The organism is Pseudoalteromonas sp. Z9A5, from assembly GCF_011378875.1.
Lineage (GTDB): Bacteria > Pseudomonadota > Gammaproteobacteria > Enterobacterales > Alteromonadaceae > Pseudoalteromonas.
This window is the reverse complement of sequence record NZ_WTLC01000032.1, coordinates 1-57,671: the sequence shown is the minus strand read 5'-3', so window position 1 is coordinate 57,671 and position 57,671 is coordinate 1. Positions and strand designations below refer to the sequence as shown.

The 57,671-nt window shown below is 37.2% G+C and carries 54 protein-coding genes and 1 tRNA gene (1 of these 55 running past the window's edge); 11 read left to right on the top strand and 44 right to left on the bottom strand.

Annotation, left to right across the window (positions count from 1 at the left end; genetic code table 11):
* Nucleotides 1–769, top strand: the 3' portion of a protein-coding gene (locus tag GQR56_RS15490; RefSeq protein WP_166113101.1) for an alpha/beta hydrolase. The gene continues 149 nt to the left of window position 1, outside the view; the window shows 769 of its 918 coding nt (coding positions 150–918); its start codon lies off the left edge, out of view; its stop codon occupies nucleotides 767–769.
* A 136-nt stretch (nucleotides 770–905) separates the two neighbouring features.
* On the opposite strand, the gene GQR56_RS15485 is transcribed toward GQR56_RS15490, so the two are convergent.
* Nucleotides 906–1,334 (bottom strand): hypothetical protein, encoded by a 429-nt coding sequence (locus tag GQR56_RS15485; protein ID WP_007586178.1) that lies wholly within the window; start codon nucleotides 1,332–1,334, stop codon nucleotides 906–908.
* Between the two features lie 199 nt (nucleotides 1,335–1,533).
* Nucleotides 1,534–1,713 (bottom strand): hypothetical protein, encoded by a 180-nt coding sequence (locus GQR56_RS15480; RefSeq protein WP_024592379.1) that lies wholly within the window; start codon nucleotides 1,711–1,713, stop codon nucleotides 1,534–1,536.
* 284 nt (nucleotides 1,714–1,997) lie between these two features.
* On the opposite strand from GQR56_RS15480, the gene GQR56_RS15475 reads away from it, so the two are divergent.
* Nucleotides 1,998–2,384, top strand: coding sequence for a YkgJ family cysteine cluster protein (locus tag GQR56_RS15475; protein WP_007586180.1), 387 nt, complete (start codon nucleotides 1,998–2,000; stop codon nucleotides 2,382–2,384).
* A gap of 29 nt (nucleotides 2,385–2,413) precedes the next feature.
* Here the strand turns inward: GQR56_RS15475 and GQR56_RS15470 are convergent, their stop codons facing one another.
* From GQR56_RS15470 to GQR56_RS15455, 4 genes are all read right to left on the bottom strand, one after another.
* On the bottom strand, nucleotides 2,414–2,695 hold the full coding sequence (locus tag GQR56_RS15470) for a hypothetical protein (protein ID WP_166113046.1): 282 nt from the start codon (nucleotides 2,693–2,695) through the stop codon (nucleotides 2,414–2,416).
* A 198-nt stretch (nucleotides 2,696–2,893) separates the two neighbouring features.
* Nucleotides 2,894–4,816: a beta-agarase gene (locus tag GQR56_RS15465; RefSeq protein ID WP_166113100.1), complete on the bottom strand. Its 1,923-nt coding sequence runs from the start codon at nucleotides 4,814–4,816 to the stop codon at nucleotides 2,894–2,896.
* Between the two features lie 11 nt (nucleotides 4,817–4,827).
* Complete coding sequence (locus GQR56_RS15460) at nucleotides 4,828–5,646, bottom strand: alpha/beta hydrolase-fold protein (protein ID WP_166113099.1); 819 nt, start codon at nucleotides 5,644–5,646, stop codon at nucleotides 4,828–4,830.
* 11 nt (nucleotides 5,647–5,657) lie between these two features.
* On the bottom strand, nucleotides 5,658–6,767 hold the full coding sequence (locus GQR56_RS15455; RefSeq protein WP_007586186.1) for a Zn-dependent alcohol dehydrogenase: 1,110 nt from the start codon (nucleotides 6,765–6,767) through the stop codon (nucleotides 5,658–5,660).
* Nucleotides 6,768–6,803: 36 nt separating this feature from the next.
* Here GQR56_RS15455 and GQR56_RS15450 point away from each other — a divergent pair, with 36 nt between their 5' ends.
* Nucleotides 6,804–7,658, top strand: coding sequence for an AraC family transcriptional regulator (locus GQR56_RS15450; RefSeq protein ID WP_231611814.1), 855 nt, complete (start codon nucleotides 6,804–6,806; stop codon nucleotides 7,656–7,658).
* Here GQR56_RS15450 and GQR56_RS15445 read toward each other — a convergent pair.
* From GQR56_RS15445 to GQR56_RS15420, 6 genes are all read right to left on the bottom strand, one after another.
* On the bottom strand, nucleotides 7,644–8,921 hold the full coding sequence (locus GQR56_RS15445) for an FAD-dependent oxidoreductase (protein ID WP_166113098.1): 1,278 nt from the start codon (nucleotides 8,919–8,921) through the stop codon (nucleotides 7,644–7,646). The genes GQR56_RS15450 and GQR56_RS15445 overlap by 15 nt on opposite strands.
* 16 nt (nucleotides 8,922–8,937) lie before the next feature.
* Complete coding sequence (locus tag GQR56_RS15440; protein WP_166113097.1) at nucleotides 8,938–9,246, bottom strand: 2Fe-2S iron-sulfur cluster-binding protein; 309 nt, start codon at nucleotides 9,244–9,246, stop codon at nucleotides 8,938–8,940.
* 60 nt (nucleotides 9,247–9,306) lie between these two features.
* Nucleotides 9,307–10,479, bottom strand: a complete 1,173-nt coding sequence (locus tag GQR56_RS15435; RefSeq protein WP_166113096.1) for a cytochrome P450 — start codon at nucleotides 10,477–10,479, stop codon at nucleotides 9,307–9,309.
* Between the two features lie 448 nt (nucleotides 10,480–10,927).
* A complete protein-coding gene (locus tag GQR56_RS15430) occupies nucleotides 10,928–12,037 on the bottom strand; it encodes a mandelate racemase/muconate lactonizing enzyme family protein (RefSeq protein WP_166113095.1) in 1,110 nt (369 codons plus the stop codon).
* A gap of 316 nt (nucleotides 12,038–12,353) precedes the next feature.
* Complete coding sequence (locus tag GQR56_RS15425) at nucleotides 12,354–13,331, bottom strand: SMP-30/gluconolactonase/LRE family protein (RefSeq protein WP_165741465.1); 978 nt, start codon at nucleotides 13,329–13,331, stop codon at nucleotides 12,354–12,356.
* Complete coding sequence (locus GQR56_RS15420) at nucleotides 13,318–15,645, bottom strand: beta-galactosidase (protein WP_166113094.1); 2,328 nt, start codon at nucleotides 15,643–15,645, stop codon at nucleotides 13,318–13,320. Before GQR56_RS15420 ends, GQR56_RS15425 begins: the two co-directional genes overlap by 14 nt.
* Before the next feature lie 440 nt (nucleotides 15,646–16,085).
* Here GQR56_RS15420 and GQR56_RS15415 point away from each other — a divergent pair, with 440 nt between their 5' ends.
* A complete protein-coding gene (locus GQR56_RS15415) occupies nucleotides 16,086–18,455 on the top strand; it encodes a TonB-dependent receptor (protein WP_166113093.1) in 2,370 nt (789 codons plus the stop codon).
* A 177-nt stretch (nucleotides 18,456–18,632) separates the two neighbouring features.
* Here the strand turns inward: GQR56_RS15415 and GQR56_RS15410 are convergent, their stop codons facing one another.
* The 6 genes from GQR56_RS15410 to GQR56_RS15385 form a co-directional block, all read right to left on the bottom strand.
* On the bottom strand, nucleotides 18,633–19,253 hold the full coding sequence (locus tag GQR56_RS15410) for an FKBP-type peptidyl-prolyl cis-trans isomerase (RefSeq protein ID WP_166113092.1): 621 nt from the start codon (nucleotides 19,251–19,253) through the stop codon (nucleotides 18,633–18,635).
* A gap of 69 nt (nucleotides 19,254–19,322) precedes the next feature.
* A complete protein-coding gene (locus GQR56_RS15405; RefSeq protein ID WP_197112444.1) occupies nucleotides 19,323–19,709 on the bottom strand; it encodes a hypothetical protein in 387 nt (128 codons plus the stop codon).
* A gap of 292 nt (nucleotides 19,710–20,001) precedes the next feature.
* Nucleotides 20,002–20,092, bottom strand: a tRNA-Ser gene (locus GQR56_RS15400).
* Nucleotides 20,093–20,244: 152 nt separating this feature from the next.
* Nucleotides 20,245–20,622 carry a hypothetical protein gene (locus tag GQR56_RS15395; RefSeq protein WP_024612825.1) on the bottom strand — a complete coding sequence of 126 codons (378 nt, stop codon included), beginning with the start codon at nucleotides 20,620–20,622 and terminating at the stop codon, nucleotides 20,245–20,247.
* Between the two features lie 203 nt (nucleotides 20,623–20,825).
* Complete coding sequence (locus tag GQR56_RS15390) at nucleotides 20,826–21,374, bottom strand: NAD(P)H nitroreductase (protein WP_166113091.1); 549 nt, start codon at nucleotides 21,372–21,374, stop codon at nucleotides 20,826–20,828.
* Between the two features lie 198 nt (nucleotides 21,375–21,572).
* On the bottom strand, nucleotides 21,573–23,534 hold the full coding sequence (locus GQR56_RS15385; protein ID WP_166113090.1) for an NADPH-dependent 2,4-dienoyl-CoA reductase: 1,962 nt from the start codon (nucleotides 23,532–23,534) through the stop codon (nucleotides 21,573–21,575).
* Between the two features lie 219 nt (nucleotides 23,535–23,753).
* On the opposite strand from GQR56_RS15385, the gene sppA reads away from it, so the two are divergent.
* Together sppA and ansA are read left to right on the top strand one after the other, a co-directional pair.
* Nucleotides 23,754–25,619 carry a signal peptide peptidase SppA gene (gene sppA / locus GQR56_RS15380; protein WP_166113089.1) on the top strand — a complete coding sequence of 622 codons (1,866 nt, stop codon included), beginning with the start codon at nucleotides 23,754–23,756 and terminating at the stop codon, nucleotides 25,617–25,619.
* Between the two features lie 82 nt (nucleotides 25,620–25,701).
* Nucleotides 25,702–26,712 carry an asparaginase gene (gene ansA / locus GQR56_RS15375; RefSeq protein ID WP_024612829.1) on the top strand — a complete coding sequence of 337 codons (1,011 nt, stop codon included), beginning with the start codon at nucleotides 25,702–25,704 and terminating at the stop codon, nucleotides 26,710–26,712.
* A 68-nt stretch (nucleotides 26,713–26,780) separates the two neighbouring features.
* Here ansA and gndA read toward each other — a convergent pair whose 3' ends face one another.
* Nucleotides 26,781–28,154, bottom strand: a complete 1,374-nt coding sequence (gndA, locus tag GQR56_RS15370) for an NADP-dependent phosphogluconate dehydrogenase (protein WP_024612830.1) — start codon at nucleotides 28,152–28,154, stop codon at nucleotides 26,781–26,783.
* 368 nt (nucleotides 28,155–28,522) lie between these two features.
* Between gndA and pyk the strand changes: the two genes are divergently transcribed.
* Nucleotides 28,523–29,959, top strand: coding sequence for a pyruvate kinase (gene pyk, locus GQR56_RS15365; protein ID WP_024612831.1), 1,437 nt, complete (start codon nucleotides 28,523–28,525; stop codon nucleotides 29,957–29,959).
* Between the two features lie 119 nt (nucleotides 29,960–30,078).
* Here the strand turns inward: pyk and GQR56_RS15360 are convergent, their stop codons facing one another.
* From GQR56_RS15360 to thrS, 10 genes are all read right to left on the bottom strand, one after another.
* Nucleotides 30,079–30,903: a LytTR family DNA-binding domain-containing protein gene (locus tag GQR56_RS15360; RefSeq protein ID WP_024612832.1), complete on the bottom strand. Its 825-nt coding sequence runs from the start codon at nucleotides 30,901–30,903 to the stop codon at nucleotides 30,079–30,081.
* A complete protein-coding gene (locus tag GQR56_RS15355) occupies nucleotides 30,900–31,973 on the bottom strand; it encodes a histidine kinase (RefSeq protein ID WP_166113088.1) in 1,074 nt (357 codons plus the stop codon). The genes GQR56_RS15360 and GQR56_RS15355 overlap by 4 nt, the downstream gene beginning before the upstream one ends.
* 263 nt (nucleotides 31,974–32,236) lie before the next feature.
* Nucleotides 32,237–33,793 carry a SulP family inorganic anion transporter gene (locus GQR56_RS15350; protein ID WP_024612834.1) on the bottom strand — a complete coding sequence of 519 codons (1,557 nt, stop codon included), beginning with the start codon at nucleotides 33,791–33,793 and terminating at the stop codon, nucleotides 32,237–32,239.
* A gap of 260 nt (nucleotides 33,794–34,053) precedes the next feature.
* Complete coding sequence (locus GQR56_RS15345) at nucleotides 34,054–34,512, bottom strand: Lrp/AsnC family transcriptional regulator (RefSeq protein ID WP_024612835.1); 459 nt, start codon at nucleotides 34,510–34,512, stop codon at nucleotides 34,054–34,056.
* Between the two features lie 115 nt (nucleotides 34,513–34,627).
* Nucleotides 34,628–35,269 carry an MBL fold metallo-hydrolase gene (locus GQR56_RS15340; RefSeq protein WP_166113087.1) on the bottom strand — a complete coding sequence of 214 codons (642 nt, stop codon included), beginning with the start codon at nucleotides 35,267–35,269 and terminating at the stop codon, nucleotides 34,628–34,630.
* A gap of 2 nt (nucleotides 35,270–35,271) precedes the next feature.
* The gene (locus tag GQR56_RS15335; RefSeq protein WP_166113086.1) at nucleotides 35,272–37,089 is read right to left on the bottom strand and encodes a M14 family metallopeptidase; all 1,818 of its coding nucleotides are present in this window, start codon (nucleotides 37,087–37,089) and stop codon (nucleotides 35,272–35,274) included.
* A gap of 494 nt (nucleotides 37,090–37,583) precedes the next feature.
* Nucleotides 37,584–37,943 carry a 50S ribosomal protein L20 gene (gene rplT, locus GQR56_RS15330; protein ID WP_002960711.1) on the bottom strand — a complete coding sequence of 120 codons (360 nt, stop codon included), beginning with the start codon at nucleotides 37,941–37,943 and terminating at the stop codon, nucleotides 37,584–37,586.
* Between the two features lie 15 nt (nucleotides 37,944–37,958).
* Entirely contained in the window at nucleotides 37,959–38,159 is a 201-nt protein-coding gene (gene rpmI, locus GQR56_RS15325; protein WP_002960713.1) for a 50S ribosomal protein L35, read from the bottom strand.
* A 212-nt stretch (nucleotides 38,160–38,371) separates the two neighbouring features.
* Nucleotides 38,372–38,932 carry a translation initiation factor IF-3 gene (gene infC / locus GQR56_RS15320; protein ID WP_076917071.1) on the bottom strand — a complete coding sequence of 187 codons (561 nt, stop codon included), beginning with the start codon at nucleotides 38,930–38,932 and terminating at the stop codon, nucleotides 38,372–38,374.
* A 58-nt stretch (nucleotides 38,933–38,990) separates the two neighbouring features.
* Nucleotides 38,991–40,901, bottom strand: a complete 1,911-nt coding sequence (gene thrS / locus GQR56_RS15315) for a threonine--tRNA ligase (protein WP_166113085.1) — start codon at nucleotides 40,899–40,901, stop codon at nucleotides 38,991–38,993.
* 359 nt (nucleotides 40,902–41,260) lie between these two features.
* Here thrS and GQR56_RS15310 point away from each other — a divergent pair, with 359 nt between their 5' ends.
* Together GQR56_RS15310 and GQR56_RS15305 are read left to right on the top strand one after the other, a co-directional pair.
* On the top strand, nucleotides 41,261–41,707 hold the full coding sequence (locus GQR56_RS15310; RefSeq protein WP_024612840.1) for a DUF3010 family protein: 447 nt from the start codon (nucleotides 41,261–41,263) through the stop codon (nucleotides 41,705–41,707).
* 184 nt (nucleotides 41,708–41,891) lie between these two features.
* Nucleotides 41,892–43,625 (top strand): AMP-binding protein, encoded by a 1,734-nt coding sequence (locus tag GQR56_RS15305; RefSeq protein WP_166113083.1) that lies wholly within the window; start codon nucleotides 41,892–41,894, stop codon nucleotides 43,623–43,625.
* A 66-nt stretch (nucleotides 43,626–43,691) separates the two neighbouring features.
* Here GQR56_RS15305 and GQR56_RS15300 read toward each other — a convergent pair whose 3' ends face one another.
* From GQR56_RS15300 to GQR56_RS15280, 5 genes are all read right to left on the bottom strand, one after another.
* Nucleotides 43,692–44,138: a DUF4826 family protein gene (locus GQR56_RS15300; protein WP_166113081.1), complete on the bottom strand. Its 447-nt coding sequence runs from the start codon at nucleotides 44,136–44,138 to the stop codon at nucleotides 43,692–43,694.
* Between the two features lie 112 nt (nucleotides 44,139–44,250).
* Nucleotides 44,251–45,651: a M28 family metallopeptidase gene (locus tag GQR56_RS15295; RefSeq protein ID WP_166113079.1), complete on the bottom strand. Its 1,401-nt coding sequence runs from the start codon at nucleotides 45,649–45,651 to the stop codon at nucleotides 44,251–44,253.
* A 182-nt stretch (nucleotides 45,652–45,833) separates the two neighbouring features.
* Nucleotides 45,834–46,349 carry an MgtC/SapB family protein gene (locus GQR56_RS15290; protein WP_166113076.1) on the bottom strand — a complete coding sequence of 172 codons (516 nt, stop codon included), beginning with the start codon at nucleotides 46,347–46,349 and terminating at the stop codon, nucleotides 45,834–45,836.
* Nucleotides 46,350–46,357: 8 nt separating this feature from the next.
* Nucleotides 46,358–47,470, bottom strand: a complete 1,113-nt coding sequence (locus GQR56_RS15285) for a GNAT family N-acetyltransferase/peptidase C39 family protein (RefSeq protein ID WP_166113073.1) — start codon at nucleotides 47,468–47,470, stop codon at nucleotides 46,358–46,360.
* A 4-nt stretch (nucleotides 47,471–47,474) separates the two neighbouring features.
* Nucleotides 47,475–48,869, bottom strand: coding sequence for a RimK family protein (locus GQR56_RS15280; RefSeq protein WP_166113070.1), 1,395 nt, complete (start codon nucleotides 48,867–48,869; stop codon nucleotides 47,475–47,477).
* A gap of 305 nt (nucleotides 48,870–49,174) precedes the next feature.
* Between GQR56_RS15280 and GQR56_RS15275 the strand changes: the two genes are divergently transcribed.
* Nucleotides 49,175–49,513: a zinc ribbon domain-containing protein YjdM gene (locus tag GQR56_RS15275; RefSeq protein ID WP_166113067.1), complete on the top strand. Its 339-nt coding sequence runs from the start codon at nucleotides 49,175–49,177 to the stop codon at nucleotides 49,511–49,513.
* Nucleotides 49,514–49,574: 61 nt separating this feature from the next.
* On the opposite strand, the gene GQR56_RS15270 is transcribed toward GQR56_RS15275, so the two are convergent.
* The 9 genes from GQR56_RS15270 to GQR56_RS15230 all read right to left on the bottom strand — a co-directional run bounded on the left by GQR56_RS15270 (nucleotide 49,575) and on the right by GQR56_RS15230 (nucleotide 55,326).
* Nucleotides 49,575–49,952 carry a hypothetical protein gene (locus GQR56_RS15270; protein ID WP_024610908.1) on the bottom strand — a complete coding sequence of 126 codons (378 nt, stop codon included), beginning with the start codon at nucleotides 49,950–49,952 and terminating at the stop codon, nucleotides 49,575–49,577.
* 92 nt (nucleotides 49,953–50,044) lie between these two features.
* Complete coding sequence (locus GQR56_RS15265; protein WP_024610909.1) at nucleotides 50,045–50,461, bottom strand: hypothetical protein; 417 nt, start codon at nucleotides 50,459–50,461, stop codon at nucleotides 50,045–50,047.
* Nucleotides 50,462–50,496: 35 nt separating this feature from the next.
* Nucleotides 50,497–50,652, bottom strand: coding sequence for a hypothetical protein (locus tag GQR56_RS15260; RefSeq protein ID WP_158001065.1), 156 nt, complete (start codon nucleotides 50,650–50,652; stop codon nucleotides 50,497–50,499).
* A 135-nt stretch (nucleotides 50,653–50,787) separates the two neighbouring features.
* Nucleotides 50,788–51,141, bottom strand: a complete 354-nt coding sequence (locus GQR56_RS15255) for a hypothetical protein (protein ID WP_024610910.1) — start codon at nucleotides 51,139–51,141, stop codon at nucleotides 50,788–50,790.
* 173 nt (nucleotides 51,142–51,314) lie between these two features.
* Entirely contained in the window at nucleotides 51,315–51,707 is a 393-nt protein-coding gene (locus tag GQR56_RS15250) for a hypothetical protein (protein ID WP_024610911.1), read from the bottom strand.
* Nucleotides 51,708–52,102: 395 nt separating this feature from the next.
* Nucleotides 52,103–53,002: a hypothetical protein gene (locus GQR56_RS15245; protein WP_166113064.1), complete on the bottom strand. Its 900-nt coding sequence runs from the start codon at nucleotides 53,000–53,002 to the stop codon at nucleotides 52,103–52,105.
* A gap of 47 nt (nucleotides 53,003–53,049) precedes the next feature.
* The gene (locus tag GQR56_RS15240) at nucleotides 53,050–53,379 is read right to left on the bottom strand and encodes a hypothetical protein (RefSeq protein WP_166113061.1); all 330 of its coding nucleotides are present in this window, start codon (nucleotides 53,377–53,379) and stop codon (nucleotides 53,050–53,052) included.
* Between the two features lie 214 nt (nucleotides 53,380–53,593).
* Nucleotides 53,594–53,878, bottom strand: coding sequence for a GIY-YIG nuclease family protein (locus tag GQR56_RS15235; protein WP_166113058.1), 285 nt, complete (start codon nucleotides 53,876–53,878; stop codon nucleotides 53,594–53,596).
* Nucleotides 53,879–54,834: 956 nt separating this feature from the next.
* Nucleotides 54,835–55,326 carry a hypothetical protein gene (locus GQR56_RS15230; protein ID WP_166113055.1) on the bottom strand — a complete coding sequence of 164 codons (492 nt, stop codon included), beginning with the start codon at nucleotides 55,324–55,326 and terminating at the stop codon, nucleotides 54,835–54,837.
* Between the two features lie 39 nt (nucleotides 55,327–55,365).
* Here GQR56_RS15230 and GQR56_RS15225 point away from each other — a divergent pair, with 39 nt between their 5' ends.
* A complete protein-coding gene (locus GQR56_RS15225) occupies nucleotides 55,366–56,574 on the top strand; it encodes an IS256 family transposase (RefSeq protein WP_166113052.1) in 1,209 nt (402 codons plus the stop codon).
* 183 nt (nucleotides 56,575–56,757) lie between these two features.
* Here GQR56_RS15225 and GQR56_RS15220 read toward each other — a convergent pair whose 3' ends face one another.
* The gene (locus GQR56_RS15220; protein WP_166113049.1) at nucleotides 56,758–57,153 is read right to left on the bottom strand and encodes a hypothetical protein; all 396 of its coding nucleotides are present in this window, start codon (nucleotides 57,151–57,153) and stop codon (nucleotides 56,758–56,760) included.
* Nucleotides 57,154–57,671 lie beyond the last annotated feature (518 nt).

Here is a 57,671-nt window from a genome sequence, read left to right as displayed (position 1 = left end):
TCCGTCGTCATCACATAGCTACCGTGAGCTTATTCCGCTTTTATCTGGGCGTTATCATGTGATAGCACCTGATTATTTAGGCTCAGGTTATAGCGACCGCCCAAACCCAGAAACTCAAAAATATACTTTTGAATTACTAGCTCAATACGTTGAAGGGTTACTCACAACGCTTAAAGTAAAGCGCTACAGCCTATATATACAAGACTTTGGGGCGCCCGTAGGCTTTAGAATGCTGTTAAATAATCCTAATAAACTTGATGCACTTATTGTACAAAATGGTAATGCGTATTTAGAGGGGCTAACCCTACCGAGGCAAGCATTTTTTAAAGCCGCGAATGAAGATAGTTCGAAAGCTCAGCAAGATAAAATTTATTCGTTCACGTCTGAACAAACCATTATTAATAAGCAGTATTTACGAGACGTACAAAGTAACCCAGAAGTGATGAGCCCAGATAGCTGGACGCACGATCTTCACTTTTTACAAACCAAAGCCGATAGAGTAATTCAAGTGCAATTGCTACAAGATTACTACAACAACCTTCTCGACTATCCAAAGTGGCAAGCTTATTTACGCAAGTACCAACCACCAACGTTAATTGTATGGGGTAAAAACGACCCAGCATTCATAGCCGAAGGCGCTAAAGCATACTTAAAAGATGTACCGAACGCTGAACTCTATTTACTCGATTCAGGGCACTTTAGCGTTGAAGAAAAACCAGTAGAAATTGCAAAGTACATTATCGACTTTATGAATAAGCTAGCTCAATAGTAAGCCTTTTATTTTGGTTTAGTATTTATAGCGAACATAAAAAAACGCTGAGGGTATAAACCATCAGCGCTTTATTAAGCTCAAGCTAAATCCACAAAAATCACATTTAATATGGATAAGTTATACTTTTATGTATTTAACCTTCTTCTTCAATAAGCGACTCTAGTAGGTCGTGTATTTCAGCTTTAAGCTCTTTGTCTTCAATTTTATTGGCGCTGACTTTAGCATTTTGAAGGTTTTTAATAGCTTCATCTTTTTGGCCAAGCTCAAGCTGTAATGTAGCCATTGAAAAAGAAACCGACGACATGTGATCTTTGTTATTAATCGCAATCGACTTTTCTAATGCTTTTTCGTAAGTAGTAATTGCCTCTTCTAACTCTTCGGTAAAATCAGCTAAAGTTTCCCATTGTACAGGGTGATCTTTTGAGGTGTTTTCGTTTTCAATACAAATAGCTTTTAATTGAGCAAATAACGACTCAAACTTTTCACGGTTATTTTTGTTAGCCGCCGCCATTAAATCTTCTGCTAGATCATGTACCGCTTTATATACTTTTGTATTCATCATCACTGGTTATCCTTTAATGCAGCTAAACTCATTTACTCACTCAATTTAGCTAAAATGTATCATTACAGTCATTATAAAACGTATTTAAACAACTGATTTATTTAATTTGGTGTATAGCGTAATAATACATTAATAATGAACATCGCGTAGGCGTTAAACACTCTGAGATTAAACTTTATCGCAATTACTCTTGGTAAACTTACACGCTGAATAAACTTGCAACCCAATCCAACGTAAAAATGGTCGTAAAGACTTTAAGTGCAATGACAACTAAAAATAATAGGATGATTGCCGCTTTGGCTTTGCTACTTTTAAGATTGTTCCAATACAATAGCTTTGCATTAAATTCTGTTTTTAACTTAGTGACAGCCTCCTTCATAATAACGCCCTGCTTAGGTATCTGCGCTCAGCAACATTTAACAATCACACAGTTGCTCAAGCGGGGTTTGTAATATTTTTCGCTACCTTTAGAGTAAACCATTAAATAAAGCCTGTACTATATAAAATGTAACAAAGGGTTTTAACTTAAGTTATTGTATCTAACTATTGTTTACACACCCAAAAATTAAAGGATGGGTAAATTCAGTAGAGCGTTAATAATAAATTTGGTGCTACACTAATAACTAACTTAAACTCGTTAACAGCCAACCAAATTAGCAAATTATGAAAGAATGCAACCAGTGTGGTAAATGCTGTATTAAATATGGCGGCGGCGATTTAAGCGCAACGAAAGAGGAAATAGATTTATGGGAGCTCTTTAACCCCGAAATTTATGAATACGTTAAAAACAACGAAATTTGGTTTGACCCAAAAACAGGCTTAAGACTTCAAGTGTGCCCATTTTTAGAAATTGCGCCTAAAAAAGATCCTCTCGCTAAAAATATGTATACCTGCAGTATTTACCTCGACCGCCCAGAGGACTGTCGCCACTACCCAAGCCTCATTCCTGAAATGATCAGAGACGAATGCGAAATGATTGAACCTATCGACATAAAAAATCAAACCAGGGCTCAACATAAACTAGATATACTTATGATTGATAGTCGGTAACTCTCTTTTAAACTGCAACAGGTTATTGGTTATTGGTTATTTTTAAATAAGAGTAAACGTGTATACCAACAACCTATAGCCACAACAATAGAGCCAAAGAAAATTACAAATAAGGGTATTATAGGCTCATTCCATCCCATTGGAATAATTATAATAAATGGAGTTACACTCGCTAAAAGAACCATAGGTAAATTAAAAACATTAAATTTTTTTAATAAAATTGATATTGGTACCCCATAAACAAGTAGTGCGGGATAAACATAAAATAAGCTTCCGCCAACCATTAAGGCATCTGTTTTCTTTTCGGCCAATAGCACAAGTAAATATAATACACATAAAGATCAATCACTAATGCATACGAATTATGCCATCTATTTTTAAAATTTAATAAGACTTCTGTGATAATTAAAGATTGTCTATGAATTTAAAAAGCGGACGAATAACAACTAAGGCCACTAATAATTAGTGACCTTGCTTTTTATATCATAACAAATAGTTAGTTTTTTAAATTAAATATCATCACTGTACTCAAACGCTTGGAGCGTCACGCTGCTAACAAATCCGCCATCATCAGGATATGTAACTAATATTGTATTATTGGTTTTTAACAGCTCGTTTGGTACTTCGATTTCTAGCATACTAAATACTTGTGGGCGAAATACTTGCTCATCACCGGCATAATCGGTTGGTACAGTAACTAAAGTGTCATTTACTTTAACGATAGGTTGTTGAGCTAAATCATGCTCTCTACCAAAACTTAAACGCAATATACCTTTACCATATTCACTTATTTTTACATCGTTAATGTTAAATTTAAGCGCTGTATTGGCTTTAATTGCCTGTTTGTAGGTTGTTGCATAGTATTTATGCTCGTCAGACTCAGCAATAATTTTTATATTGTCGCTGAACGTATATTCAATAATTACTGTGGCTTCTGCGCCTATGTTAATGCTTTTTGGTAACTCATTTTTTACACCAATATTTTGTGATGTTGTTGTAAGTGTTGGCTCACCATTAGCAAAGTGCAAGTGCTTAATTTTAATGTTATTAATCGGATTGCTTGGTAGCTCTGTTAAATTTAGCAAGGCGCTATTAGCACTTGTTTCTAAATTACTGATAATTACATATGCTTTGTTATTGTTTACATAACTATCTACTAGTAAGTCGGCTTCGTTTGATTCAGTATTAACACGTGTGCCATTTACATCTGACCACAATTGATAAAATTTAATAATGTCGGTGAATACATATTCATCGCCTGTTTCACCTGTTTTTTCGTCATTGTGGCGTAGTAAGCGCCAAGCATAATCGCGTCCCTCATTACCACTCCACTCTGCTTTTGCTAAACTAAATGGAATGGCTTTAAGTATGAGATTCGGTTTAGCCATAAATTGCATCATCATAGGGCTAAACGATTTCATAGTTTGCCAGTCATTTATTGCAGTCCATGGCGTTGCTTCTGTTTTATGGTCACGCCCGCCGTATTCCGAAATCATGAAAGGTTTTACCTTACCTAGTTTAAGCTTTTCGTATTGCTCCATCATATCCATAGTGGCTTCTATACGGGCTCCTTTAAAGTTAGCAACGCCTTTATCGCGGTTTAAGTAGCCAAAGTCATAAAGGTGAATCGAAAAATAATCCATGTATTCACCGCTGGTATCTAAAAATAGCTTCATTCGCTCATCCCAACGATTGAAATTGTTATCGTCAAACCATGGAAAGGCAGTGGTGTACCCACCAATCTTAATACTTGTATTAACTTTTCGTATGCCTTGGGCTACTTCGTTATGAAAAATAAATGTATCGATAGGCTTACCGTGATGTACATCAACAAGTTCGTAAAGTGGCTCATTAAGTATTTCAAGGTATTGTGGGCGTGCTGGGCCTTTGTTCGGTCCTTGGTTGTCATTTCGATAAAATTCATTTACAAAATGTCCCATGTATTGACCCACGGCATCGGTATTAGCAAAGCTCCATTCGCCTTTGCCTTTATGATTACCAATCCAAAACTGATTAATTTGCCCGCCTATCATTACATGGGCTCTATTGTCGTATTTATGAAGCTTCGACAACGTTTTACCATAATAATCTTCGCGAGCAGTTTTGCCATAAGCAGCGATACTCTCAGGGCTTGCGTACCCTAGATTATTTGGGTTTTGCTCAACTTGAGTCGCGTAATACGGCATAGAACCGTTATCACGACCAAAGTACACATCAAGGTCGTTAAGTAAGTAGTCGAGCTTATCTTCTTCCCCCTTCCAATCGGTTGTTGTTAGCATCGAGTGCATAACAATATATTTGCTTCTATCAAAGGTTGATAGGCCGTCAATACTTCGCTTTACGTTTAAATTTACGGATACTTCTGGCTGTGCGACTAAATTGCTTGATGCAGTACATGCAAATGCAATTAAAAGTGAGCTAATGACTTTCATGGGTTATTTCCTTATTTTAATTGTGTGTGAGTTTTGCTTTCTAATTGAGCAAAAAAGATCATAGTTTTAGCTACATGTTCGTGCCAATACTCCCAGCAATGGGTGCCTGCAAAAATATCGAACGTATGAGGAACATTTTTATCAACTAGCTTTTTTGCAAGCGCAGTATTAGCACTAAAAAGTACATCGTCTTTTCCGCAATCAAATCGCAGTGGCGGTAATGTCTTTTTATTCGCGCTCAATGTTTTAAACACGTCGCCTTTGTACTTATCAGTGGTTTTTTTTAGTGGCTTTAGAGTGTGTTCATCAACAAAGTGATTAAAGTCGTCAAGCTCAGTAATTGATGAATGCGCTGATATACCGCTAAAAATAGTTGGATGCTTTGCACCTAAACATAATGCTCCATACCCTCCCATTGAAAGGCCCGTAATATAAATATTTGATGAGCTCGAGCACATTGGTTGAGTTTGAATAACAGCGCTAATCACATCATCAACTATCCATGCTTCATAATCTGCATTTTTAAGTGGCAAATACCCGCTGCCCTCGGCGTGCGCGCCATCTGATGGCATCACTAATACAAACTCGTTAAGGCCACTGCTACGAAGCTGCTGATACACTTTATGTACGCCCCCTAGCTGGCTCCACACCCAGTGGCTACCATACACACCATGCAGTAATACAATTATAGGTACATTTTTATTACTGGTTGCTTCTTGGTAAATGCTTATATCACCTCGCCCTTTTAAGTGGCTGCTATACGCGGTTAGCGTTACAAAGTTATCAGCGGTGTAGCTGCTATTTGATATTTCTAAACGATGAATTGCCATTTTATACTCCTTTAATCATCAAACACGACGACACCTTTAGCGATACGCCCTGCTAGCATGTCGTCAAAGCCTGTTTGTAACTCATCTAACGAGTAAGTTTTTGTGACTAGCTCATCGAGCTTGAGCTTTTTTGCGTCATAAAGGTCTAGTATTTGAGCAAAGTCGCGCTTAGGATTACATTGCCCGTAGAGCGGATTTATATAAATTTTATCCCACTCAAATAGTTCGCAATCAAAATCTATTTTTTGCTCAATGCCACTCACTTGTACCGCAACTCCCGCGCTGCGTATTAATGCTAATGGCGCTGAACCAAGTGCCGGCACTGCTGTACACTCAAAGGCATAATCGGCTCCGCGACTATTTGTTAGCGCTTTAACTTCGTTTATCATGTGAACTAAATCAGGGTCATACTTTTTAGCAAGTACGGTATGTGTAGCACCAAATGCTTTAGCTTGTGTTAATCGCTCCGGTGACAAATCAATTGCTATTATTTTAGCGGCGCCTGAAATTGCAGCCCCTTGTATTGCATTTAGTCCTACGCCTCCACAGCCTAATACGGCCACTGAAGAACCTGCTTTTACTTTAGCTGCATTAACTACTGATCCGTAACCGGTCATTACGCCGCAACCAACAATACTTGCACTTGGAAAAGGAATGTCACTGTGTATTTTTATAACTGCAGCAGCCTTAACGACGGTGTATTCGCTCATCGTACCTAAATGAAATGAGCGCTCTAAGCTATTGCCATTATGCTCACACGCTTGTTTACCTGCGTGTCCGCATAAACCATTGCCAGTTACGGGGCTATTTACTTCACAAATGTGTAAATTACCCTCTTGGCACTGGAAACACTCACCACACGGAATTGCCCAATTTAGTATTACTTTATCGCCGATAGTAAATTCCGTTATACCTTCGCCCAACTCAACAACGGTTCCTGCGCCTTCATGACCAATGATAAATTTTTTATTCCACGTTTTAATTGAATCCCAATCTGTATGACAAATACCTGAGGCTTTTATTTTAATTTTTACTTCGCCAGCACTTGGTTTTCCGACATTAACGGTATCGAAGAAAAAACCGCCTTTTCCATCTGCAATTGCAGCTTTTGCCTTGTACATGTAGACTCCTAAGTCTCTAAATATAAGTATTATGTTATGAAGCAACCGACAATTTACTGTGAACCGTTTTGTATAAAAGACGGTTACGATTTCGAAATTCATCATGTAAGTTATCTTCAGCACGATAGCTATTCATGTTTTATGCACTTTCATCAGGTGCATGAATTTATATTTTTTGAACAAATTGACGGCACTTATTTTTATCATCAAGGTGAATCGATTCTTTCTGATTTTGAGGCCGTTTTTACACCCGCTATGGAAACCCACGACTTTGCTTTAAATCCGCGCCCTAAATCTTGGTATATTGTGCAATTTATGCCTGAACGCCTTAATAATCAGGCCTTACAAGAATTTATAGAATTACTAAAAACTGGTTTGCATTTAAGCTTTAGCATTGAAATACAAAAAAGGATTCATAAGTTGCTCGCTTGGATGCTTAGCGAATTTAACGAAAATCCTAAAAGTAAAACCTGTGCTCAACTGTTTGATAGCTTAATCACTATGGTGTGCGAATATGGTAAAAGCAGTTTATCTAAGCAGCAAACGTCATTAAGTAGCTCAGCAAGTTTTAAAAAGCTTGCTCCGGTAATTAATGAGCTTAAAACAAATAACGGCCTTAACCTGTCACTTGAGCAAGCCGCAGCCCTTTGCCATTTATCACCTTCGTATTTTTCAAGGGTATTTAAAAAGCACTTTAGAGTGCCTTATTCCGACTACCTGATTCAGCACAAGTTATATAATGCCGCACGGTTACTCGGGCAAAGTGATGTTTCGGTGACTGATATATCTTACGATTTAAGCTTTTCTAGCCCGTCGTATTTTATTAAGCAGTTTAAACATCACTTTAAAGTGACTCCGCATCAGTATCGACAGCAGTTACGCCTGAAATAACTGAGGTTTTGCAAGTGCTATAGTCAAATTGTTCAATACCTGTTTGTTTACCTTTAAACCTTGCTTAATAGCCTGTGTGCCAAGTACATAGGCCTTTGCATAATTAACAGCTTCCACACAAAGCAGTGTGTCGTTATTAAAGTACCAAAGTGAAAATTGACCGGGAGCTTCTTGGCGCTTAATAATCTCGTTATAGCCTTGTGATAAACCTACTATTTGTAATTTATATTCGTATTGATCTGACCAAAACCAAGGGAGTGCAGGAGCTGACGTATTATTTTTAGCTAAAAACTGCGCAGCAACTTTAGCTTGGTCAACTGCGTTTTGTACCGACTCAAGTCTGATCCAACGATTATAAATTTTATTAAAATGAATAGTGCAATCACCAATTGAGTAGATATCAGGGTGTGATGTTTGGCATACGTCATTTACTTTTATGCCTTGCTCAACCACCAGCTCAGCATCTGTTGCAAGTTGTGTATTTAGCCTTACACCTACGCCAATTAAAATAAAATCGGCGGGATACTCACTGCCATCACTACATTGCACATAATGTTTATTGTTTGTGTGCTTAATTTGTACAATATCTTTTGCTGTTTGCAGGTCTACCCCCTTCGTTTTGTGTAAATCAGTTAAAAAGTTAGACATAGCAGATGATGTGACTCGCGATAGTATTTTTTCTTGTTTTTCGATAACCGTTACTTTAGCGCCAAGTGCAATAAAGGATGACGCCGATTCAAGGCCGATATAACCTCCACCAATAATCACCACTTCTTTGTTAGTGCTTGCACTTAGCGCTTTTTTTATTGCTACGGCATCACTATGTGTTCGCATTGCGAAATATTGAGAGGTGCCATATTCATCTACAGTTTCACTAAGGCCTTTAATGGGGGGTATAAAGGGCGAGCAACCAGTCGCGATTACTAATTTATCAAATGCTAGATGCTTATTATTTTCAAGAGTAACTATTTTGTTATCTTTATTAATTGCAGTAACACGCTCACCTAAACATAAATCTATATGGCTATCTGTGTAGGATTTTTGCACCTTTAAAGGTATTGATTTTACCTCTAACGATTGCAGCGTTTTTTTAGACAGCGGTGGCCTGTGATATGGCAGTTCAGGATCGCTATCGAGTAATATAATTTTACCCAGCCAACCTTGCTGGCGTAAGTTAAATGCAAAGTTAACGCCGCCATGGCTTGCACCAATAATAACAACGCTTTGCTGCAGTGAGTTTGGCTCTAATTGTGTGTTTTGCATAATGCTGTACCCGCTTTTAATTGGCTACTCTGAAGGTCATGCCATCAATATTTTCAGACACCTCAATTTGGCAACATAAACGGCTGTATTGCGTTACGTTATCGTCCAGCTCTAGCATGTCGCTTTCTATCTCATCGGGTTTACCTACTTTTTTAAAGTCATCCGGTGTTAAGTAAATATGACACGTTGCACACGAACATACACCGCCACAATCACCATCAATACCAGCAACACCATTTGCTGATGCCAGTTCCATTAGCGAGCCACTGTCGCCCTCTACTTCAACTGCATCGTTTTTTTTGGTTATAAATATTACTTTCGCCATCGTATTAATCCTCTACTTTTACTTGTTACTGTATTTATTTAACTATTTTCTACGGTGTTTTTATTTTGATTTAAAGCTAACGTGCAGACTGTTAAAGCCTACCTTTCTTGAAAACTCACCGAGTTTTTCAATATTTTCATCTGCTTTTATTGTCTCTATTTGAGCAACTTTATTAGCAAGTGATAACACTAGTTGACGTAGAATTTGGCGGGCATGCGTTGCGCCCAAACAATTGTGATGGCTAAAACCAAAACTAATATGCGGGTTAACTTTTCGATCGAAGTCGACATTGTTGGGATCTTTGAATACCTTTTCATCGCGATTAGCCGACGCCCAACATAACGAAACTCGTGTGTCGGCTTTTATAGCGTGCTCACATACGCTTGTGTCTTGCGTAGCGACACGGCCCATTTGCGTAAGCGGCGAAAAATAGCGAATTAGTTCTTCTACGGCCCTGTTTAATATTTCAGGCTGATCATCAATACGCTTTAAATCGCTGATGTTTTCGCTAAAGTAGGCAATAGAGTTTGTGATCGCGTTTATAACGGTGTCGCGCCCCCCTGCAAAGGTGAGGATCATCACACCTTTTATTTCTTCTTTACTCAGCTTTTTACCGTTCGCCTCTGAATTTAAAAGCACTGAATATAAATCATCACCAGGGTTTAAAATGGCGTTTTCTATTTGCTCATCAATGTAGTTGTATAGAATATTGGCTTTATCGCCATCAAGGTCACTGCCTTCACTTCTAAATACATGAGTACCCCAATCTATCCATGTTTGTGCTTTATCCATTGAGGTATTAAGTAAAAGCGTTAACGCTTTAGATTGAAGTGGTAAAGCAAATTGTGACACCACATCAAACGACTCTGCTTTAAAGGCGTTTTCAATAGTTTCATCAATAATGGTTTGTAAACGCGCTTGGTAACATTCATCTAATGGGCGTTTAAACCAAGGGTTTAATAATTCACGAAAGCCACCGTGCTGAGGAGGGTCTACTTCAAACGGAATTTGGCGTGTTTCACGTATTGCCACTTCTGATGGAATTACAATACGTCCAGGTTTAGCACCCGATTGAAAAACAGCACAATTATGCGCTGCTTTTCGTACATCTTTTAAGCCTAAGATCATATTTACAGGATCGTTTTGGTCATCCATTTGACCCATTCCTGTTACTTTTCGTTGCTGTGCAAACGCATCGGGAAACTCGCTAATACCAGTTACTTTTGACGTCATAATGAAACCTAATTTCTATTATTAATCTATTTTTGTTACACCATTTTAATCGCAACTTTATTATACAAATACACTGATTTTGCTTAAAAATGGTAATTTGATGCTCTTTATTGCTATTTTAAATATAAAAAAGCCAGCAATTAAAGCTGGCTTTTGACGGAGTTGTGAGAGCCCCTAACTAATTAATTTAAAATCTAGGTAATGAAGCTATTCTCGGTGTGAATTGCAACCAACAGTTTTACAGCAGACTAAGCAATTTGGGTTTGTGTAAAACAATCAATATTTGCAATGGCAATAACTATTTACCTTTATAAAAGCGTCCACAAAATCAGTACTCATAAATTAAAACTTATGACAAAGAGATTATCATTCATTCCTTGATAAATAATTTCTACACTGAATTTGTGGACACACAACAACTCTTTTCTTTTATTACTAATTTTTCTAGTTACGACTGTTTAATTAAATGTGTTCTCATTAGTTGAGGGTCAAATTCTACACCCGTCCCAATTATATCTGGCGCGCACGCTTGCCCATTTTCAAGCTTTAAAGGACGTGTTGTATATTCATCTATAGGGAATGAATGAACTTCTAAAAAACCAGCGTGAGGCTGAGATGCCAACAGTGATACATGTAGTTCATGCATGCCATGGCTACAAATAGGTAAATTATGGGTATATGCCATACTCGCTACATGTAACCACCCTGTTATGCCACCAATATTTGATGCATCTGGTTGTAAAAAACCTAATTTAGCTTGACTAATCGCATAGCCAAATTCGTGCAATGTATGCAAATTTTCACCCATTGCAAGCGGTATTGAAGTCGCTTGTGCTATGCGAGCAAAGCCTTTGTAATCATCAGGTATAGTCGGTTCTTCAAACCAGGTTATGTCGTATTTTTCAATTGATTTAGCAAAACGAATAGCTTGCTCAACAGTCATTGAGTAATTGGCATCTACCATAAGTATTTTATATTTACCTATTAGCTCTCTTACTGCGGCTACGCGTTCTATGTCTTCTTTAAAGTTGGGTTTACCGACTTTAATTTTTACTGCATTAAAGCCACGATTTAAATAACCATCTATATTACTAAGCAGTTTTTCTTGGCTAAAGTTTAAATCTATTCCGCCTGCATAGCATTTTGTTTGGTCACTGCTACCACCCGCAACTTGCCATAATGGTGCATTTAAGCGCTTACACTTAATATCCCACAGCGCTATATCAACTGCTGAAATCGCAAAGCTAAGTAGTCCACCTCGGCCAACATAATGAAGATCCCACTGCAATTTGTCCCAAATTGCCATGATAGACATTGAATTTTGTCCAATTAGACCGGGCTTTATTTCATCGTTAAGGAGTGAATAAATTGCGCGACCACCTTTGCCGCCAGTGTAGGTATATCCCATCCCTTCATACCCGTCGTGAGTCATAATATGCACTGTAATAACTTCAAAGTGAGTGTGATCGCCATGCTTTGCATCACTTAACACTTCTGCTAGCGGAATTTGGTAATACTCGACTTTTACACTTTTGATTGTTTGTGATGATACTTTCATTAAGCCACCGAATTAGTTAACATGACACTGTTCATTGTTAACAATTTACAACAGGTATTTGTTGTTGTAAAGGTTATCTGTTTAATTAAGCGAAATTATCCGAAGGTCTGTTTATCTTTGAGAATTAAAATTTGTTCAAACTCGAGGCTATTTAATCGCAGCGTGAGATTTGTAACCTAGTGGGCTAAGTAAAAACCGAGCAAAGCTTCCGCGTCCTGCTCACGCCCCTTACCTTCATTCATGTAGGCAACAAAGAGTAAATAGCCCCTATCAAGCGTGCTTATAGGGGCTTTAATTTAACAATAGAATAACAAGACTATTTTAAATCAAGTGCCAATAGCTGTGTATGCGCTGTTATATAAACGCGGTTTTGTGATTGGTTAAACGTTAGATTAGCACTAATATTTGGCATTTCAATTTGAGCTAGTAGCTCAGCATTTTTATTAAATAACCATAACCCATTGGGACCTGTAGCAAATATAATCCCACTTTTATGTACCTTTAAACCATCTGGTAAGCCTTGGTCATGCTTAATTGCTGGTGGTAATTCATAAAATAAAGATTTACTTATCACTGCACCGCTGTCATTTAAATCATACTGATACCACGCAGGTTTATTAGCATTAGATGCCGCCACATATAAGGTTTTATTATCAGCTGATAATGCGACCCCATTAGGATAAATAAGATCACGATCCAATAAGGTAAGTTCCCCTGTATTTTTAAGTGAATATACCCCCTGAAACTTAAGCTCTTTGCCTTCATCATCTAATTGATTAGGTAAACCATAGGGTGGATCACTAAAATAAAGCATGCCTTGGTCGTTAAAAACGCCATCGTTTGGGCTGTTAAACTTTTGTCCATTATAATGACTTACAATTTGTAGGTATTGTGGTTTAGGCGTGCTTAATGGCGTCTTCATTTTTGATATAACACGTGAGCGCGATTGCAAAAGCACAAGCTCATTTTGTTTATTTACAATTAAACCATTTGAATAGCCACTATGCGCTAAGTACAAACTTGCACCTTTACCTGGTGTATATTTATAAACCTGATGATTAGGTATATCAGAATATAATAAATATCCTCCTTGATTAACCCAAACAGGCCCCTCTAGCCAGTCATAACCCGAAGCGAGGGTTTTAACATGGCTATTTAAGTTAAGCACTTCAAGCGCTTGCTCATTAAATATTTTGTAGGGGCCTTGCTCGAATAAAAGTGTGTTACTTTGCTTAGCAGATACACCCAAACAGAAAACACACACAGCGCTTAGTATATATTTAATTTTTTGCATTATTATACCTGCGTTCATACAACGATTTATTCACGCTTTTAGCTGCATCTACAAGCGGTTTGTAAGGAATGTCCGTTACATTTACAAAGCCTACATTGTAGTTTTCACCATCGTATGCTCGCCCAGTTAGTGGAGAGTCTATGTATTGAAACCAATGCGCACCAACAAAATATGGGTTATCTATAACGCTATTCATATATTTTTTGTATTTAGTACCACGCTCTTGCTGAGATTGAGTGTGTATAAGGCCTGGGTTTAATAGCCCAGAATCAAGCGCACCATTATGAAATTCACCTATTATGCTTGGCATGTCTATATCAGATAAAAATGCCCAAAAATCTTCATTTAATCCCTCTCGGTAATAGTTGTAGCTCATCACATCTACATGCGCGGCAGCGGCGGCTCTTATTTCAGGCGTCATACCCCAGTCAGCAAAACGTGCTCCCATATTCAGCTGATTTGGAAGGTGTTTAGCTATAGCCGCGTCAACCACTGCAAAATACTGATTAGCATAATGAAATAACATCGCTGATAAATCGATATTAGTTTGCTCGTTAAACTGCGTGAGTGCGACGCCTGCAGCAAACTCATCCCATGAGGCAATACGTGTATTCCATGCTTTATTAAGTTTGCTAATTTGGCTGTACTTATTTTTCATTAAGGTAACAAATTGTGCTTTAGTCGGGCTATTTTGGGCGTTATTTTTAAGTGTATTAATAGCAATACCATAACGTGAGGCGTCAGAATTCATCATGCCCCAGCTTTTTTCGTTATCAATAAATACACCAACACACCAAGGGCTGTTTTTAACTTGTTGGGCTACTTTTGCAAGCGTTACATCTGCGCGCTCAACGAATAATGGATCAAATGGGTCAGGTAATGGGCTCCAGTAGTCGTTACCACTGCTTACCGTTTTGAAATTACCAATGATCCACGCATTAGCAAAGTAAGGTAATTGGTTAGTATGGTAATAGTCTTCTTCTATCCAATTGCCAAAAGAAGTAAAGCCCCATGAAAGCATGCGTTTTACAGTGGTATTTTGCCACTGTTTCATTAAGTCGTTGTTGTTATGGGTTTGATATTTTCGCTCTAAATTAGCGCGATAAAAGCTAAACGTTTCACCTTTTTTAATTGCACCACTGTGAACTTCGCGTCTGTAGCCGTAATTATCTGCTAAAGGGTTATTTTGCTCGGGTAGCCAATTAAACATATCAGATCTTAGTGTTGAGCTTTTATAACGTGTTGACCACGCAGTTTTTGGAGCTGGATTTAATCCTAATGAATCCTCTGGTGTTAAATCATTAGCTTCGCGCTGCTTAATATAGCTTTGGTCAAAATCGTAACCGGTAATAGTTGAAGTATTTGCCATACGAACGTTATCAATGCCGGTTGAAAAAAACAGATAACCTTCTGGGTCGACTAAACTCCATTTCCCTTTGTATTTTTCAGTTCTAAAATATCCCGTTGCCTTTAATTGTGGGCCGTTTTTCCAGCCACTATATTTAGAACGTCCTTTCATTGGTGAGTTTTGTAAGTTAATTTGCTCTTTTTGAGAAATAACTTGTAGCTGCTCTGTTGAAGATACTTTATTGGTAAAGTCTAATTTTGCATTTTGCCCAAATTTATCAACTAACCCTTTTAGATAGTTAGTATCAAAATTAGTTGGCTTTATAAGGCGTAAGTTGTCTATTAAAATTCGTTTATCGTCAAGTAGCCCTTTTACTCCAAATGATATTTTTACAATGCTGCTAACGTCGATATTTTTTTGTCCGCCTCTATAGATTATTGGCGTATAACTGCTTTTCCAACTTGGTGGGTTTGAGCGAATACCTGAATTAACATTTAAATTTGCGCCTTTTAATTCTATGTAATACGTATTTTGAGACTTTGCTGGCACAACAACACTTCGAGTTTGAAATTGTCCCGACTTGTCTATTGTCTTTATGTATAGGTGAGTAGAAGCCTCATCAGGGTTTTGTATATCAAGTGCAAGGGCAAAGTTTCCTGTTGCTTGCCAATCCCATCCTTTTGGGTTTATAAATTCAAAGTCACTTTCTACATTAGATTTAGATTTTAATGTAACCGCTAGTTTATGGTTTCCACCTTCCTTTATTAATGTACTAAAGCCATTAATTGTATTTATATATTGGCTGTAATTATCCTGTTCAAAATCAAAAATTATATGCTCTTTTTTTAATGGAGTGGCTCCTTTAGTTGAATTTTGATCTGAAGCTTTCGCATTGTGACACCCTGCAAGTACCGATAAACAAAAAAACGAGGATGCTAATTTTACACTATAAGGATTGAGAAACATGTTGGCCTACTATTGTGCGTGTTTAAATGTGTACTTTTGAGCAATAATTGATAGCTAAAAAGCGTTAAAACTACACAAGATAATTACACACGCGACGATATAAAACAATTAACTGTTAACAATATAGTGAATTTTAGAAGCGTTATATAATAGAGGGAGCTATTAAAAAAATATAAATTATAGGTAAAAAACATAAAATTCAATACTTTAAACACTACTCTCCATAATCATTAGCAGATATTCTTTGAGGGTACTACGAGTAGATTTGTTACAGTAAAGTAGAGTTAATGCCAGATTAACTTCTATTGTAAAGCAAACAGTTTATCGGCACTTTTAGTGGTTTGAACGCAAAACAAAAAGTTATACTATAACATTGTTGATTCGTTAATTTTGCGGTGTTATATTATATCACAACATAATAACCACGAACCAATATATCCATGACAAAGTTAACATTAATCTCCTCTGCTATTTTTTCTGTTTTATGTTCTCAATCAGCTTTGGCTGCAACCGTTACCGGTAAAGTAATGGATGATAAAAATCAACCAATTAAAAATGCCTCTATCCATGTCCATGGCAAAAACCAAAGCGTTAAAAGTAATGATTTAGGCGAGTTTGCTATCGATATAGATGCAAACAGCCAATTACATATTAGTAAAGACAACTACATAGACTCTCGTATTGCTGTTACCGAATCTTCAAATAATCTGTCTGTGTCACTTAAACCAACATCGGTTGAAACAGTGGTTGTTTATGCCTCTGCACTTCATAAGAACAGCCTAGAAATGATATCGCCAGTAAGCGTGCTCTCAGGTGATGAATTAAGAAATAAATCTAAACCAACACTTGGCGAAACTCTTAAAGGTTTACCAGGCGTAAATGCAAGTTACTTTGGCCCTGTATCATCAAGCCCAATTATTCGTGGTTTAGATGGCCCTCGCGTTAAAATCACACAAAATGGATTAGATGCCAGCGATGCGTCGCGTATTGGCCCAGACCACGCAACATCAAGCGACAGCCTAGCGGCAGAGCAAATTGAAGTGTTGCGCGGTCCAAGCACCCTACTTTATGGCTCTGGTGCAATTGGTGGCGTTGTAAACGTGGTTGATAACCGTATTCCTACTAGCAATATCGATGAGCTTACAGGCGCTGCTGAATACAGTCACGATACTGTATCAAACGCCAATACTTACGCTGCTAAATTAGAAAGCGGCTATAACAATTTTAATTTTCATTTTGATGGTACTAAGCGCAGCGGCGATGATTACCAAACACCGACCTTTACTATTGCCGACGATGATGGCGATGTTGAAACCGAAAGCTCGGTAGAAAATACTTTTATTGATAGCGAAACACTCAACTTTGGTACCAGCTATGTTGGCGATCACTTAACGATTGGTTTTTCTTACGGTAGCATTGATACTGATTACGGTATTCCTGGGCATGAGCATCATCACGATCACGAAGGTGAAACTGAAGAAGAGCATGCAGAACATGAAGATGAAGCTGCTGAAGAGCCAGTTTATGCACATTTAGAGCAAGACCGCTGGCAAGGGCTTGTAAGTTACGCTCTTCATAATAACTGGATTGAAACCATCAACCTACGTGTTGGCTATACAGATTATTCACACAGCGAAATTGAAGATGGCGAAATTGGTACTACTTTTAAAAATAAAACGACTGAAGCACGTTTAAATGTAGAGCATAAGTTTGCTGATTGGCACGGAATGATGGGCTATCACTACAGCGATTCTGACTACGATGCAATTGGTGAAGAAGCATTTACACCCGCGAGTGTAACTACAACTAACGCATTATATTTACTAGAAGAGCGTGAATTTGGCGACGTGACAATAGAGCTTGGTGCACGTGTAGAAGATTACAAAATTGAAAGCCAAATCACGGCACACGAACATAGCCACGATGAAGTAGAAATAGATCATAGCGACGAAGAAACTATTGGATACAATAAAAGCTTTACCAATTTAAGCGTATCAGCGGGTGCTATATGGCAGTACAAACCAGGGCATAGTATTGCGACAAGTATTTCTCATTCAGAGCGTGCTCCACTTTCTGCAGAGCTTCTATCTAACGGTTTACACATTGCAACAGGTACGTATGAGCTTGGCCTTGGTTATAACATTGAGGGTAATGAAGCACATTTTGAGCCAGAGAATATCAAGCAAGAAACTTCAACAAACCTAGATTTAAGCTTTAGACGCTTTAGCGGCGACTTTGGTTACACGGTTAACTTTTTCTATAACGATATTAAGAACTTTTATTTCCAAGAAAATACAGGTTTAGTTTACGATGAAGAAGACGGTTTAGAGTCAGCAATTGGTGCACATGACGATGCTGTTGCGGTTTATCAGTTCACCAGCAAAGATGCAGAACTATATGGTATTGAATTTGATGCTCACTATCAAATTACATCAAGCGCTATGGTTAAAGTATTTGGTGACTCAACTCGTGCAAAACTTAAAGATGATGAAGGTAACCTACCACGTATCCCAGCCAATAAATTAGGCTCGGAGTTACAGTATGATTTAGGTGATTTACAACTAACCCTTACAGGTACTCATTACTTTGATCAAAACGATGTAACAGCATTTGAAACACAAACCGATGGCTATACGTTATTTGACGCACAAGCTAATTACCAACTAGGTTTAGGTGCAGTAGATGCGCAACTTTATATAAATGTAGATAACATTACCGACGAGTTAGGTTTTGTACATAGCTCGTTTATTAAAGATAAAGCACCGTTACCTGGTAGAAACTTTCGCTTTGGTATCCGTGGTTACTTTTAACCACTAAAATACAAGTAAATTGCTTGCTACTTTAAACATAATTAAAAACCGTATTTACTAAATGCGGTTTTTTATTTTTAATTAACTTAATCATATTTATGTATTTATAAAAAATAGGCACAAAAAAGCCGCATTCAATTTGAATGCGGCTTTTTAAATTATTACTTAATATTTATATTAAGAAATGATTTCGTGTAACTCAACGTCAAATACAAGCGTTGAGAAAGGTGCAATTGCAGCACCTGCGCCACGTTCACCATAAGCAAGCTCATGAGGAACGTAAATACGCCATTTAGTACCTACAGGCATCATTTGTAATGCTTCAGTCCAACCTTTGATTACGCCACCAACTGGGAATTCAGCAGGTTGACCGCGCTCGTATGAGCTATCAAAAACAGTACCGTTTACTAATGTACCGTGGTAATCAACACGTACTGTAGACTCAGCAGTCGGCTTTTCGCCTTCGCCAGTTGCTAGTACTTCATATTGAAGACCAGACTCAGTTACTGTGATTTCAGGACGTTTTGCGTTTTCTTCTAAGAATGCAATACCTTCAGCAGAAAGTACTTTTGACTCTTCTTCACGACGAGCTTGAATCTCTTCGTTAATTTTTTCGAATGCAGCTTGGATCTCTGGGATCTCAACTTGAAATGCGCTCTCTACGTACGCATCTTTCATGCCTTCAAACACTGAATTTAGGTTTAAGCCTTCGAAAGGATTAGACTTAAGTTGCTCACCCATTTGTAAGCCAATACCGTAACTTGCTTTTTCAGCATCTGTAGTAAAATTATCTGACATAATGTGTTTTTCACGTTTTGTTAGTTAAAAGACGCGACTATGCTATCACAAAATAAACCCCGTTTGTGCCTAGTTTTTATGGAGTTTTACCTTAATTAGACCAACAATATAACTACAAAGCGGTAAACTGAATAAAATTCCAGCAAGTAAAGGGTAAGCCAATAGTCCACTTACGCCAGACAACAAAAACGGCACCGCAATCAAGCCTACTATGCCAATAAAAATAGACCCAAGAATAGGCCAATGTTTGTCGTATTTAGTAATCAAATGAGCCGCTAAAATATTAAAACCAATAGCATATACAAGTGCTGTAATTAACGAGTTCGCTGGCTGGATATCTGCCGCCATTTTAATCAATAAGCTAATTGCACTTTGATAGCAATAACCAAACACAGTCCATAATAAAATATGCTTCATTAATAACTGTGAGGTAGAAAGGTTTGATGCTTTTGACATGCTGTCCTCTTTGTATTTTTAATTAATTTAAATTGAATTGAATTGAATTGAAATGATTAAAGCTTGAAGTATGTAAATCACAAACCGTGATTTATAGCACAGCGAGGTCTAGTACCCATTTGTAATAATACTTAATCTATTTGAGGAGTAGATTGTCTTATCTCAAAATAGATCACTTAATTAAGCGAATCAGTGTTACACATTATTATACTAAATATGCACAAATACAGAGTCATTGTTTTTTAAAGTACACATAGCAAAAAACCGCCTATTAAGGCGGTTTTTTTATGTATGGTGGAGAGATAGGGATTTGAACCCTAGATGGGCTATAAACCCATGCCGGTTTTCAAGACCGGTGCATTCGACCACTCTGCCATCTCTCCGTACGGCGCGGATAATATGGTTAAACGCGTTATTTGTAAAGACTTAATCTAAATAAATTATTAAAAAAGATTAAAATGCTCAAAAACATAACACTTTGTTCTAAATGCAATCACTTATTATAGGTTTTATTTGTATGATATGTATTTATGCGTCAATAATATTGTTTTGGTCTACGCGCTATCCACGAGCAAATCAAACACGCTAATAAACTAAGGGTTAAAAATGTGATGCTTTGAAAAATTAAATCAAATCGATTTAAATCATCACTTGGTACTACAACAAACATAAATGCAGGTAATACGCTTAGTAATAATACATAACAACATATTTTAAATGCACGACCAAAATCGTATCGCTTAGATTGCTGCATCCACCATGTAAGTATAACTAGCATACTCATCGCTGACACAGCGATTAAATGTGCTGCGTTAGTGCTTATAGCTACATAAAGTGTAATAAAAGCGCCTATAATTCCCCAAATAGACCATGCAAGCCAACTTTCTTTTTCACGTAAAAATAAATTTCCCATTGTTTTCGTCTTCTTTATCGTTATTTTTATTGAGACTTTCCATACACTATCAAAAAACAACCGATTAAAAAACAAACTGAAGAATAATAATTAAATTTTGTGCTTCCTAGCGCTTCTTTCAGTCAAATCACTAACTTTAGTAATTTAACATTACCAAGCTTAATGATAAATGACTACATTGGATAAAAAAAGTTCATTAATAACTATAAATAACTAAAGTAATTTTCAGGTTTATGGCGTGGTGACTTTTTACAGTCTATGGTCGGCGTTCCTAAATAGAGATAACCTACAACTTCATCTTGTTCATTTAGATTAAGCGCATTTTTTACAGCAGCACTTTGTGCAAAATATCCTGTGCGCCAAATTCCACCTAAACCTTGGGCAAAGGCTGCTTGCTGCATCGCTAACACACTACAACCCGCGCTTTGTATTTGCTCAATGCGTGGGACTTTTGGATGTTCTTGGTATTTTGCAACTGCAATAATTATCATAGGGGCGCGCAGTGGTAATTCTTTAGCTCGATTTATTACTTTTTCTTCTTGTTGCTCAGCTACTGCGCTTTGATAATAAATGTCACCTAATTTATGACGCGCTTCATCTTGGACAATAATAAATTTCCATGGCGCTATACAGCCATGATCAGGCACTCGTAAAGCGGCTTGTTGAATAATCGCAAGTTGGTCTTTATTTGGAGCGGGCTCTGTTAATTTTGGATCTGATTGGCGAGTAAGTAAAAGCTCTATGGCATTCATAATGATTTGCTCAAAATTCAAAACGCTAGAATAACATCTATACCTAAGTTAGCTCAATATGCGAGTTTCAATTGAAGTTTAAAAAATTGGTAGCAATAAGGAGAAGATAAATAAAAATGGGCAAACTATCTAAATGATAATTTACCCAAGATTACACTCAAACAAAAAGTATGTTTTTATATTAATATCTTAAACACATTAAATGCTTCTTGCGATTTGTAATGCTTCAAAAATAGCACGTTTTGCATCAATAGCAGCAGCTAATTTTGCACCACCAATAACGTGTACTTTGGCATTATCTGCTTGATTTTGTAATACTTCGTTATTAGATACCTGGCCAATACATGCAATAACCGTATCTACCGGTAACACTTGAGTTTCACCATCAACCGTTATTGTTAAACCATTTTTATCAAAACTATTATATTGGCAATCAGCAATTTGTTTTACGCCATGTTGCTTGGCAACTTGTCGGTGTATCCAGCCCGTTGTTTTACCCAAATCGCTACCAAAGCGCCCTGCACTTCGTTTTAGCATATAAAGTTGGCGGTCATCTTTATGTGGTTGAGGCGCGCATTCAATACCCCATTGACTTTTAAAGTCTGCAATACTTTGTGATTTATGTTCACTTAAAAACGCAACCATATCAAAACCTATACCGCCAGCACCTAAAATGGCAATTGATTTACCCAACTCCACTTCACCACGAATCACCTCGTCGTATGCAAAAACGCGTTTACCATCACTACATTCAATAGTCGCTTCTCGAGGTCTAACACCAGTTGCAAATACAATATCGTCATAATTTACGAGCATACTGTCGTTGTAGGCTTTACCTAATTCAACATTTACATTTAAACGCACTAGCTCATTAGTGTAATAAGTTAGTGTATGGCTAAAGTCTTCTTTACCCGGTATTTGCATTGCTAGGTTAAATTGACCACCCATTTGCGCCTTTTGATCTATTAATGTGACGTTATGACCTTTTTGAGCCAAATAACAACTTGCTGATAAACCGGCAGGACCTGCACCTACAACAAGTACATTTTTAGCTTTAGTTGTTTTATCCAACGGGTAGTCGAGCTCAAAAGCAGCTTGTGGATTAACCAAGCAGGTTGCACGCTTATTTTTAAATACGTGGTCTAAACAGCCTTGATTACAACCAATACAAATATTGATTTGCTTAGACTGTTTATTATTATATTTATTAAAAAATTCTGGGTCGGCTAATAATGGTCTTGCCATTGAAATTAGATCAGCATTGCCTGCAGTCAAAATATCGTTGGCAATTTCGGGTGTATTAATTCGGTTTACTGCAATAACAGGCACAGTTACTACGTCTTTTAAACGTTTTGATGCCTCTTTAAAAGCACCTGGCGGCACCATGCTAGCTATTGTTGGTATGCGCGCTTCGTGCCACCCAATACCCGTGTTAAATATATCAACACCCGCTTTTTCAAGCTCAGTCGCCTGAATAGTTACTTCATCAGGTGTAGAGCCATTTGGTATTAAATCCATTACTGACAATCTAAAAATAATTAAAAACTTTTCAGATACTTTAGCTCTGACTGCTTTTACTATTTCTAGCGCTAGGCGCATTCTATTTTCTAAGCTACCACCAAATTCGTCTTCACGTTTATTTGTGTGCGGTGCCATAAATTCGTTAATTAAATAACCTTCAGATCCCATCACTTCAACACCATCGTACCCTGCTTTTTCAGCCATATAAGCAGAATGAGCAAAATCTTTAATCGTTTTTTTAATAGACCCTAGTGACATTGCTTTAGGTTTATAAGGGTTAATTGGTGCTTTTATTGCACTTGGCGCTTGATTAAAAGGATGATACGCATAACGTCCTGCATGTAATAACTGCAAACAAATTTTACCACCGTGTTTATGTACAGCGTCTGTGTATGCACGGTGCTTTACTACATCGTAATAACTATTAAATGACGACGAAATAGGAGTTAATTTACCACGTAAATTAGGACTATAACCACCGGTGATAAGCATTGCAGCACCGCCTTTAGCGCGAGCCTCGTAAAAAGCGCGCAAGCGTTTTCGATTATGCCAGCCCTCTTCAAGACCTGTATGCATTGAGCCCATTACTAAGCGGTTACGTAATTGTGTGTGTTTTAATTGTAATTGTTGTTCTAACATCTTGTGCCCCGTTAACTGGTCTAACCTGTATACATTAGCTAATTTTGCTTCAATGGCAAGTAATAAGCAATATTTGACTTAATTAAAGTGCCAATTCCTTTAAAAACGGGCGTTTAAATTGATTTATAAATACTTCGTTACGATTTAGCAGTTAAATAAATTTTTATTCTAGGATAAGATGGAACGAATATATTAGCTGTACCAAATTAAGGAGCTATTTTGATAGCAAAAATATTTAACGGTATCTGGACTGGAATTAACTTTTCTCGTCGATTAGTACTTAACCTTCTGTTTTTATTATTAGTAATATTTTTTATAGCGGCACTTTTCAGTGGCGAAGACGAATTGATTGTTAAAGATGGCTCTGTACTAAGACTTAACCTCAATGGTCCTATTGTAGAAGAAAAAACTTACACTGATCCAGTTGAAGCTGCAATTAGTGATGCAACATCTGGTTCTGAAGCGCCAAGTGAAATTTTACTCGATGATGTAGTTGAAGTAATTGACGAAGCAGCTAAAGATGAGCGTATAAGTGTATTACTGCTTGATTTACAAGAAATGCCTAAAGCGCATTTAAACAAACTTAAGCAAATTACTGATGCCGTTGATCGCTTTAAACAAGCGGGCAAAAAAGTAATTGCAACAGGTTATTACTACACACAAGCTCAGTATTATATTGCATCACATGCAGATGAAGTTGCAATGCATCCATACGGAAGCGTTGCAATTGAAGGCTACGGAATGTACCCACTTTACTTTAAAGATGCGCTTGAAAAGCTAGAAGTGACACAACATATTTTCCGCGTTGGTACGTTTAAATCGGCAGTAGAACCTTTTATCCGTAACGATATGTCTGACGCTGCTAAAGAAGCAAACCGTGTTTGGTTAGGTGCTCTTTGGAGTGAGTACAAACACGATGTTGCAGCTGTACGCCCATTCGATGAATCAAATTTTGATGAAACAATGGATGTTTACCTAGAAAAAATGAAAGCTGCTAATGGAGATGCAGGTAAATATGCACTTGATCACCAGTGGGTTGATTCATTAAAAACTAGCCAACAAATACGTCAACAACTTATCGACTTAGTTGGTGCAGATGAAGATGGTAAAACGTTTAAGCAAGTTTCATTTCGCGAATACTTAAGCTTAGTTAAGCCTCCAATGGAATTCGATAATCCAATGAGCGAAAAAGTAGCCGTTGTTGTAGCAAAAGGCACTATTGTTGATGGCGAGCGTAAAGCTGGAGAGATTGGCGGCGACTCTACCGCAGCTCTACTTCGTAAAGCACGCCTTGATGATAAAGTTAAAGCGGTTGTACTTCGTATCGACTCTGGTGGCGGTAGTATGTTTGCCTCAGAAGTTATTCGTGCAGAAGTGCTAGCACTCAAAGCTGCTGGTAAGCCAGTTATTGCATCTATGAGCTCTGTGGCTGCATCGGGTGGCTATTGGATTGCTTCAGCAGCTAACGAAATTTGGGCTGCACCAAGTACAATTACAGGCTCTATTGGTGTGTTTGGTACGTTTATGACATTTGAAAAAACCCTATCAAAAATTGGTGTTTATTCTGATGGAGTCGCGACAACAGAAATGGCTGGCTTTTCTATTACTCGCCCACTTGATGAAAAAATGGGTCAAGTAATTCAAATGAGTGTTGAAGAAGCCTACGGTCGCTTTTTAAATGTAGTTGCGCAAGCACGTAATATGACACCAGAGCAAGTTGATAAAATTGCCCAAGGTCGAGTTTGGATTGCATCACAAGCACAAGAACTTGGCTTAGTCGATAAACTTGGTAATAAGCAAGACGCAATTGAAGCTGCAGCAAAACTTGCTAAAATTAAATATTACGATGTTAAAACAATCAAACAAGATTTAAGCCCGCAAGAAAAAATGATTCAAAGCTTTTTTGCTAATGCGTCTATTAAATCTATGCTTGGTCTACAAACACAAAAAACATCTGTGTTAGCAACACAAGCTAACCTACAAAGTGTTATTAACCAATTAAGTACTGAAGTAGAAAACCTTAAAGATTACAACGATCCACAAGGTGTATACGCACGTTGTTTAGTGTGTAACGTTGCACAATAAAAGTGCATACTTTGTTTTAAGCAGCTGTAATTAGAGTTACTTAACGCTATACTAAGCCCAGTTTTTTTTACTGGGCTTTTTTATGAAACGCAAACGCATTTATATCGCTTATACAGGCGGTACCATAGGAATGAAAAAATCAAGTCGTGGTTACATTCCTGCTGAGGGCTTTTTAACTGAAACAGTCGTTAATAACGCTGAATTTAACCGTGATGAAATGCCCTTATTTGATATTCACGAGTATTGCCCATTAATCGATTCATCAGACATGACCCCTGCACATTGGCAACTTATTGCTAATGATATAAAAAGTAAATATCAAGATTACGATGGCTTTGTCGTATTACATGGCACAGACACAATGGCTTACACCGCGTCGGCATTGTCTTTCATGTTTGAAAACCTCACTAAACCCGTTATTGTTACAGGTTCACAAATTCCACTTTCGCAATTACGTTCAGATGGTCAAGTTAATTTGCTTAATGCGATGTATTTAGCAGCTAACTACCCTATTGCCGAAGTAAGTTTGTTTTTTAACAATCAGTTATTTAGAGGTAATCGAGCAACTAAAGCGCACGCAGATGGTTTTAATGCGTTTGCCTCCCCTAACTTAGAGCCTTTAGCGCTTTCGGGTATTAGCATTCAACTCATTAAAGGGCAGCTGAGTCCTTATGTTGAAAACGACCTACAAGTTACCAACATTACACCACAGCCTATTGGTGTGCTTTATTTATATCCAGGTATAAGCAGAGACGTAGTCAGAAGCCTAGTAAATGATAATATAAAAGCGTTAGTGTTACTTAGTTTTGGTGTGGGTAATGCACCACAAGATCCAGAGTTTTTATCAATACTAGAGGACGCTAGTAAACTCGGTATGGTTATTGTTAATTTAACTCAGTGTTTAAAAGGTCATGTAAATATGGGCGGATACGCCACCGGTAATGCACTTTTAAATATTGGTGTTATTAGTGGTTACGACATGACTTTAGAGGCTTGTTTAACCAAGTTACATTATTTATTAAGCCAAAAGCTAGAAGTGGAAACAATACGTCATTTAATGCAAGATAACTTGCGCGGTGAATTAAGCCGATAGTATTTATAAATTTAAAAACAAAAAGGCACGCTAATTAGCGTGCCTTTATACTTTAAAGCGGTTGGTTATTAACGAACCTTAGTGTCTATCTCTACTAAGTCGGTTAAATGACATGATTCACCACTGTGAATTTTAATGCCATGCTCACCAAAGTAATCACGCTGGGCTTGTACTAAATGCCCATTACTTGGTGTTGTTAACGTTGCTAAATAAGTCTGTGTGGCGCCTAGCACAGGAAAAGCTAAACCAGTCATAATTGCTTGTCCGGTAACTTTACGAAGTGCTTGCGACTCTTTTTCAAGAGTATCAATAAACTGAACACCCTCTGCAACACTGTCTAAGTAATCTGCACGAATAATACAACCTGCACGCCAAGTTTGTAATGTTTTAGATAAATCAACTTTCCATTGGTGTGTACGCGACGCACCTTTGATAAGCGCTAAACCTTGACGGTAAGCCAATAAACTTGCAAGTGTAAATGCATCTTTAAGTTCATCTAGATCAATATCAACTTTGTTAGTTGATTTAGCCGCATAGGTCATCTCTTGTGCGGCAGTGGTATCACACACATTTGTTAGGTGACGCGCCTGAACGGCAGCAACCAGTGAAGGAACAGCAATGCCTAGTTCTAATGCATTTTGTGCAGTCCAAAGACCAGTACCTTTAGCGCCAACTTTGTTATCAATTAAATCAACAAGCGGAACATTGCTTTTATTTTCAAGTGATAATATATGGCTAGAGATAGAGAGTAAGTAGCTGTTTAACTGACCTTCTGACCAGTCATCAAAAATTGCAGCAACTTCTTTTGGTGTGCGACCAGTACCTAGGCGTAGTAATTGATATACCTCAGCAATAAGTTGCATTAACGAGTATTCAATGCCGTTGTGAACCATTTTTACAAAATGACCGCTAGCTGATTGACCAACACGTGCAAAACATGATTCGCCATTGTAACTTGCAGCTACTTTTTCAAACCAAGGTTCAATACGTCCCCAACCACCTTCAGAGCCACTTGCCATCATAGCGGGTCCAAAACGTGCGCCTTCTGCACCACCAGAAATTCCCATTGTGGCAAATTCAAATTTGTTCTGGTATTTAAGTTTACGCGTAATACCATCTTTATAATTACTATTACCGCAATCAACGATAATGTCATTACAATCAACACCCGCTTCGACTAAGTCATTACAAACACCATCGACTAGCTCGCCTGCAGGAACAAGTAATAAGATAGAGCGAGGTGCTTCTAAACGCCTAACCATGTCTCTTAAGTCAGAAACAATGTGCAGCCTATCGGCCATACCTTGAGATTTAGCACAACTTAATAACTCTTCACCCGCATGTGGGTTTTTGTCATAAGCGACTAGCGTTATCCCTTTTTCAATCAAGTTTAGGGCAAGATTTTTCCCCATAACGCCTAACCCTACTAATGCAACTTGCATTTAGTGCCCTCCTCGGTAACAACTATTTGGTTAGTAAATTAAATAATACCGCGTGCGATATACTCAATGCAGTCATATAAAGCTAACTATGAGCTAATACAACGTCGCTTTTTTAACGAAAATAAATAAGCTACGCGATTATATCAAACATCAGCCTGCTAGGGGTGACAAATAGCAAAGCTATTTAAATTTAAGACCATTGACGCATTCTGACACCGGTGTCATAATGATGACACATTAGTTTTGTATAAAATAGTGGCAATAAACAAAGATTGCCAATAAATAAAAATACCCTACTCTAATATACATATTTTAAAGTAACAAAATAACCGTAACCCGCTTACATCTTAAGCACACAGGAGAATTTGATGCTAAGACGCACAAAAATAGTCGCTACCCTTGGACCTGCTACCGATAGAGATAACAATTTAGAAAAAATCATTATAGCTGGTGCAAACGTTGTACGTTTAAATTTCTCACACGGTGTTGCACAGGATCATAAAGATCGTGCACAAGCTGTACGTGATATCGCAAAAAGATTAGGCAAGCATATTGCTATACTTGCTGACCTACAAGGTCCTAAAATTCGTGTTTCTACTTTTAAAGAAGGTAAAGTAACACTTGCAGTAGGCGCTAAGTTTACGCTTGATGCAAAAATGGAAAAAGGCGAAGGCGATATCAATTCAGTTGGTATTGACTACAAAGAACTTCCAAACGATGTTAGCGCTGATGATTTACTTCTTTTAAATGATGGTCTGATTCAGCTACGCGTTAACGAAGTTGTTAACCATTTAGTACATTGTACTGTAACTGTTGGCGGTGTTTTATCTAACAATAAAGGTATTAACCGTTTAGGTGGTGGCTTAACTGCTCCAGCATTTACTGAAAAAGACAAAGAAGACTTACTAACAGCTGCAGAAATTGACGTAGATTATATTGCCGTATCTTTTCCACGTAGTGGCGACGATATGCGCTATGTACGTTCACTTGCTGAAGCAGCGGGTTCAAAAGCACAATTACTTGCTAAAATTGAACGCGCTGAAGCTGTTGAAACACAAGAAGCTGTTGATGACATCATATTAGCGTCTGACGCAGTAATGGTTGCACGTGGTGATTTAGGTGTTGAAATTGGTGATGCTGCACTTATGGGTAAGCAAAAGCTAATTATTCGCCGTGCTCGTTCATTAAACCGTACTGTAGTAACTGCAACGCAAATGATGGAATCGATGATCGATAACCCTATGCCTACACGTGCAGAAGTTATGGATGTTGCTAATGCCGTACTTGATGGTACAGATGCAGTTATGCTTTCGGCTGAAACAGCTGCGGGTGATTACCCTGAAGAAACCGTTGCTACTATGGCACGTGTTTGTTTAGGTGCTGAGTCTCAAAAAGAAACGCACGTTTCTAAACATCGTTTAGATAGCCGCTTTTCTAACAATGCTGAATCAATTGCACTTTCAGCTATGTATGCAGCTAACCACTTAGATTCTGTGAAAGCAATTATCACACTTACTGAATCGGGCAGCACGGCTAAATTAATGTCGCGTATTAGCTCTGGTTTACCAATCTACTCGCTTTCACGCCATGCGAGTACGTTAGGTCAAACAGCACTTTATCGTGGTGTTTATCCAGTGTTTTTTGATTCTACAAAAACTGAAAAAGACGGTATGGTAAAAGCAGCTCTTGATACTTTAGTTTCTCAAGGCTCTTTACAGTCTGGCGATACAGTAATTATTACTCACGGTGACTCAATGGAAACTGTGGGCGCAACTAACACAATGAAAATTGTAACTGTTGCATAATACCAATTTTATTAAATACATGATTATTCTATAGCAATTGGTATAATTAATAATTGAATAAAAAAATGCGAGCTTAGCTCGCATTTTTTGTGTCTGTAATAAATAATTTTAAACCCAAATTAACTAGCGAGCGCTGCTTTTACTTTATCACGGTAGCTACGACTCACCTTCAGCTCTTGCCCATTTTCAAGTACAAGTAAATATTCACCACTAACTTGTGTTACTAATTTACTTATTTGTTTAGTGTTTACAATCGCACTGCGATGTACACGTACAAACAAATGAGGGTCAAGCTCTTGTTCAAGCTCTTTCATTGTTTTACGTAATATATGAGTTTGTCCATCTTGGCAATGTAAACACATATAATCACCCGCAGCATCAACCCACTGAATAGTAGCAACAGGTACACGAATTATTTCCCCCTGCTCTTTTACTGCAAGCGACTCTGGGTACCTGCGGTCAGTTAATGTGTCGCCAGTTGCCAATTTTTTAAGGATCTCTTCGCAATTATTGCCCGTTATTCCAGCTACAAAACTCGCAAGTTTTTTCTTATGGGCGTTGTCTTGTTGCGTTTTTAAATAGGTATGCACTTTTTCTACCGCCTGTTTTAGTCTGTTATCATCAACGGGTTTTAAGATGTAATCTAAAGCATGAATTTCAAATGCTTTAACAGCAAATTGATCAAAGGCAGTAACAAATATAATAGCAGGTAATACTCTCGTACTTTCACTAAGCGCACGTGCAACCTCAAAGCCATTCATTCCAGGCATTTGAATGTCTAAAAATACTAAATCTATTTTTTCGTTTTTGCATATTTCAATTGCATCTGCACCTGAGCTACATAACTTAATTACTTCAATATCAGAATATTCAGCAAGTCTTACATCTAAACCTTTACGTGCTAATGGTTCATCATCAACAATTAATGTTTTTATTTTTATCATTTCTTCACAGCCTTCTCAAACGGTACTCGCAGATTAACTTTTAATCCACTTGGCGTATTATGTGATAATACAAACGAATAATTATTTTCGTAGAGCGTTTTTAATCTATCTTTAGTGTTTGCTACGCCCACACCTTGGGCATTAACTAGTTGTCCATCTATTATTTCTGTCCCTGGACCATTGTCGCCTACTTCAAGTAATAATTCGTTGGCAAATACTTGTGCTTTAATATCAATCACACCGCCTTCTGATAAATGCGCAATAGCATATTTAATGGCATTTTCTATAATGGGCTGTAATATTAAGCTAGGCACTAGCGCTTCTTTTGCTTCTTCGCTTACTTCTACATTTACTTTTAGTCGCTCATCAAAGCGTACACGCTCTATTTCTAAATACAGCATTAAAGCATGTAACTCTTGTTCAAGTGGTACTTTTTTAATTGGATCGGTGTTTAAGGTGTATCGTAAAAAGTCACTTAATTTTGATACCATTAAATTAGCATCTTTATTTTCTTTCACCAAAACTAATGTCGATATCGCATTCAGCGTATTAAACAGAAAATGTGGATTAAGCTGGTATCTAAGCATTTTTAGTTGTGCTTCGTGTGCCATTGTTGTTGCTTTTAACGCTTTTTGTCGCTCACTTTGCAGCAGTTGATAGTATTTAACCCCAAAGTACAAACCACTCCAACATAAAATAATATAAACAGAGTCTAAGCCTTGTTGTAAATAATAAAACCACTCTTCGGGTCTATAACCATGACGATAAATTTCCCACAAGTTAAACTTTTGAACAACTGCCCACAAAGTGCCCGTTATATAAGAAGCTCCAAATACCACTAGCATAAGGATCCATGGGGAAGAGTTCCAAATTGTTCTGTAAATATAACGAAGGGGTACTGTCATTAAACAGCCAGCGTAAGCATTTAATAAAATGACAAATACGTAAATATCTCGCATTTCAAATACTTTAGAGCCGATATAATTTACTAACGCATAACCAATCCAGCCTGCAATTTGCAAAAGCCAAAAAAAACGTTGTCTGTTATCGATTAAAGATTGCCAGTTCAAAATTAATGTCTACTCCGTATAGTTATTATATAAATTGTATAAAATAGGCGTTTATAGAGATTTACTCTTTTATTTTTTTTATTAGCCTAACTGGCATAAAATTAATAATTTATAAAAATGTTGATTGTTATTATATCGATTTATAAGAATGCTTAGCACTACCAACTGTCTTGCTTTTTAAGAGCCTTACCGCAAAGCAGGTATAAAAAAAGCGAAAGGTGTGACCTTTCGCTTTTTTAAATTCTTATTTACCTAATTAAATACTACGCAAGTTTATCTGAAGCCACTTTATAAGTAGGATCTTCAATTACGTTTACTTCAACTAAATCGCGTGCTTTGTGTAATAGCTGCGTGCAGTCTTTACTTAAATGACGTAAATGAAGTTGTTTACCAGCCTTCGTATACTTATCAGCTAAACTGTCTATCGCTTCAATTGCACTGTGGTCAGAAACACGGCTGTGTTTGAATTCAATAATTACATTTTTAGGGTCATTCTTAACATCAAATAAATCAGTGAAGTTTTTAACTGAGCCAAAAAATAACGGACCGTGTAGTTCGTATACCTTAGCACCTTCAGTATCAATGTAATTAGTTGTGTATATTTGTTTAGCATGTTGCCATGCAAATACAAGCGCAGAAACAATAACGCCCACACATACTGCAATTGCTAAATCAGTTATAACCGTCACACCCGATACAAGTACAATTACAAACGCATCAGATAAAGGCACACGCTTCATCATTTTAAAGCTTGCCCACTCAAATGTACCCAATACAACCATAAACATTACACCAACTAGGGCAGCAAGTGGGATCATTTCAATAAGGCTTGAAGCAAAAATGATAAAACCAAGAAGCATAAGTGCAGCACTAATACCTGATAAACGAGAACGTCCACCAGAGTTAATATTGATCATAGATTGACCAATCATTGCACAACCACCCATAGCACCAAACATACCACAAGTAATGTTTGCCGCACCTTGACCAATACATTCTTTATTACTGTGACCACGAGTCTCAGTAATTTCATCAATTAAACTCAGTGTAAGTAATGATTCAATTAAACCAATTGCGGCCAAAATAAGCGCATAAGGGAAAATAATTTGCAGGGTTTCTAAATTAAAAGGCACCATAGGAATATGAAATTGTGGTAAACCACCTGCGATTGTTGCTGCTTCGTCGCCTGTCATACCTTTTAAGAAATCAAGCACAGTATGCGCTTGTAAATCTAAACCAATAACTAGAGCTGTCACAGTAACAATTGCTACTAGTGTTGATGGCACTGCTGTTGTTAGTTTTGGTAAAAATTGAATAATCGCCATCGTTAAAGCCACTAAACCAAGCATAATGAAAAGTGGGTTGCCCGTCATCCATTCTTGTCCGCCCATGCCATCAGGTACTTTAAACTGCCCTAACTGGGCTAAAAATATAACGATTGCTAGGCCATTAACAAAACCAAGCATTACCGGATGTGGAACCATACGAATAAACTTACCGAGCTTAAATACCCCAGCAAGTATCTGCAATATACCCATTAAGAGCACAGTAGCAAACAGATACTCTACACCATGATCAAGTACTAAACTTACCATAACAACAGCTAAGGCACCGGTAGCACCCGAAATCATACCAGGACGACCGCCAAATATAGCCGTAATTAAACCAACGATAAACGCGGCATATAGACCAACTAAAGGTTCTACATTTGCAACAAAGGCAAACGCAACAGCTTCTGGTACCAAGGCAAGTGCCACAGTTAATCCAGATAGAATATCGTTTTTAGCAGAGCTTGGCGCCCTACTGAGTAAGTTAAACATTGAGTTCCTCAAAGAGTAGTATTAGGTATCAAAAAAAGCGCTGAATTCTACCAAATTAGCGCTCAGTTAACAATTGTCAATGTATCGTTAGGCTAAACAAAACAATGTTTAGTCCTGTTTTGTATTCAAGGATGAATTATAGCAATCTGTTAAGTCTGTTAAGTCTGTTAAGTCTGTTAAGTCTGTTAGATATGGAAGTGTACAGTGGCATATTGAATTACAAACTTAGTATGTAACTCAATAGGCACTTACTTAATATGTTATAGAGGAAGAGATGTACTGCGTTTTACACACGTCATAGTTACGTTAGAATGTACTTCTTGTACGTACTCTAAGCTCAATAGGTTATCACGAACAAAGTGCTCATAACCTTCAATGCCTTGTGAAATAATACGCAGCATAAAGTCCATTGTGCCTGCCATAGTGTAACACTCTGTTACTTGGTCATAACTCAGGATTAATTTTTCAAACTCAGCTAGATTTTTCTTACCATGGTTAGATAAGCGTACATGGGCGTATACCAACATATCAAAACCAAGTTTCTTTTCATCTAAAAGAGCAACTTTGCTTTTTATGTATCCGTCTTGCTCAAGTTTGGCAATACGACGCCAGCAAGGAGATTGTGATAAGCCAACCTTGTCGGCAATTTCTGCTGTAGATAAACTAGCATCTTGTTGTAAAAGTGCCAAAATTTGGCGATCTACGTGATTTAGAGACATTTTATTTCTTATTTATCAAATAAATTGGCTAAATTATACAGCTATTTATAAAAACAGTCTGCTTATTTTTATAAATTATACGTATATATTATTTCTGAGTTGTACTTTTAAGTCATTAACCGTATTGACCACTTATAAATGGGTTACTTTGTTTTTCGTGAGCAACGTTAGTATTATCACCGTGCCCTGAAAGTATTTGGGTTGTATCTGGTAAAGTCAAAATATGTTTATTAATCGACTCAATTAGCTGCTCCGCATTTCCTTTAGGAAAATCAGTACGCCCCACCGAACCTTTAAATATAACATCACCAACAATAACTAATTGCTCTACCGATTGATAAAAAACGATATGTCCAGGTGTATGACCTGGGCAATGTTTTATATCAAAACTTAAGTTCCCCACACTAATTTTATCATCATGGTTTAGCCATTCATCAGGATAAAAAGGCGCTATAGGTGCAAAGCCAAACATTTGAGCCTGCATTGGCAAGTTTTCAAACCAAAAATGTTCATCTTTTTGTGGACCTATAATTTTAACATTAAACATATTACGTAATATGTCAGCACCGCCAACATGATCTAAATGCCCATGAGTCAACCAAATTGCATTTAACGTTAAATTATTCTCTTTTAAAGCCCTAATTATTTTATCGCAATCACCGCCTGGGTCTATCACCACTGCTTGCTTAGTGTCTGAGCAGGCAATAATTCTACAATTTTGTGCAAAGGGCGTTACTGGTATTGTTACAATCAACATTATTATATTTCTTTATCTTTTTGATCAGCTATAACAACCTTTTCTTCAAACGACATTAAAATTGGATACTTTAAATATGCTTGATCGTAAAAGGGGCTATGTTCATATAACCAATTTAATCTCGCGTCTGCATCTTTCGCAAATTCTTTGTCATTATTAATTTTTTTATCAAATGCGAGTGCAAGTTTAGGATTGTCTTTTAACATTTGGCGAGCATAAGGAATTAACGCATAGTTTTCCATATATTCAGTACGCTGAAAAATAGTGTTAAATTCTCCCCAAGCAAAAAATGAATCCGGTGCTTCTGGATGCAGTAAATGAGCAGCTAACTCACCAGATTTTTGCTGTGTATTTACTTGATACCACCCATCTAAATCAACATTAATAGCGGGTATATATTCAAAACTGGCTGATACTCTAAAGCGACCTTCAAACGGGGCTTTGTCGAATGTATAATCGCTCACTTTAGCCATTTTTAAAGGTTGAGTATTTGCTCCTTCAAGTTTATTAACAGACACACCATGAAGCTTCAATTTTTCAATTATATCGCTATATACAGGTGGAATAAAAAAAGCTTTTGGAACTTCAACGGTATCCAACACTTCTTTTTGCCAGTAAATAGGTAAATTACTATAATCTAGCTTTTTGCCTAAATAATTAACTTCATTTTGACCCGATAATTCATTCATACTTGATGCGTAAGCAATACCTTTAAATTCTATTGTATCTGCTTGCTTTGCGTAGCCACGTTTAACAATTAGTTGCTTTGGCACAAATTCTTGTTCTTTTTTAACAGCATTAGATAACTCGTGGCTGTATGTAGATAGCGCATTAATTGCGCCATCTAAAAATACGTAAGTACCTAAAACTCTTTGTTTGTAAGGTTTTAAAGAGTGGTTTTCAACTAAAATAGTCGGCAATGATTTTAGATCGCCCCACCCGTTAGAAAATCGAGGTGTAGCAACCCAGCCTGCTAGTCCCTTTTTAAAATCACGTTTATCCATAGTAAATACCAATGGACCAGGAATATGCCCTTGAGACGTCAACTCTTCGTCTATCATTGGTTTAAAAAACTGATTCAACGTATCTGAAACAGCCGGTGACTCACTTGCAAATACAGGGTTATATCCATACGTTACATCGTACTGGTAATCAGCACCGTCGGTTACATGCACATCAATGTATAAGTTTGGGTTATATGCATTAATCACTTTTAATACACTTCTAACCTCTGGCGTATCTAATTTAGTAAAATCACGATTCAAATTAAGATTATTAGCGTTTGTTCTAAAGCCCATTTTTATAGGACCACGCTGATTTATGCGATTAAAAACGCTGCTACGTTCATGTCCATCAACATTTAAAATAGGAATAAATAGAATATTTACCTTCTTTAAAATATCTCTGCGTTTGCCCGTTGCTATGTCTCTCAACAACATAAACATCGCATCTTTACCGTCTATCTCACCAGAATGTATTCCCGCCTGAATAAAGATGGTTGGTTTAGTGCTATTTGCCATTTGCCCAGCTTCAAAAAAGCCCTGCTCGCTCGCAATAAGCATTTTAATTGCACGTTTACTATTACTATAGCCAATTGTTTGCGATTTAAATTGTGTAGGGTTCGCAGCAACCAGCCTATCAACAAATGCCATTGTATCTGCATAGTTAGGTGAAATTTCACCTGATGAGAGCTCAAAATCGGTCGTAAGAGGACCTTCTTGTTGCATTAACTCAATACTTTGACCTTGCCATTGTATCAAGGGCGGTAAATGACTGTCGTATGCAACACTTGCAGATAAAACCAATAAACTTGCGAACATAAAATTCTCTAACAAATGCCTTAATTGTAAAAATTATATCAACAATTTTTTTTAAAATGATAAAACTGCGGTGATTCAACAAAAAAATGCAGCCAATTACATATCAATAAGTTATGTGTTTAATTTTATATTTAAATTTGAAAATGTAGTGAGCTTATTAAATTTAATAAGGCGTATTGTGGAGCCTGATTTTTAATACAATTAATAAAATTTTAGTTAAATAGCGATGCAGGATTTAAAAATTGAGACATTAGTTAATTATTAAATAATACCAATTAGGCTAAATATTGGCGCTATTTAACGACAAAAAATTGCGTTCTAACTACGTTGAATTCTATCTCGTCGCTATAAATAAAATCTTTATCAACATTAGATAATTGATTAGTAAGTTAACTTGTTAAAATAGTTAGGTAGACTGGTACAAACCAGCTCACCAAATTTTAGGCACAAAAAAAGGAGCCATAGGCTCCTTTTTGATACTTATATGAAAAAGCTTAAGCCGCTAGGCCTTCTTTTGCTTTTTCTACAAGCGCTGCGAATGCAACTTGGTCGTAAACAGCGATATCTGCAAGGATCTTACGATCGATTTCTACAGATGTCTTTTTAAGACCATTGATAAAACGGCTGTAAGACAGACCATTTTGACGTGAAGCAGCATTGATACGTGCAATCCATAATTGACGGAAAGTACGTTTCTTCGCACGACGGTCACGGTAAGCGTATTGACCCGCTTTAGTAACAGCCTGGAAAGCTACACGATAAACACGTGAACGTGCTCCGTAATAACCTTTTGCTTGTTTTAAAACTTTTTTGTGACGTGCACGTGCGACAACGCCGCGTTTAACTCTTGCCATTTCTAAAAACCCCTATTAAGCGAACGGTAACATACGTGAAACTAGACCATGGTCATTTTTATGAACCATCATCTTAGGACGTAGGTGTAACTTACGCTTAGAAGTTTTCTTAGTCAGAATATGACGAAGATGCGCTTGTTTACGCTTGAAACCGCCAGAAGCAGTCTTTTTGAAACGCTTAGCAGCGCCACTGTGACTTTTTAGCTTGTAAGCCATTGCAATAACTCCAATTGTATTGCTTTTAAATTAGTAAGCAGGCGTGAGATATATTTCTATAGCTCCACTTTTAGGCCTAACTTACTGCCATGTTCCGGTGAAGACCCAACATAAATGCCGCAATCTTACTTTAAAACCGGTTAACTCAGGTGAATATTTACATATTAACTTGCAGACCTGAGTTAATTTCGGTGCGTATTATCGCTTAAAAATTATTTTTTAGCAACAGGCGCCATCATCATAACCATTTGGCGACCTTCAACGCGATTTGGGAAAGACTCAACTACTGCAAGTTCTTCTAAATCGCCTTTGATACGGTTTAATAATTCTATACCAATTTCTTGGTGAGCCATTTCACGACCACGGAAGCGGATGGTTATTTTAGCTTTATCGCCACCTTCTAAGAACTTACGTAAGTTGCGAAGCTTAACCTGATAATCACCTTCATCCGTACCAGGACGGAATTTGATTTCTTTTATCTGGATCTGCTTTTGCTTCTTCTTCTGCTCTTTCAGTTCTTTACTTTTTTCAAAGATGAACTTACCGTAGTCCATGATTCTACAAACAGGCGGCTCAGCATTAGGGCTGATCTCAACAAGATCAACACCAGCTGTGTCAGCCATAGCTTGCGCGTCTTTTAATGACTGAATTCCAGCTTGTTCGCCTTCAAGGTCAATTAAACGAACTTCTTGAGCTGTAATTTCTTCGTTAATACGATTTTTTTGGGCTGTTTGTTGCCCTTTCTTGCCGCCTCTAATAGTACGTTCCTCCAAGAATATCAATAATATAAGCGTGTAATTGGCTGTTTGTTATGCCTTACACGCTCTGTTTTTACTGTCGACTTTTAATTTCTTCGCTAATTTTAGCTACAAAATCATCAACATTAAATTTGCCAAGGTCTTCACCTGTGCGAGTACGCACTGCTACTTCTTGTTGTTCAACTTCTTTATCACCAACAACAAGCAAGTATGGAATACGCTTAAGTGTATGCTCTCGGATTTTAAAGCCAATCTTCTCATTTCTCAAGTCAGCAGCGGCTCTAATACCCAATTTATTTAATTTTTGTACAACTTCTTTAACATAAGGCGCTTGTTTATCGGTAATATTCATAATTACCACTTGCTTTGGTGCAAGCCACGTTGGAAATAAACCAGCATACTCTTCAGTTAAAATACCAATAAAGCGTTCAATAGAACCTAAAATAGCACGATGTATCATAACTGGTGTGCGTCGTTCGTTATTTTCAGCTACGTAAGTAGCACCTAAACGACCCGGTAATGCAAAATCTAGTTGCACTGTACCACACTGCCACGCTCTGTCTAAACAATCGTATAAAGTAAATTCAATTTTAGGACCATAAAAAGCACCTTCACCTGGTAGGTAATCAAATTCTATGTCATTTAGCTTAAGAGCTTCGGCTAAAGCAAGTTCTGCTTTATCCCACATATGGTCTTCACCAATGCGTTGTTCTGGGCGAGTAGATAGCTTAACAACAATCTTCTCAAAGCCGAATGTTTCATATGTATCATAAACCATCTTAATACACGCTGAAACTTCGTCCATTATCTGCTCTTCAGTACAGAAAATGTGAGCATCATCTTGGGTAAAGCCACGAACACGCATTAAGCCATGTAGTGCGCCTGATGGCTCATTACGATGACAACAACCAAATTCGGCCATACGAAGTGGTAAATCACGGTACGATTTTAAACCTTGATTAAAGATTTGTACGTGCCCTGGGCAGTTCATTGGTTTAATTGCGTATTCACGCTTTTCTGACTCAGTAGTAAACATTGCCTCTGAGTATTTTTCCCAATGCCCTGATTTTTCCCAAAGTGAGCGATCCATCATCATTGGACCTTTTACTTCTTCGTAATCATATTCACGTAATTTTTCACGAACGAATTCTTCAAGCTCTCGGTAAATGCTCCAACCATCGTTGTGCCAAAATACCATGCCTGGCGCTTCTTCTTGCCAGTGCCATAAATCAAGTGCTTTACCAATACGACGGTGATCGCGTTTTTCAGCTTCTTCTAAACGCTTTAAGTACGCTTTAAGTTGCTTTTTATCGCCCCACGCTGTGCCGTAAATACGTTGTAGCATTTTATTGTCTGAATCACCACGCCAATATGCACCAGCTACTTTCATTATTTTGAAGTTTTGGCAAAATTTCATATTTGGTACGTGAGGACCACGACACATGTCTACATATTCTTCGTGATGATATAAACCTGGACGATCATCTTTAGCAATGTTTTCATCCAATATTTCTATTTTGTACGTTTCGCCACGCGCTTCAAATGTATCGCGTGCTTCTTGCCAGCTTACGGTTTTTTTAACTACATCGTAGTTTGTTTTAGCAAGTTGCAACATACGCTTTTCAATTGCTTCAAGATCATCTTGAGATAACGACTGTTCCATATCGATATCGTAATAAAAACCGTTATCTATAGTAGGACCAATCGCCATTTTAGCGTCAGGGAAAAGTTGCTTAACTGCATGACCAATTAAGTGAGCACACGAGTGACGAATAATTTCAAGACCGTCATCATCTTTAGCGGTGATGATTTCAAGTCGAGAGTCTTCACTAATTAAATCACATGCATCAACACGGTTACCATTAACACGACCCGCAATCGTCGCCTTAGCGAGACCAGGACCAATATCATTTGCAACATCAAGAGTACTTACTGGGTTTTCAAAACTACGTTGACTTCCGTCTGGAAGAGTAATAACTGGCATTATAAATCCTTGCTACAGTGGTGACACCTACAATGTATCACGTGTATTTTAATAAATTAAATGAGAATGACTCGACAACGCTTTTACGAATAAGCATTGACTATTTTTCGCCACTTATGGCTAATGTAGATGTTGAGTCTGCTCAACTACAAAAAAGATATTGTCGCGTGCCACGCCATTAATTACAAGTTATAAGCGCTGAAAATACAGCCTGTTTTACGATATAAATCAACTTTTATGATAAAAATAACAAATTAATTAAAAAATAGTAAAATTAGAATGGTCAATCATGCTGATACTCGCATTTTAATGTGTGTTGCGTATAATACCGCGTAATTAAGTTATATTAGAGAATAGCAATGAGAACATGTGGTGTAGAAATTACCGGTAGTGATGTACTACTTTGTATTTTAAGTAAAGATAACGACGTATTTGATATTCGCGATGTGCGCCAAACACGCTTTACATTAGGTAACGGTAACGACACTGAAATAATGCGTAAATTTCAATTTGATTTTGCAAAGTTAATGCAAGATTACCAAATTGATTCTGTTGCGATTCGTGAGCGTCAGCCTAAAGGTAAGTTTGCTGGCAGCGCAAAGGGATTCAAAATGGAAACCGCAATTCAATTAATCGAAAATTTAGATGTACGTTTATTTACTACAACTGAAATTAAAGAACAGGTAAAACGTAATCCTATTCCTATCGACTTTGATGACACTGGTCTTAAAAAGTATCAAGAAAATGCATTTGTAAACGCCTACGTTTATATAATGAAAAAAACATACCGCAGCGACGAAATGTAAACATACTGCTCGGTTAAAAACGCGTACTTACTTTGTAAGGCGCGTTTTTTTGTGTCTAAAAAGTAGTATTAGCTTTTATTAAACCCCTAAGACATTAGTCTAACCACTCTTCTCTTTGTCGACAATTTGTGTTTATTTTAACCTGTATTTTATGTAACAAACACACACCGATACGGAGAATCACATGCTTAAACACACAACAGCGGTAAAAGAAGTAGAACTAATAAATGACTTACCGCTATCACGCAGCTATTTTAAAGGTATACAAAGTACGCCACTAACCAATTATACTATTGGTGAGTATTTCGACCTTATTGTCGACAAATACTCAGAGTCGCTTGCCGTAGTTGTACACCATCAGGATATTCGCCTGACTTATAAAGAATTTCAAAAAGAAGTTAATAAACTTGCTATGGGGCTAATAGCACTGGGCGTAAAACCTGGGGAGCGTGTTGGTATTTGGTCTCCTAACAATATTGAATGGTGTTTAACTCAATTTGCAACAGCCAAAATTGGTGCAATTATGGTGTGTATTAATCCAGCATACCGACCTAACGAATTACAGTACGCGTTAAATAGCGTTGAATGCTCAACCTTAATCACCGCATCGAGCTTTAAAAGTAGTAATTACATCGAAATGCTACAAAGCTTAGCACCAGAGTTAGCTAATAGTGAAAAAGGAAAACTAAACGCAAAAGCACTACCTACACTCAAAAATGTAATTCGCATAGGTGATAAAGCAAGCCCCGGTATGTATTCGTTTACTGAAATTACTGCCATGGCAAACACCGAATACTGCAATCAATTAAAAAGTATTGGTGCAAGTTTAAGCGCTGATCAAGATATAAATATCCAATTTACCTCTGGCACTACCGGCAATCCAAAAGGGGCAACACTCACCCATAAAAACATTTTAAACAATGCGCTTTTTGTTGCTGAATCAATGCATTTTACTGATAAAGATAAGTTATGTATTCCTATACCGCTTTATCATTGTTTTGCCATGGTACTAGGCAGTTTGTTATGTGTTAGTAAGGGAGCTGCAGCTGTTTACCCTGGCGACGCTTTTGACGCTAAAACAACTTTAGAAGTAGTACAACAAGAAGGTTGTACTGCACTTCATGGCGTACCTACTATGTTTATAAGCGAACTTGAACTTAGTAACTTTAACGATTACGACTTAAGTACGCTGCGCACAGGTGTAATGGCAGGCTCCACATGCCCAGAGCAAGTAATGCGCAAAGTACAAACCCAAATGAACATGAACCAAGTTGTTATTGCATACGGACAAACTGAGTGCAGTCCAATTAATAATATAACCGAAACCGATTCTTCAATAGAGCGCCAAGTAACCACGGTTGGTCGGGCTCTTGCACATACTGAGGTTAAAATAATTGACGAGTTAGGTAATATTCAAAAAATAGGTCTCCCTGGCGAAGTATGTAGTAGAGGTGCTGGTATTATGCGCTGCTATTGGAACGATGATGAAAAAACCAAAGCCACGATAGATAAAGAAGGTTGGTTGCATTCTGGTGATTTAGGTGTGATGGACAATGATGGCTTTGTAAGCATTGTTGGTCGAATTAAAGACATGATTATTAGGGGCGGTGAAAATGTATACCCTAGAGAAATAGAAGAGGTTTTATACACTTACCCTGGTATTCAAGACGCTGCAATATTTGGTATCAGTGATGAAAAATTTGGTGAAGAGATATGCGCGTGGATCCAGCCAAAAGAAGACGCCATATTGGATGAGCAAGCAATACGTGCATTTTTAAAAGATAAACTCGCCTACTTTAAAATGCCTCGTTATATTCGCTTTGTAGAAAGTTACCCAATGACTGTAACCGGTAAAGTACAAAAATTTAAAATGCGAGAACAAATGCAAGAAGCGCTTTTTGAAAAAGCATTTTCTTAAGTTATTAGCATTTAATCGTTGTTCGAAAATTAAAAAAGGGCAATAACTTAGTTATTGCCCTAGTAATTATTTTGGCTCGTGGGCCCAAAGCGGTTCATTTTCATGCATTTCATATAAACCATGTGCACGATTTATTAGTAAGTTAGCAAAATCTACCTGCGTTTTATCGCGCGATCCTGTACTCATTATTTGATCGGCTTTTAATTGCCACTGCAAAGAAAAATAACGCATTGCATCTCGTGCGTCTTTCGCGGCGCTTGCCTCAACATGATCTGTTGGTAACCGACCCGTAATAACCCAATAGTTTTTACCGTTTTGAGCTTTAAATTTCCACATAGCACAAAGAGGCGCTAAAAAACGACTGTCCTTTTCAATCACTGCTTTAGGCATAATGCCTTTTTCAGCTAAATGTTTTTGAGCATTTTGAAAACATTCACGTTGCCATAATACTTTTTGTTGTTCGGCTGCGGCTTGCTCTTCTGGTGTTAACGGCTTTTGTTTTTGTTGTTCCATTTTAATAACCTTTTACTACTTTTTCACCACTTTAAGGGCTTAACAAATAAGGCGCAAGTATAAAAACGGTACTTAGCGCCTCAAAATGTTCTGTTTGCTCTATTTTTGAACGTTATTTTATATTATGGTCAAAAGAGCCCACATCACCTGGAAATACTACTGGCGATTCAATTCCCTCTTTGTTTATTGAAGCAACGCCAAAATAGTAATTATCAATCACTACATTTTTAAGCGTCGCGGTTGTAACTTTGCCAACAGCTTTACTATATTGCCATTGCGGTTCGCTAGTATAGCGCCAGTAAATACGGTAGCCAGCAACATTACTATCGCTAGATTCTTGCCACGACAAGGTAGTATCGGCAGTAACTGCGCCCTCTATTTCGACTTTTTTAGGTGGCGCCGGCGCCCAAGCCATCGATGCCATAGTTACCGCATTTAACGATGTTAGTTTTGCGGTGTAATCAAAATCAACGCCCTCAATAGTATCACCGTACTCAACTCCATTTTCAGTGCGTAAATCTTGGTGTTGATGATTATAGTTTTCGTTAGTTTCCATAATACGAACTGCGGCAAATCCAGCATCATTAAACGGACGGTGATGCCCTCCTCGACCAAACCTATCTAATCTGTAAACTAACATAGTATCTAAATTAGGAATGTATCTGTCGGCAACTGTGTCTATATAACGTGCTAAGTTACGACTCGCTGAGTCAACCTCGCCACCAGTAAAACGACGTGTTTTTGCTTGCTCTTTAGTTTCTACAACACGCGTACCTTCAGAAAATATACGAGCGGTTGTATTATCCGTTACGCCATTAATACCACTAATATTGCCAATCATGTCGTTGTTTAAAACACCATGTACTTGCCAATCATGTTTTTGCGCATAAGCTGTTAATATTTTACCACCAAACAACCCTTGCTCCTCGCCCGAAAGCGCAGCATAAACAACAGAGCCATTAAATTTATACTTACTTAATACGCGAGCCGCTTCTATAACGCCTGCCACTCCTGATGCGTTATCGTTTGCGCCTGGCGAATCGCTGGTAAAGTCCATAACATCGCTTACACGTGAATCTATATCTCCCGACATCATAACCATTCTATTTGGTTCGCTCATACCGCGTTGAATCGCAACAATATTTACTACTTCAACAGGATTCGGAATACGTTTTTCGCCCGATATAGTCTCTTTTACCTCTATTATTTCTAAGCAACCACCGCAATCAGCTGATATTTTTTCAAACTCTTTTTTTATCCAACGTCTTGCTGCACCAATGCCTCGGGTGTCTGACTTTGTTTCTGATAATGTATGACGCGTACCAAAATCCACTAGCGTTTGAATATCGCTGCCAATACGCTTAGCTGAAATTTCAGCTGCAATGTTATGAAGTTTTTCTTGGTCTTTAAATTTAAGCTCTGACGCATTTGCTGTCAGAACAAAAGAACACGCTACTGCAAGTGTGCTGTATTGCAAAACCTTGCTCGTAATTTTAATACGTGTGCTAAGCATAAATATGACTCCTAATTATTTGAACTCATACCATTACCCAAGCACGCTTTTACTGCAATATATTTGAGTTAAACATAAACATGGTTACGCTGAAATGCAGATTAATGCGTTTTCCTCAATACTGCTTAAACTAATTTATTGCTAAATGAGTTCGATAAAAAGTATATAAAACAAAAACGCCACTAATCGTGGCGTTTTGTTTCATCAAATTCTTTTCGATAGTAACGTTTTTGATAATTTTTTACTTTAGTGTGTACGCCTTTGCTTAAACTTTTAAATTTAGCCTCAAGTACGTCAACACCGTATAAAATACCGACCACCAGCACCGAGAGTTTTATTGCAGCACCAAGGTTTTCGGTCGCTATCATAACGCCTATTGATGCAAGCACCCAAATGGTCGCAGCAGATGTTACACCAACTACCGCACCATCTTTTGCAAGCATAACGCCAGCACCTAAAAAGCCAATACCTGTAATTATTTGCCCAACTACACGAGAATGATCTATTACATCCCCCTGTAAATTAAACGCAGTGGATAAAAACAAATACGTACCCAAGGTTATTAACGCTGAAGTACGAATACCTACAGGTTTACCACGCAATTGGCGCTCTATACCAATAATGGCACCACAAAAAGCCGCAGTACCAATAGCCGCCCACGAATACGGGGCTACATCAATTAAATCTAAAAAAGTCACTATTAACCTTATATTTTATTAGCTATAGCCACCGCTGTTCTTAAACGTTGGCTACCAAACGCTGACATTTTACTAAAATCACTTCGCGCAATAGGTACATATTGGCAATCGATTGCGAGCTGTTTGTCGTTACCAGGCTCACAAAACGGATCGTGGACATACACGCAATGCTCATCAAGGTGCGTAACACACACCCAATGTGGCGATTTTTTACCATCAAAACTATATGTGCTAATTAATAACAGCACACTAAAGCCTTTACTTAACCACTGCTCAATATGCTCAAGCTCTACATCTTTATGTGTAAGGGGTATATTTGCCTGTGCAATACCATCTACAAATTGTTGATGCACTGTGGCAAGTACCACTTTTTTGTTTTCGTTGCGTACGCCATCTAAAAATAAAGGCTCGGTGGTATTAACCATTACCTCGCTTTTAAAACCACGCTTATTAGCCGCAAGTGCCAAACCAAACGGATGGCAACCACCATGACCCGATGTCATAAAAATAGTGGTACCTTCACGCCAAAGTGCTAACTCATGTGATTGAGTAAGCTCAGTAGTAGGCTCAAGTGCGCCCATTGCCATTAATAGCGCAGCAGGTCCGCACGTAAACTCAGTTGTTTGCTGATACCACGGCGTTAAACGCGCCACTTTTAACTCACTTGTTTGTCGAATGTTTTTTTGCATTCGTAGTGCGTCACTGTGGTCATCGTAATAATCGCTGTATTGACCAAATACCCTGTAACCTAAACTTGTATAAAGCCCAATCGCACTTTCGTTATTTACAGCCACTTCTAAGCGCAAGTACAGCCGAGCGCGCTCATACGTTTCTTTTTCAAGGCTAGTAAGCAGTGCTTTTGCAATACCTTTACCTTGCATAGTTGGTAAAACAGCAAGCGAATATAAACGCGCTAAACGAGTCCCTTTATGGCACCACACTAGCCCATAGCCGCATATTTGCTCGCCATTTTCTGCAACGAGTAAAATACCGTGCTTAGCACTTAGCCAGCGCTTTAAACTGCGCGGGCTCAATTTATCATTATTAAAGCAGGCATTTTCAACGTCAATCAGTGCATTTAAATCACTGCTAAGCGCTTTTCGAATAACAAGGTTGCTCATGTTATTACCCACGGCCTCGTGCTTCTAAGCGTTGTTTAAATTCATCCATAATGATCATGTATAGCTCGTCGCCTAAATAGCCGTCTTCTACTTTGTGATCAATACTTGGGTTGTCGTTTACTTCAAGCACGTATGCTTTGCCTTGATGCTCTTTAACATCTACGCCATATAAACCTTTACCCACTGTTTTACATGCTTTTAAAGCTGCATCTAATACCGCTTTTGGTAACTCAAAGGTTGGCAATGTTTCAAAGCCACCAGAGAAAAACCGTTTAGCATCGTGGTTATAAATTTGCCAATGGTTACGCGCCATTAAATAACGACATGCATAAATTGCACGACCATTTAACACACCCACTCGCCAATCGTATTCGGTATACATGTACTCTTGTGCAAGCACTAATGCGCTAAACTCAAACAGCTCTGTAAGCTTAGCTTCAAGCTCATCACGGTTTGAAACTTTAAAAACACCTTTTGAAAAAGACCCTTCAGGCATTTTTAAAACAAGCGGATACGTAAACGCTTCTTCTAATTGCTCAAGCGTTTCACTTGATTGATCAGCCACTACAACCGTTTTTAAACTTGGCACTTTTTGATAATTAAATGCATCGTGTAAATACACTTTATTACAACAACGTAAAATAGACTCAGCGTCGTCAATAACCACTAAACCAAGGCTTTGCGCTTTGCTCGCAAGGCGATACGTTGGGTGGTCAATCGCTGTAGTTTGGCGAATAAATAACGCATCAAATTGAGCAATGTTATCAATTTCGTCAAAACTTAATGCTTGTGCATTAATACCGTGTTTAGCCGCTGCTTTAATAAAACGCGCAATGGCGTCTTTATCACTCGGCGGCACTTTTTCGTTATGATCAACAAGTATTGCCATGTCCCATCTAAAACGACGTTGTACCGAACTAATACGCCACTGAGTTTTAGTAAAGTTATCTAGCTTTGCAACAAAGTCACTGTACTGCTGCTCACTTAAAGACGACAAAGACCCTTGTTGTAATAAGCCTTGTTCATCAACAAATAAAATAGGCGCAGGATATTGTTTAAATACCGACTTTGCCGCTTTTGACTGTAAATCGTTTTGGGCATTACCAAAGTAAAGTGCGCCATCTATTTGGCCCAAATTTAGCATAGGTGCTTGACCACTGCGAAGTGCATTAATGGTTTTTACACTGGGTAAAACTTGGTGTTTGCGCGCCTCAGCAAGTAACGAGCAATAGTAACCTTTGCTCAAGTATTGGCTTGAGTCGCACAGATTAATAATGCGTGTTTTTGGTTCGTTATGTTTTGGGTAATCACGTAAATAGGTATTAAACGTAATTACATTTTCGAACGATTGAGCAAGCGTTTGCTCGTTGTTATCAACCACAATTAAGGTTTTAAACACGACTTTTCCTAGTTAAGTCAAAATATAAAAGCATGCCTAGTAAAATATTAAGCATTATAAATAGAAACACCCATCGTACTAAGTGGCGCATTATTGCAAATCACTTAATACGATGGGTGCTTTAACAAGTACCTACTGTACGAGTTAGCGCTTAAATTGCTTAAGCGACATGTGCTTTATATGCCCTTTTTTTAAAACGCACAAACGAGATATTTTTAGCGTGAAGATGAAAATTACTTATTAACTGTATTTTATTAATTTAGCCCTTTAAAATACGCAAAACGAGTACTTTATGAGAGTTAAAAATGTCGCTACCTGCTTGCACAAAATGCCAATGTGAATATGTTTACGAAGACCAACAACTGCTTGTTTGCCCCGAATGCGCCTATGAGTGGAATCCAAATAATACAAACGATGAAGACGCTTTTAGCGTAAAAGATGCCAATGGCACTTTGCTAAATGATGGCGACAAAGTGACAGTAGCCAAAGATTTAAAAATTAAAGGTAGCTCGCAAGTAATTAAAATTGGCACCAAAGCGGTTGTAAGGCGAGTGCTTGATAAAAAAGACCACGAACTTGATTGCAAAGTTGAGGGTATTGGCGAAATGATGGTGACTGCAAAGTTTGTGAAAAAGGCGAGCTAAATTTGACAGAATAAAACACAGACTAAGTGTTTTGAGTCAGTTTTAATTTGTTAGCCGTAATTTACCACAATTCTAATCGGCTAATTTTAAACTCAACCCAGTCAGAATATAATTTTTGATCAAAATTTATATGAAAGCCAAGCACATTAATTATTCCACTTTCAAAATCAATAACTTTGCCGCAGCCTATGTACTCATACGGACCTTGTTTTTGGATCCACATTGTAGATTTTTCTTGTATTAAACTCTCGGACCAATCATTAAGATATGCTGATTTAACATCTACATCTAAAACGTCCAATAAATCTTCTACTTTATCTCCATTTTTAAAATCACATAAATGGCAAAATATATCTATAGACACAAATTCACTTTTTAAAGTGATTGTTGCCGTTTCATCACCATAACAGTCGACATTTTTAACAATTAGCTGATTCATTGTTCGTCCCTTCTCACTTAAATAGTTTAATAAAGTGGGTTATTAATATTGACCCAATTCTTTAGTTTCGTTTTTAACACTTTATTTCACATTTAATTAAGTGAGTGATCAATAAAAAATGCTTCTATTCCTGGTTTCTTTATTTTGGAACCAGGGGTATATAAATAACACGTAATTCTGGCGTAATTATCCAAATCACTACTCCACAAACATGTTTCTTCATAGTCGATTTTATTTTCTGAAAACTCAATTCGTAAAACTTTAGAATCACCACTTAGAGTAGATTTAAAACTAGCGACCCCATTAATAACGTTTCCATTTATCTTTCTTTTTATTTTCAATTGATTATTTTCTAAATAGATTGAAATAGTGCCACTATAAGAAACGTCAGTATCTATCCCTTGACCTATTAGCCGATAATTCCCAGATACAAACGAAGAGGAAAAATCGTCATCAGCATTCGATACAAAAGCAACGAAAATCAACATTGTTACTATAAATTTAATCATATTTGTTAACCTGTAACCCTAAATAAGGAACTGATTTATTGCATGCATGCAAAATTTAATCGACTGCTTGTAAATCCATAATAAAAAATAGACAAAACACCATAACGAGTAAGTAAAGCGCTACGATTACCAATATCTCGCTTGCCTTTGAGAGTATTATACCAACGGTATTTTTCTAACATAGCGCTCATTTAATACTCATAGAATTTAATTATATAGATTGAACTGACTTTGGAAAAACAAGTAACTACACCTGCATTAAACTCACGCAAAATCGATAATTTCGGCTAATGCAAAACTCTACAATTATGCGTTTAATTGTGCGTTTAATCGTGCCAAGATTTGAAACATTTTCTGCACTGCATGGCTTTTGGGGTTCTAAGGACATAGCCACAATCAGGGCATGTCTTTATCGCATATTGATGATCAATTATGATGCGTTTAGCAATTTTAGTCAGGATTGGTTTTGGATCACCAATTAGGACTTGCTCAATAAGCTTATCTTTATTTGCTCCCGTTAAGGACCACATTATTAAACGCGATTTCTCATTAGCATTGCCTTGGTACTGTAGTCTAAGTTTACCAGAGGCATTAATAATTTTCCTTTCCCGAGAGGTCATAAAATCTCTACAGTGTTTTAAGACATAGTTTTCACGATCTTCTGAATCATCTATGTGCATATTCCTCCCTACGCATAACGCTTACAATAACGGGAAAAGCTAAGCGACAGCGAGGCTTTTTTCCCAATGAGCAAAGTAATGTAGTTTGTTGTTATGTTATATGGCACTAGTCACCAAAACCGCCACCGGTGATGTTATCATTTGAACCTATACACCTTTTTATACATATTCACTCAAAAATCAGAAGCATCTTCCGTAAGTGCCCAATCTTTCATATCTTGAACAATATGATTTGATAAAAACTCAAATACATCATTGTATTCTGTTTCTACAACATCCCAACTCCGCTCTGATTTACCTGAGCCAAAAACTGGATGGAATACAATAACCTTATCAGTAATTGTGCCATCAACAATTTCGAGACCTGCAAAATCGTCATTGTCTTGTCGGCTAGCAAATACAAATATCATTCTATTTTCTGTATCTTCGTTAGCAAAAGCCTTAGCGGCAAACTCAAATTCTGCTGCGTGAGATAAAAAATGCCAAGGACAAAAACTCTCAGTGTTTTGTACCAAAAACCAACGAAGTGCGTTCGGCCAATTTGAATTGATAATTTCAGGTTTCATCTAATCCCTAGATTACGTATAACGAGCCTGTAGATTAACTCGTTTTTTATTTAGAGGAAAGCCGGCTCTATAAAGCGAAGTCGTTTGCCATTCGTTAATTAACAGCTATCGTCGTCCGATTGTACCGTCTATTTCACTTTCATTTTGGGCTAAAGCGTATTATGAGCAACAAAAAGCCGAGGATAATCCGCATAACAGCATTATTAGATCACTGGCATTTAAGTGAATAAGGATTGTATTTAGGTTTTGAAAACGAATACCCCCTACGATAAATCGACGTATTTAGCGGCCTTAAAACGCAGAGATTCACCACTTTAAAAATTTGCAATTAATAGCTAAATTTTACAAGCCGTCCAGCTAAGGGCGTGTTGTCATGTGAGCAATGGAGAACCTGACTACTTGATATTCAGTCGATTTTTATCACACCACCGTTTATATCTTGTTAAATCACGTTTAGAATCTGCAACTATTTCTTTAGAATACTCTTCACCGGATAATTTCATAGCTTTAATGTTTTTAGGTAAGCTCATTCTTATAAGTTCTACTATATTTAATGACTGCCAGAAATAATTATCATACTTTAAAGGGTCAAGAGCTAATTCACAAAAAGCCATGCCCTCGAATTGGCGGTCAAATTTGTCTGTAGAAAGAATAAAATTGCCGTCTATTACTTCAAGCCAATTTATTAATGATTCATTATTCAAATATGCAATAATCTTATCTGATTGGTTTTGCATAGAGATAAATAATGCTATGCCCCTATATTTTTTTTCATAAAATTGTTCAAAAGCATTGATGTCATTATGCTTTGCAGATTCAGTAATTTTATCAATAATACTAATATTGTCATAGAAACCCAAAGGTGAAATTGTTTCTGCCCCAGTCGATTCGAGATATTCAGAACAGGCTATGTTACTTCCTCTTTCCCACAAAGCAGAGCCATATTTAGTTACTTTAGATACGTCATCAGGAAACGTATCAATAACTAATTTTAGTTTTTTAATTGAATCAGGTGTAGATGAGCTTAAAGCACAATGAACAGGAGTTAATTCTGTATCTCTACTGATCGATTTGTAGCCCATATTTAAATAACATTCAAGGATCGGTAATGGGGATTCTAAAATTACGTTCTCTAACCACGTATTTTTATTGCTTGGGTCAAACTCAGTAATAACTTTATGCTCGATTAGCTTTATTACTAACTCAGAATATTTTTCCTCTTGCAATAAACAATACAACCAAGTGCTATCCTCGTCATTTGAGTCAATTTTTGATAAGTCACATTTATCTAACAAAGCATATGCTTTTTTAAATTCAGAATCTTTTAAACACCTAACAAACTCTACCGTAGGGTCCTGAATCTTATTTTTTTAATAAAACCTTGGTATTTAGATTTAGTTGCTTTTATCCCATTCACTAAATAATAGAACCCATTATTTCCATCGCCGTCATAATGGGTTTCTAATTTGATAGCATTTTCATCATCGATGATAAGATTTTTTATTAAAGTTTCAACTTCAAAACTTGGGCATTTAGAACCATAACAACTAATTTCTAATTCATTAGTAAATATTTTAAATGACTCTATTGTTATTTCTTTCGTATTAATTATTTTCTCTGAATTAAATACTTGAGATAAAATCGTTTCAAGATAGTCAGTGCTAGGCGACATTTTTGAGTGATAAACATCAAAAACACGATCAGACTCGTCTTGTTACTTGAACATTATATTAATAGTGTAGTAATTCATAAATTCCCTTATTTACAAATGATGGACAATTCATCATGTTCACATAACAGGTTGTAGAATAACTCCAGCAGCCAAATCCAATTAAAAACGAGCTTCTGCGATGAATTTCAGCGTTTTAGAGCATTAGGTAATGCATTTAAACCCTATAAAACAGGCGGTTTTTCTTAAAAAAGAGTAATTCTAAAACTATCTCGTGATTTATTTCGAACCACTCGCCAATAATGTTTATAGCGCTGTATTTTTGGTGAAATTCTTTTTCTAGTTTCCGGTTATTATTGCTGTTGACCCACCCCATTAGAGCTAATCTTCGGAAGTTGCCCGTTTGAAGGTTTTTAAGGCGTTGTGCTGGATTATTACTAATACCGATCTTAATTCTTTGGTTCAACAAATCCTTATTTTCGGTGATAAAATAGAGTGGCATATATATTCTTGTAGCCCTAACACTGTTTTAAGCGAAAAATTGACGTTGGTTATAATCACGGAGCGATGACCAGCGGTAAGTTTTCCGACTTGAAAACTCTTGTTTGGTGTTGCGTACACCCAAAGTTAATATTTACTCGCTATGTTCACTTAGATAGTTAATTGCCCAAGAGCTAAGTGAATGTGGTTTTGGACCTCCACCCTCAAGAAATGGGGAAGTTATAGCAGCTCCTTTGATACCACTTTTAAATTTAATCCCACTCCCATCCCGACGATAATCATGCCAATAAGTAGCGATCAATGAGTTATCTTTATAGATATGATAATCATAATTACCAAAGGAGTCTCTTTTCTTTTTAGATTGCTCAACTCGAAAAGTCATATATACCGTTTAAACACCTAACGAGCCTGTAGATTAACTCGTTTTTTATTTATTTTTATTGATAAACAAACTATAGCTGAGTTCCTATTTTGGTTCAATCGATTACTGTATTTTTACGCAGAATATAAAAAAGAGTTTGGTGTTGTTTTAATTGGCGTTTTAGAAGGGATTACGGGTGGTTGAGTGGCTTTTATTTAGGGTAAAAGCGCTTACCCTTCTTAATGCATCGTGTTTTGCAGCTTTTCTATATTATGAACAAGGCAATACAGTTGCTGCACAATAAAGTAAAGGCATTCACTTTCATTTGAACCCGTAGAGTTAATTTATTCATCCCTTTATTCACCGTAATATTCCGCTTTTTATTTAGAGGAAAGCCGGCTCTATACAGCCGGGTTGTTTATCATCCTTTAGTAAACAGCTATCGTCGAGCTGTCTATTTTTACTTTTATTTTGTTGGTGTAGATCAACTTTTTGTGTGATTCATTATTTATAAAACGCACTACCAACACTGTTTTCATTGACTTTTTTGTAATAATTAGAATAGATGTCATTCTAATTTATGCTTTATTGACTTACTATGAAACTGCTTTTTTGGTTCTTTCTATTGCGCTTAAAAATCCATCGACACCTTCATGCATAGGAGATTTATCTCCATGTTTTTTATCCAATGTATCTGATGCATTTTTAGATACTGCATCAATAGCTGATACAAGTAGCTTTTTCATTAAGTCAGGATCTGATTGATCCAATGCTTCGATCTGCATTTTAAAATTTTGATATGATTTAGCTAATGCCTCTTTATGAGCATACTCTTGTTGTAATCGCTGACTTTCACTCCTTCTCTTAGATGCAAACAAAGTAAGCCATAAAACAGGCAACACAATAGGTAACTTATACAAAATGTTTGAAGCAAGCTTACTTAGGTCTGTAATTTCAACAAACTTAATAAAAAAAAGCCCAACTTCTTGAGTAATAGATAAAAGAGCAACCAAAACTAATACGGATATTGAGCTATAAAATAGCTTTGAATAAGAGGATGTAACTAATTTTGTGTAAATGCCTATCATAATTTACTCTATCAAGAGTTTAAGGATTAGGCGATGAACATGAATAAAGAAGAACTCGAAGCGTTTGCAAAAGAAGCTGCTAAAAGTATTAAAACACCTGATGATTTAAATCAATTTAGCCAAATGTTAAAAAAAATAACGGTTGAAGCGGCGCTTAATGCAGAAATGGATGAGCATTTAGGCTATCAAAAACACAGTAAATCCACGAACACCAATAGCCGAAATGGTAAAACAAGTAAGCGCATCAAAACGGAAGATGGTGAGTTTGAGCTTAATACGCCCCGTGACCGTGAAGGCTCTTTTGAGCCACAGCTAGTTAAAAAGCATCAAGCTCGATTTACTTCAATGGATGATAAGATTCTGTGGCTATATGCACAAGGTATGAGCACCCGCGATATCGTTAATGCATTTGATGAGTGGTATGGCGCTGATATTTCTCTTACATTGGTGTCACGTGTAACCAGTGCTGTGATGGAGCAGGTTACAGAATGGCAATCCCGGCCACTGGATGCCATTTATCCTATTGTTTATTTGGACTGCTTGGTTGTAAAAATACGCCAAGATAAGCGCGTTATCAAAAAGTCTATCTACCTTGCCTTAGGTATTAATATTGATGGTCATAAAGAACTGCTTGGCATGTGGATTTCTGAAAATGAAGGCGCTAAGTTCTGGCTAGGTGTGCTCACTGAATTAAGTCAACGGGGCGTTGAAGATATCTTAATCGCGTGCGTAGACGGCCTGAAAGGTTTTCCTGATGCGATAAATACAGCTTACCCGCAAACACATGTTCAGTTGTGCATAGTGCATATGGTTCGCAACTCATTGAAATATGTTTCATGGAAAGATTATAAAGCCGTTACGGCAGATTTAAAGTTGATTTACCGTTCGTCGACAGAAGAAGAGGTGTTGCTAGAGTTGGAGCGATTTGCAGAGAAATGGGACAGTCAGTACCCTCAAATAGCCAAGTCATGGCGTGCGAATTGGGATAATCTAAATACGCTATTTAATTACCCTGAGGCAATACGCAAAGCCATTTATACAACGAATGCTATTGAATCACTCAACAGCGTTATTCGTCGAGCGATTAAAAAACGTAAGCTCTTTCCAAATGACGATTCTGCAAGAAAAATGATTTATTTGGCAATAAAAGAGGCGTCGAAAAAATGGACGATGCCAATTCGAGACTGGCGTAATGCAATGAGTCGTTTTATCATTGAATTTGAGGAACGCCTCAGTAAGCATATTTAAAATCTAAAAACGGGCAGTTACACAGAATCCGTTACAGGCTCTTGAATAATTTTCAATCGGTTTATTAAAAGACTCTTTAAGATCGTGGTAGGCAGTGGCTAATCCTGCACTTGTTGCCCCTGGCAATAGGCTTTCAATTTCATCATTTAGAGTTTTATATTTTAATTCTTGTTGCTTTTTAAATTATTCTAAATGTTTTTCTCTAGCAATAATTTCGGCCTTTAAACCTCCTTCGAAATTCCCTTCATCATTCTTAGTTCCAAATACATCTAAATGATATTCTCTAAAATCCTTTAGCTTACCTTTAACTTCACTAAGTAAACTTTTAATGGTTTCTGATTCGGTTTCTGCTAACTCCAATGCACTATTTATTTCAGACGCAATTGATTCGTTAACGCTATCCCCATCAAGCAAATCGCTTTTATACTGTTGAATTTTTTCATAGCTTTCTTCGAGTTTTTCCTCAAAACTATTAATTCTGGTACTTAAGCTTTCTTCTTCACCGTCATCAAAGTAATGTGTTTCTAATTCTTTAATACGTTGATTTGAAACCTCTGATTCTGAAACAAGGCTTGACACACTCTCCTTATACTTAGAAATTGTATCCAAAATAGAGCTTGCTTCAGTTTGAAATGAATTTAACTTTGAATTAATTTTTTTCGTGTACGCTACGAATGAGGCACTTGCAGACTTTGCTGCTTTACCTGCAACAACTTGATAAGGTCTAATATAAGTTAATAAATTATCTAGATGCTTATTAGCATTTGTAATATGCCCAATGTTCCGATTACTTTGATAGCTTTTTATTTGCTGTAAGCACGAATTACATTGACCATGATAATTATCTCAAGTTGAAGGTGGTATTAGTTCTGGATCACAAGCTTCTAATAAAGAATTTAAATAATTAACTACTTTTTTAAATCTTGCAATTTCCTCCACACTCGTTACGACAGTTTCATCGTCAACAAGCACCTCATCAGTTACATCAAGTATTTCTTCCCATACTAGGGCGTGTTGATCTTTGCGGTATAAAAAACAAACAGCATGAGGATAAGGTATAATTGAATTCGCTAAAAAACGTTACACCGAACCCTCAT

Coding starts and splice junctions, on each gene's coding strand:
- GQR56_RS15485 (WP_007586178.1), bottom strand. CDS start 1,334: ATGATGAATACAAAAGTATATAAAGCGGTACATGATCTAGCAGAAGAT.
- GQR56_RS15480 (WP_024592379.1), bottom strand. CDS start 1,713: ATGAAGGAGGCTGTCACTAAGTTAAAAACAGAATTTAATGCAAAGCTA.
- GQR56_RS15475 (WP_007586180.1), top strand. CDS start 1,998: ATGAAAGAATGCAACCAGTGTGGTAAATGCTGTATTAAATATGGCGGC.
- GQR56_RS15465 (WP_166113100.1), bottom strand. CDS start 4,816: ATGAAAGTCATTAGCTCACTTTTAATTGCATTTGCATGTACTGCATCA.
- GQR56_RS15460 (WP_166113099.1), bottom strand. CDS start 5,646: ATGGCAATTCATCGTTTAGAAATATCAAATAGCAGCTACACCGCTGAT.
- GQR56_RS15455 (WP_007586186.1), bottom strand. CDS start 6,767: ATGTACAAGGCAAAAGCTGCAATTGCAGATGGAAAAGGCGGTTTTTTC.
- GQR56_RS15450 (WP_231611814.1), top strand. CDS start 6,804: ATGAAGCAACCGACAATTTACTGTGAACCGTTTTGTATAAAAGACGGT.
- GQR56_RS15445 (WP_166113098.1), bottom strand. CDS start 8,921: ATGCAAAACACACAATTAGAGCCAAACTCACTGCAGCAAAGCGTTGTT.
- GQR56_RS15440 (WP_166113097.1), bottom strand. CDS start 9,246: ATGGCGAAAGTAATATTTATAACCAAAAAAAACGATGCAGTTGAAGTA.
- GQR56_RS15435 (WP_166113096.1), bottom strand. CDS start 10,479: ATGACGTCAAAAGTAACTGGTATTAGCGAGTTTCCCGATGCGTTTGCA.
- GQR56_RS15430 (WP_166113095.1), bottom strand. CDS start 12,037: ATGAAAGTATCATCACAAACAATCAAAAGTGTAAAAGTCGAGTATTAC.
- GQR56_RS15425 (WP_165741465.1), bottom strand. CDS start 13,331: ATGCAAAAAATTAAATATATACTAAGCGCTGTGTGTGTTTTCTGTTTG.
- GQR56_RS15420 (WP_166113094.1), bottom strand. CDS start 15,645: ATGTTTCTCAATCCTTATAGTGTAAAATTAGCATCCTCGTTTTTTTGT.
- GQR56_RS15415 (WP_166113093.1), top strand. CDS start 16,086: ATGACAAAGTTAACATTAATCTCCTCTGCTATTTTTTCTGTTTTATGT.
- GQR56_RS15410 (WP_166113092.1), bottom strand. CDS start 19,253: ATGTCAGATAATTTTACTACAGATGCTGAAAAAGCAAGTTACGGTATT.
- GQR56_RS15405 (WP_197112444.1), bottom strand. CDS start 19,709: ATGTCAAAAGCATCAAACCTTTCTACCTCACAGTTATTAATGAAGCAT.
- GQR56_RS15395 (WP_024612825.1), bottom strand. CDS start 20,622: ATGGGAAATTTATTTTTACGTGAAAAAGAAAGTTGGCTTGCATGGTCT.
- GQR56_RS15390 (WP_166113091.1), bottom strand. CDS start 21,374: ATGAATGCCATAGAGCTTTTACTTACTCGCCAATCAGATCCAAAATTA.
- GQR56_RS15385 (WP_166113090.1), bottom strand. CDS start 23,534: ATGTTAGAACAACAATTACAATTAAAACACACACAATTACGTAACCGC.
- ansA (WP_024612829.1), top strand. CDS start 25,702: ATGAAACGCAAACGCATTTATATCGCTTATACAGGCGGTACCATAGGA.
- gndA (WP_024612830.1), bottom strand. CDS start 28,154: ATGCAAGTTGCATTAGTAGGGTTAGGCGTTATGGGGAAAAATCTTGCC.
- pyk (WP_024612831.1), top strand. CDS start 28,523: ATGCTAAGACGCACAAAAATAGTCGCTACCCTTGGACCTGCTACCGAT.
- GQR56_RS15360 (WP_024612832.1), bottom strand. CDS start 30,903: ATGATAAAAATAAAAACATTAATTGTTGATGATGAACCATTAGCACGT.
- GQR56_RS15350 (WP_024612834.1), bottom strand. CDS start 33,793: ATGTTTAACTTACTCAGTAGGGCGCCAAGCTCTGCTAAAAACGATATT.
- GQR56_RS15345 (WP_024612835.1), bottom strand. CDS start 34,512: ATGTCTCTAAATCACGTAGATCGCCAAATTTTGGCACTTTTACAACAA.
- GQR56_RS15340 (WP_166113087.1), bottom strand. CDS start 35,269: ATGTTGATTGTAACAATACCAGTAACGCCCTTTGCACAAAATTGTAGA.
- GQR56_RS15335 (WP_166113086.1), bottom strand. CDS start 37,089: ATGTTCGCAAGTTTATTGGTTTTATCTGCAAGTGTTGCATACGACAGT.
- rplT (WP_002960711.1), bottom strand. CDS start 37,943: ATGGCAAGAGTTAAACGCGGCGTTGTCGCACGTGCACGTCACAAAAAA.
- rpmI (WP_002960713.1), bottom strand. CDS start 38,159: ATGGCTTACAAGCTAAAAAGTCACAGTGGCGCTGCTAAGCGTTTCAAA.
- thrS (WP_166113085.1), bottom strand. CDS start 40,901: ATGCCAGTTATTACTCTTCCAGACGGAAGTCAACGTAGTTTTGAAAAC.
- GQR56_RS15310 (WP_024612840.1), top strand. CDS start 41,261: ATGAGAACATGTGGTGTAGAAATTACCGGTAGTGATGTACTACTTTGT.
- GQR56_RS15305 (WP_166113083.1), top strand. CDS start 41,892: ATGCTTAAACACACAACAGCGGTAAAAGAAGTAGAACTAATAAATGAC.
- GQR56_RS15300 (WP_166113081.1), bottom strand. CDS start 44,138: ATGGAACAACAAAAACAAAAGCCGTTAACACCAGAAGAGCAAGCCGCA.
- GQR56_RS15295 (WP_166113079.1), bottom strand. CDS start 45,651: ATGCTTAGCACACGTATTAAAATTACGAGCAAGGTTTTGCAATACAGC.
- GQR56_RS15285 (WP_166113073.1), bottom strand. CDS start 47,470: ATGAGCAACCTTGTTATTCGAAAAGCGCTTAGCAGTGATTTAAATGCA.
- GQR56_RS15275 (WP_166113067.1), top strand. CDS start 49,175: ATGTCGCTACCTGCTTGCACAAAATGCCAATGTGAATATGTTTACGAA.
- GQR56_RS15270 (WP_024610908.1), bottom strand. CDS start 49,952: ATGAATCAGCTAATTGTTAAAAATGTCGACTGTTATGGTGATGAAACG.
- GQR56_RS15265 (WP_024610909.1), bottom strand. CDS start 50,461: ATGATTAAATTTATAGTAACAATGTTGATTTTCGTTGCTTTTGTATCG.
- GQR56_RS15260 (WP_158001065.1), bottom strand. CDS start 50,652: ATGAGCGCTATGTTAGAAAAATACCGTTGGTATAATACTCTCAAAGGC.
- GQR56_RS15255 (WP_024610910.1), bottom strand. CDS start 51,141: ATGCACATAGATGATTCAGAAGATCGTGAAAACTATGTCTTAAAACAC.
- GQR56_RS15250 (WP_024610911.1), bottom strand. CDS start 51,707: ATGAAACCTGAAATTATCAATTCAAATTGGCCGAACGCACTTCGTTGG.
- GQR56_RS15240 (WP_166113061.1), bottom strand. CDS start 53,379: ATGTCGCCTAGCACTGACTATCTTGAAACGATTTTATCTCAAGTATTT.
- GQR56_RS15235 (WP_166113058.1), bottom strand. CDS start 53,878: ATGCCACTCTATTTTATCACCGAAAATAAGGATTTGTTGAACCAAAGA.
- GQR56_RS15230 (WP_166113055.1), bottom strand. CDS start 55,326: ATGATAGGCATTTACACAAAATTAGTTACATCCTCTTATTCAAAGCTA.
- GQR56_RS15225 (WP_166113052.1), top strand. CDS start 55,366: ATGAATAAAGAAGAACTCGAAGCGTTTGCAAAAGAAGCTGCTAAAAGT.